The organism is Salipaludibacillus aurantiacus, from assembly GCF_900111295.1.
GTDB classification, from domain to species: Bacteria; Bacillota; Bacilli; order Bacillales; family Salisediminibacteriaceae; genus Salipaludibacillus; species Salipaludibacillus aurantiacus.
In genome coordinates, this window is record NZ_FOGT01000005.1 from 173,014 (window position 1) to 230,367 (window position 57,354).

Genomic DNA, 57,354 nt, shown 5'->3' on the forward strand with positions numbered 1-57,354 from the left:
TTTCAGGAAAGGCATACCCATCCATTTATCGGAGAAAAAATATCGGAAAATCCTAAGCGTCTGAAAAATTATTTAGTCGATTATTTTGAAGAAATGCAAAAAAGAGGGAAGATGATTGAAACAGATGCTGAAGCCCAGGCAATGAATTTTTTATGGATGAACCTCGGATATTTTATGTCCTTCCAGTTAGGCGGGAAGAAAGTAGCGCAAATTCCATTACAGACTTTTATTGAAGATAGTGTCGATCTGTTTGTCAGAGGGCTTACACCGTTTAATTAAAAAACTTTCTCAGCGTATGCGCATGAGAAAGTTTTTTTGCTGGTTAAACTGTACATTCCTCAAAGGGACAATTGTGGCAGCGTAAGTGGTTTTTTAAAAAATCTATATTATGGATAGTGATATATTTAGTATTTACTGAAAGAATATTTTGTTTGATCAGCCTTTTCAAGATCCGGTTGATACTTTCCCTCGTAGCCCCTACATAGTTGGCAAGCTCCTGGTTTGTTATCTTCCTGTTAATAAGGATACCCTGTTTTACTTCTATTCCGTACTCATTAGATAGTTTGATTAAAATGGAGAAAACGGCACCTTGTTTTCCGCAAAAAACGAGATCCCTGAATTGCGCCATCATTATATGATTCTGAGATGAAAGCCATTGCATATAAGCAACAGATAATTCCTGTTTATTAATCATCAGTTTCTCTAATTCATCCCGTTTAAAACGTAATAACTCGGCGTCCTGTGTCACCTCTGCGTTAAATTGACAGTTGAGGTGGTTAAATAAACTTAATTCGCCAATTAAATCATTTTGTTTTTTATTTTGCAGGAAGAAGACCTTTCCTTCAGATGAGGTTTTGGTCAGTCTGACTTGCCCTTTATTAATAAAGTAAATATAATCAGGTAATTCACCTTCCCGAAGTAATAAGCTGCCTTTCGCCACAGAAATTTCTGACCCTGTTTCATATAATAACTGCTTTGTTTCCTTAGATACCAGTTCATAAAAAGTTGGAAGCGTCTGGACTTTCGCTTCTTGACTCATTAACTATCCACTCCCTCAAAAAACTCATTTTGCTCCCCGGTTTAAATACTGGCTTACAGCATTTGTACCAATCGTAGCATACGGAAACAAGGACTGAAGAGTTCAATAAAGAACATTTTATTACATTTTTACTTTAAATATATATTAAAGCTGCCTGACAGTTGACATAGACAGACAGCTTTTAATAGGCTTCAGGAATGTTCCTCAACCAGGGTATCTAAAGTTTGCCGGCTGTTTAAAGGCTTTCCTTTTACTTGGCTTTTTTTCTTTCCGGAGCGGACAGGGCAAACCTGTTGCAGCTGAAGAACAGACTGGTTCACGTTATCCAGTTTCTTTTCGATCCGGTAAAGTAAATAAAAGGTGATAACAATAGGAAAACCGTATTCACCGGCAGCACTTAACCATATTTCCATCATTTTCTCTCCTTCCCGTGATGAATAAAAAAGGCAACTTGTAGAATAATCTGCAAGTTGCCCTGAAACCTATCATCGTTACGGATACTGATTAAACCTCAATATCAAGTATGTCTACAGTTCGTTCAACAAGTCTGGCACCTCTTTTTTTGATTAGGTCGCCTTTTGAAGATACGAATACGTTCTGGGCAATTATGACGTCCATAACCTCTGCCACTGCAGACGGATTAACAGGTTCGGCAGGCTCATCAATTCCAATCGTCACACTGGCGCCATCTTCGTTGCTGAAAAGTAATTCTAATCGCTTAGACACTTCTTCACCCCCGTATATTAACATTTAATTTTAAACTTACTCATAAAGCTCATACGTGTTGTTTCGCTCCACTTTATCAAGATCATATGGCTGTAGTGAAGCGAGCGATTGTGCTGTTGTAAAAAGAGCTTCATTACTAGCACCGGGTTTAACATTCCGGAAGTGCCTGGACTGATAAACTTCATTTCCCTTTTCATCCACACCTGTCAGGAACGTTAATGAGAGTCTTGTGAAAACCGCTTCATTCATGTCTGATCACCTCCTTTCGTCTAATAAGTACAAGATGTGTGCCAAAAAGGAGGAGGGACAGCTAATATATTTTTTACTGAAATCCTTTTAATTCTGATAAGATGAAAAAGATGAATGATAGAAGGATATGAGAATAAAAGGAGGCAATTAGGGAATGCGCATTTTAATCAGCGGCTTTGAACCTTTCGGGGGCTTAACAACTAATCCTACGATGGAACTTTTGCAGAGGGCAAAGACATACAATTTAGAAGGTATTGACATACAAACAATTACTCTTCCTGTCGTCTATCAAGAGTGTATGCCGCCGCTGTTGAAACAAATGGAAGAATTCAACCCGGATGTTGTTTTATGTCTTGGGGTGGCAGTCGGACGGTCAAGTATTGATCTCGAAAGAACAGGAATAAATATACAGGACTCGGCAGGCGAAGGGGACAGAGGGGATAATTCGGGCGACAAGCCTGTAGACAGGCCTGTTATACCGGAGGGGCCTGACGGATTGTTTGCTACTCTGCCAATAAGAGACTTATTAAGTGCTCTGAGGGAAAAAGGGATACCAGCAAAGATATCTAACAGTGCCGGGACCTATATATGTAATACTACATTATACTCTCTCATGTATGAAATCCATAAAACAGGCAGCCTTGCTAAAGGCGGTTTTATACATGTGCCCGCCACTCCTGATATGGCTGCTTCTCAGCCACATCTTCCGAGTATGGATATCGTCACCCAGGAAAAAGCTTTAAAAATAGTAATCAGTAAACTGAAAGAAATTAATTAACTTTTTAAAAATATAGACTGGAAAATGCGTTACATTAATTTCCAGTTATAGGTAGAAAAAAAGGGCTGTGCTCAAAAGTTTTTACTTTTAAGCCAGCTCCTTTTATTATTTTTCGAAATAAACGTAATTTGATAGAACATTTTCTAACTCATCTGCTTCGTCATTACGTATATAAGTTTTAATCTTCTGGCCTTTGCCAAGTTCCATAATAAGCTGGGATTTGTTTTTTTTCTTTTTTCCCCATTGAACTGATCTGATTTTACCCCATCTGGCATGATAACCGGCGAATATCAGTGCTTCTCCCTGGATTTCAAAAATTCGATCGAGGGTAACCAATACATAGGTTCCTAAAATGAAAATGATAAAAAAGAGAATAGTGGCGTTGAAAAAATTATTGAAGATTTCAACAAAAAGAAAAACGCTCAAAAAAAGTACGCCATAAGCTGCCATGATCGACCTTTTATACGCTTTAGAATCTGTCGGAATCTTTTTCCGGTCATTCAGCCGGTAGATGACATAGTCCTGTGTCGACTTGCGGTGTTTATGAGTAAAAAGGTGGTAAACGGAAATAACACCCATTATTGTACCTGTTAATAAATAGATCCATTGCATAACGTTTCCTCCGAGGATTAAGTGATATTTCCATTTTACCACAGCCTGAACGAGAAACAAAAAAGGCACGACCCAAGGTAAAAAGGTCGTGTCTTATTTATACTTTAGCTCCACATTCTTTACTGCTGGGCAATGCTTCAGCCCCGAACAATATCGTTATCATAAATGTAATGAATTCTGCCGTTCACTTCGGGCGGAGGCTTACAGCCATTATTTACCCGAAAAACGGTTTATTTAAGTATATCGTTGGTAGGTTTTATCATAAGCATGAGCGGATTCAAAGTCTTTCTGAGTTAAACCCCCTTCATCAAGAGTGCTTAATTTCACTGTAAGCTGTTTATGGTCGACGATAATATAGGGGTGATGCTGGCGTGCTTCGGCAAGGTCAGCCAGTTCGTTTACAAACTGGATGGCTTTCGGAAATGTAGGCAGGATAAACTGTTTGCGGATCCACTTGTTTCCTTCCATCTCCCAGCCTTGTGAATCTTTCAAATTGGCCTGTACTTCCTCATTTGTTAAGATCATTTAACGCATTCCCTCCTATTAATTGAATATTCTTGCGATTTACTTGGGGATATCATATCAAATCCTGTCAAAAAATTAAAGAATTAATCTATTGTTTTCAAATGCTATAATGGGAAGAAAACTAAGAGAGGTGAGTGTATGATTAATTCAATAAAGGAATGGTATTTCAAAAAAATGGCAGCCAGTTCAATTGAAAAGCATGGAAAAGAAAAAATTGAAAAGCTTGCTGTTTTGAATAAACCTGCTAAAGAGTGGAGAGTCTCCTTTTTGACGACTGCAGGAGTCCATTTAAAAGATCAGCCTCCTTTTGACGTGGATGGGGGCGACTGGGGAGTCAGAATGCTTCCTTCTGACAGCAGGGAAGAACAATTAATGGTCACCCATACACACTATGATACAGCGTCGGCCGATCAGGACATTAACTGTGTATATCCTTCAGCTGCGTTACACGCCTTAACCGAAGAGGGACATATAGGCGGACTTACTCCAACCTTTTTTGGAATGATGGGATACATTCCCCGTGTGGACAAATTAATGAATGAAAGTGTGCCGGTGATTTTAAAAAAACTGAAAGAAGAAAAAGCAGATGTGGTTCTTCTTTCACCTGGCTGATATATTTGCCATCAATCGGTCGGATTGATTCAAAAAGAAATAGAAAAGCAGGGGATCGCTTCCATATCACTGACCCATTTTCCGGAGTTATCTGAGAAAGTAAACATTCCAAGAGCTTTGCACATTCGTTTTCCTCTCGGGCGTACGTTTGGCGAGGCTGGGCGGCATGATTTGCATAAAAAGGTTGTAAAAGAAATGATAATTGAACTTGAAAATCCTGGTGAGGAAAGAATAAAGAAATTGCCTTTCAGGTGGAAACGAGATTGAAAATTTTTTCATAGAAGCTATTATTAGGTATATATACCTTTATTTTTCCAATTCCATAAGCTCAATTAGTAAAAAAGGCAGTTATTATTGTGACTGTCTTTTTATTTATGGTAAAATAATCTGTGATAAATGACCTAAATTTAACAGGAGATGAAAATGACAGCAGGAAACAAGGAGGGGAACAAATGGTTACTGTAAATTCATGTGAACAATGCAAAGGTAAAATTCTTTTAATCAACTCAGGAAAACTGCTGTTACATATAGACCAGATTGATGTCGCAGAGCGTGTTAAGGCTCATTTGGATATTAAGGGGATAAAAAGCGTTTTAGCACACCCTTGGCTGCAGATTTGTTTTGGGTCAACGACTGACCTCCAAAGATATATTTCTTTAGTTGAGTCCCAATTAACGGATAAACAAATGCAACAGTTTTCAGGAAGGTTATTATCACATAAGACAGTAGAGGGCCACTCGTTTAATGACTATCCTCTTAGCCAGTTATCGTTAATTATTGAGAATCCGGATTTTGTTAAAATTATTCAGGAAAAACTTTATCAGTCATTTATTCAACCTGTTATTAATACTAAAACAAAGGAAGTAGCGGGGTATGAGTTTCTTCTCCGTCCGGCCAGCAGACTGTATCCTTTTTCGCCAGGTGATCTGTTTATGTTCGCCAGGCATTCAGGATTACAATCTCTATTAGACAGCCAGACACGTATTAATGCAATAAGAACCGCTTCCCACATGGTCCCTGAAGGTAAGAAGTTATTTATTAATTTTCTTCCATCCTCCATTTATAACCCTGAACATTGTCTTAAAAGTACCTTTAAAGCTTTGGAAGATTATGACGTTAACCCACAGGATATCGTGTTTGAAGTCGTTGAAAGTGAAAAAATCCGTGACCTGTCTCATTTGAAATCTATATTTACCTGCTATAAAAAGGCCGGGGTTAAAGTAGCTTTAGATGATATTGGCGCAGGATACTCAACAATTGAGGTATTAAAAGAATTAAAACCGGATTATGCAAAGATTGACCGCCGGGTGATCCAAAATTGCCATAAAGATCCTGTAAAGATGTCCAAAATAAAAAAACTTCGAGCAATTACAAAAGAAATGAAGATTACGCTGCTAGCTGAAGGAATTGAATCTGAAGAGGAGTTTAAAGCTGTTAAGCCTGTAACAGATCTTGTCCAAGGCTATTATTTCGGCCGGCCTTTAAAAAAACCGTGTTAATAAACTCACTTTCCTAAGCTACCTTCAGGAAAGTGAGTCGACAAGCCCCTGGGCAAGCGTCCAGCTGGCGTACTGAAATTACTGCTTTTATAAAAAGAAAATCCGGACAAAATTTTGTCCGGATTTGTTATGCTTAATAATCTTTTGTCCCAGCCTTTTCAGCCCTGCTTTTACATATCTTCAGGAGGGTAAGGAGTATCAGTTGGATCAGCGTATATGGAATAGTTTTCATCCACGTATTCACGAATATCTGTTAAGCTATATCCATCTTCCAGCATATGTTGCACATCCAGTGCAATCTCAATACAAATCCCTCAGCCGGCACCATGAGGATCATACACAATCTGTTCCTCAGTGCTTTCCCGGTTATTAATAAAACAGTCTTTAACATTTTCATGATAAAAAGGATCGATTTGACAGTTGCAGTAGCAAGGGATGTATTCTAAATAGTCGCCATGGCTTACGGCATACTTATAAGCTTCCAGAGCCCCGGGATGCGCTGCCTCTGTAACATAATCAGGCAGTGCAGAAACAGAATTCTCTTCGCTGCATCCTGCAAGGAAGAGGGAAAAAATTATGGCTGAAACAGCCCACAGAAAAATATTACCTCTCATCGAACCCCACCTCTTTTCTATGTTTCTATAAACAATTATAATAATTGCCAAAAAATCCGGAAGTGATTTTTTTCACTTTTTTATTGGCAAATTTATGAAAACGTTAAACAGAGGGGGTAATATATGCCATATTTCCGGTAACTAACAAAACTCCCAATAAGACAAGTAATAGTCCGCTAATGATTGAAATAACCCTTAAATGTTTTTTGAAAAACTTCAGCACAGTAAGACTGGAACTGCCTGCTGCCCCAATAAGAATAAAAGGAATTCCGAGGCCTGTACCGTAAATAAGCAGCAGGCTCCCACCCCGCCAGACTGTCTCTGAGTCTGCAGCCATAATAAGAATAGAACTGAGCATAGGGCCAATACATGGTGTCCAGCCAAAACCGAATGCCATTCCCATTAGCAGGACACTGACAAGACCTCCTCTTTCCCTGAAGAAACGGTTGAAACGGACTTCACGATGGAACAAGGTGATATTCAGAAGACCGAGCAGGTGAAGACCGAACAGGATCACAATAAAACCGAGGAGACGTGAGAGGAATTCCGAAACGGCAGGAGTAAATATATTTCCTACTGCTGTCGCCCCCATCCCTATCAAAATCAACGGTATAATCAAACCAATCACAAAGGCAGCGGTTCTTGGCATAATTTTAAACCTTGCTGCACTGCCGGTTTCAGCCTCAGTTAAAGAAATCCCTGTAATAACTGCAATGTAACTGGGTATTAAAGGTAATATACAAGCGGAAGCGAAAGAGAGAAACCCTGCCGCAAAAGCAAACCATATATCCATTATGAATCCCCGGCTTCCCCATGGTAAGAGTTATATGCTTCCTCATAACGTGTCCCCAGTTCGTCACTAGTTGCAATAATATAAGGATGCGTTCCCAATTCATTTCCTTCTTCATCAAAAAAGACATAAGTGGGTGAAACAGAAACATCATAATGATTTGCGAGGATACGGTCAAGATCGACTCCCCACTCATGGGTGGCATTATATTCATTTTCGAATTTATCGAGAATTTCTTTTTCCCGGCCGTAAAAAACAATGGTAATGACTTCGATTTCATCCTGTTCCTCGACAAACTGTTGAATAAAAGGCATCGAATAGCTGCAGCATTCACATGGTACAGCTACAAATTGCAGAATTGTTTTCTTTTTTCCGATATAATTATCCAGCTTAATGGGCTCATCGGCGTGAATACGCTGAACGGTGGAAATATCACCTTCAGCATTTCCGGCAACAAACGAATAGGTAGTATAAGCCATCCCAGCCAAAATAAATACAATAAGAGCAATGCCCACTTTATTCATAATTGACCCTCCCCTCCAGTGACTATTTTTTCGGCAGATATTTTATTATAATGGAACTAGTTTTATCTTATCTAAACTGAAAGGGGAGAAGAATGAAAAATATAGTCAATTTCATGACATTTTCCAGTATATTTATAGTATTAATAGTAGGTTGTTCGACCCAGGAACTGGAAAAAGTTACTGTAGAATTTAAAGAGGAAAATCAGACATTGGCGACTGGGGAATTTCATACATATCAAGTTAATCTGGCAGACGAGTCCGGAGACCCGTTTAGTGCGGATGATGTTTCTATTTATATGAATATGGAACGAATGAACCACCCTATGCAAGGGACAATGCAGGCAGTTGAGCAAGGTAAATACACGGTTGATCTTCCATTAGCGATGGAAGGTGAGTGGTATGCCGAGGTAACAGTCACTTACGATAATGAAGAGACAACTGAACGGTTTATTTTGTACGCTGAGGGAGATATGGCAGAGGAATACATGAAAGGCTATGACGCAGATACAGGAGAGGTTCCACAGAATTAGGAGGTGATTGGCAAATGAGTTACTTAATAGTGTATATGCATCCTTCTAAAGACAGTTTTAACGGGGCGGTCTTACAAGCTGCCCGGGAAGAATTAGATAAATTAAATTATCCGGTTGAAATAAAAGAGCTGGCCAATGAAAAATTTCCCCCTCACCTTTCCAAGGAAGAATATAAACAAAGTTTATCAGGGGAATATCCTGAAGATATAAGTAAGGAACATGAGAAAATTAAAAAAGCAGAACACCTTATTTTTATTTTCCCTGTATGGTGGGGAGGATTTCCAGCTTTAGGAAAAGGATATATAGACAGAGTTTTTTCTTATGGATTCGCTTATGAGTTAGAAGGTGAGACACCTTTGCCGCAGTTAAACGGAAAAAAAGTATCGTTAATTTTCACTACGGGAGCTCCTGAAAAAGAGTTTCACGAGTCAGGCATGTACGGCCATATGGTTGAATTGTTAGATCAGTCTATTTTTAAATTTTGCGGTCTTGAATTGGATGGGGTTCTTCATTTTGGGGATGTGATCCAGAGCAGTGATAAAGACAGACAGGAAATGCTCAAGACCGTCCGCCAATTCATTTCAAACCTCGCCGAAAAAACTTAAGAACGTTATTTAGAGGCTGGGACAAAACTAAAGACAAGTTTGTAAAAGACGAACAATCATTTTATCAGACATTTTGAAACGTAGGTCACTTTTAGTTTTGCCAATTATTAAATAGTCTCAGGCTCTTTTGATTGAAGGACAGAAGGCGGCGACGCCACAGGGAGTAAGCGCAGTCAGAAGATCCAATTCAACGAAGCTCCAAGCTGAGTTAAATTTAGCTGAAGACAAGCCCCTGGGCGAGCGTACGCCTGGCGGACTGAAATCACTCCTTTTCTCAAAAAGAACAGCCGAACAAAATTCGAAAATTTTGTTCGGCTGCCTTTATAATTACTATTCTTTTGTCCCAGCCCCTTTGCCGGTTTTTTATATCTTTTGTTCCTGGGAGGCGCGGATATAATGTAAAAACGGTTTCTGTTTACTTGGTTCGTATACTGCAAAAAGAAGCCCGTCCTCTTTTTTTATTTCCCCTGTAGAGGTGTAATGCTGGTAATTAAAAGGCAGCTTTTCTGCAATAACATGCTTGGACATCGTTCGTACATCATTTAGATAAGGCTCAAGTTTATTATCTATATGCATGTTATTTATTCGAATGAGGTTTAGGTCGTCTTTTGTCAAACCTTGGGTCCACCACGTTTTTCTGGGCTTTTGTTTAAAGTGAAGGAAGTAATCAATTTTCATTAACCCTTCGATGACAGATAAGTCTTTTACTTGTCTTTTTTTAAGAAAGGAAGCTAAACGGACGAATAAATCTTCAAACTGATGGCCAATTTTACCCCACCCGTGTTCGTCCCAATAATCACCAAATTCCTGGAAAAAATCAAATGGCGTGTTAAAAGTGATGTGTGTTAAATAGTCAACCGTATGATCCAGACGGTGGTCATTCCAGTACTTTTCCAATATATCTTCCACTCGTTTAATGCGGATCACTTCATCGAAACTTAAAATGTTGTTTGCTAATATTTCATAAGGAGCGTGATCCATAAATACGTAATTATACTGTTTGGCCATTGCCCGCATGCCAGTTCCGCGAAGCATTTTCAAAAAGCCCAGCTGAAGTTCTTCAGGCCTTAATGCAAATACGTCATTAAAGGTTTTTTTAAAAGAATTATAATCTTCTTCAGGAAGACCGGCAATTAAATCTAAGTGCTGGTCAATTTTACCTCCGTGCTTTATAAGGTTCACAGTCCGGGCAAGCTTTGAAAAGTTCTGTTTTCTTTTCACCAGTAAATTTGTTTCATCGTTAGTAGACTGTACACCTATTTCAAACCTGAAAATACCTTTTGGAGCGTTTTCATTTAAAAATTCAAGTACTTCGGGACGCATTATATCTGCGGTTATTTCAAATTGAAACTGGCAGCCGCCATGATTGTCAATGAGGAATTGAAATATCTCTAAGGCATAGTCCCGTTTAATGTTAAACGTACGGTCTATGAATTTGATCATTTTTGCTCCATTCGCAATCAGGTAAAGCAACTCTTCTTTTACTTTATTAATATCAAAGTACCGTACGCCTACTTCGATAGAGGAAAGACAGAACTGGCATTGGAATGGACAGCCGCGGCTTGTTTCGAAGTAAACAATACGTTTATTAAGCTCAATTCTGTCTGCTTCAAACCGGTACGGAGTAGGAATGGCAGTAATATCAAGATTTGGTTTGGCCGGTGTTAACACGACTTGTCCATTATCACGGTAAGCGAGGCTGCCGATATTTTTAACTGATTTTTGATCTTTTACAGCTTCAAGAAGGTGCTTAAATGTTTCTTCCCCTTCCCCCCGCACAATGTAATCAGCTTCTGGAATACGTTCCATCCAATAATCTGTGTCATATGATACTTCAGGCCCGCCAAGTATAAAAGATGTTTCAGGAAGAACCTTTTTAAGCATTTTAACAATTTGAATTGTTTTTTCAATATTCCATATATAACAGCTGAATCCTATAACGTCCGGCTTTTTTGTATACAAGTCCTGTACAATATTTAAGTCAGGATCTTTTAGGGTATATTCCTTAATATTTATTTGGAAATCAGGTTCAGCGTAAGCTTTTAAAAGTCTTAATGCCAAACAAGTATGAATGTACTTCGCATTTATTGTTGTTACAACAATGTTCATTATGACGCCTCCGTTTAAATCATCTCAGCTTATCATATCATATTTAAGTTCGAAAAATCATGTGTGTATACGCATAACCTTACAGGCTAAAGGCCGGCACGGCAAATGGCATAGTGAAATGTCACGTTTTAAGACCGTCATCATAATATGAAGTGAACCACGGTTAAAAGTGATTAAAAGCGATAGCCTTAAAACGTTTTAAAAAAGAGAGGGGTTTATAAATGTCTTGTAATTGCAGTAAAAAGCCCGGCTACCCAATGGTGCCTCAAACAGGAGTTATGCCGTTCCAAGGTCACATGCAGCCCGGCAATGAAATGATGCATGGAGGATACATGGGCATGCACACTCCAGCAGGTATGATGCCTCAAATGCAGCAAATGGGCATGCCAATGGGCCATCCGAACATGGGTCCACAGCAAATGGGCTACCAGCATATGGAGCCGCACCAAATGGGAATGCAGCAAATGGATACAAGTCATATGGGACAGCAGCAAATGGGAACGCATCATATGGATCAGAACCATATGGGGCAGCAGCAAATGGGTGCGCCAATGAACACTCATATGGGTTCCCCGCAAATGACACCTCAGCAAATGGGGCAGCAAATGAACTGGCACCAAATGCCTTACGGCAATCAAATGCACTCTCAACAAATGGGTCAGCCTGCGCCTGACCATGCAATGATGCAGCATCACATGGCCGGACATCATATGGAAGGTGCTTCCAGTCATGCGGGAACAGCACAGCAGCAGGGAAGTATGCCTCATACAGGATATGTACCTGAAGAACATGACGATGACTTTGATTAAGATCTTCAGTAGTGAGACTGAGACAAGAGAATAACAATTTAAAAAGACATCCGGGCAATATCTATAGTCCGGATGTCTTTTGATGATAGTATTAATTTCAGCCTGCCAAATGGACACTGATCTGTGCTGTGAAAACATATTCTTCAGTTGAACGAAGGAGGGGACACCCGGAGGATTAGCGATCGTTCTCCATCGGAATGACAAATGAAAATCGCCACTTAGGAAGATCCACCGTTGTTCTTTCAATAGAAATAAGAGAAGGAAGGGAGATGGGCTGGGCAAATTCCAATTCAACATTATATCCTGCCTCGTTTGTATCCACTCTCGTAAACATAGGGTGAACGACTTCATTGCTTAAGGTTTTCGTAAATAAATACGAGAAGTTTTCTTCGTTGTAACCAGGATGTTCGTCTATTAAATCGAAACTTAAACTCCGGTCTTCCACTTTTACATTCATTAATCTTAGATCCCCCATTTTGGCCATATTAATATGGCTGCTCTCAAGCTTAAAAGGATATCCATGTTCAAATAACCTTGGAACTATGTATAGCGGAATATGAAAAAAAGCATTATCAGGATTGGCAGGCGGGGATGTGATACCAAGTGTAATCCCCATTTGATGGCTGTCAAGAGGCTCACCGTTAATCTGATCATGAGTGATTTCAGCATTCTTAATTTCATACTTAATGTCTTCAGAGTCGGCTATAAATTCAGGGAATAAAAACTGGTAATCACTCTCTGAAATTTGTGTCTTGTCAGTATGTTCAGCTACAAAGAGCAATTGGGAATCATTTTGATTATGAGATATGGATTTGAATGACAGTATGAAAGGCGCCTTTTCAATAGTAGTGTTTTCATAAGACGGTTCTTTCATATTTTCTGAATGAAAAAAAGGTTCAGTCTGGCATCCTGTGAGCACCAGAACAAAAAAACATACAATAAACTGCTTCATAGTAACATCCCTCACACTCTTATTAGTATCTATTGTACTGGTGTAAGCCTTGACGTGGAAGCCTTTTAACGGAAGTCTATAATAAAATCCTATAAAATTGAGCCTGAAAAATATCTGAATTGCGGGAGAGAGATTGTCATTGATAAGAGGGGAGGGATATTTTATTTTGGGAGGTATACTGTACTGCGGGTAGGGGAACCTGAAGGGAACTCTGACCAGTAAATCTTTAGTTTATAGTAACAAATAAAAATGGCCCTCGCCTAATGGGGAGAGCCATTTTTATTTTTCAGCTGCGCTGTAAAGAATTAATTAAGAATGGTTTGCTCTTTTTCTGCAATTTTGTCATTTGCACCTTTAAAATCTTCCCATTTTTTTCGAGGAGGCTCCCAGTATTGTTCATTACCAGGCAGATCGTCGAACCACGCAGCATCATCAGGACAGTCAAGAACCATAAACTTACCATAGTTTCCGTCCCTTGACTGATGGTATTTTAAATATGCTTTTCCGTTATCAATGGCAAGGATTTCAATTTTACCCGACGTATGGCTCATAGAAAGACGTACCCGTTTTCCGAGCCCGGAAGTATTTGCTTTAGCTTCTTCAACAATTTCATAAGCTTCTTTTAATGAAAGGACAAATTCATTATTACCTGCTACAGGGCGGTTTATAAAGAAATAATAAGGGGTGACTCCGGCCCATGAAAGCTTATCTAACAGTTCGGCTAATACTTTAGGATCGTCGTTAATTCCTCTTAGTACCGGTGTCTGGTTAACGACAATAGCGCCGGCATTATGCAGGGCTTCAAAACCGCGTTTAGCTTCCGGGGTAATTTCAACTGGATGATTAATATGCGCCATTACATATATTCTCTGCTCCGGTGTAGAATATTCACTGATTAAGTCCAGCAAACCCTGGTCTTCGTATATTCGCATTGGGTTAAATACAGGCATTTTTGAACCAAGACGAATAATTTTCACATGAGGAATTTCCCGCAGCTGTTCTATAATTCCCCGCAGTTTTTTAGTGGCGAGAATGAGAGAATCTCCCCCGGTAAGAAGAACGTTTGTAATTTCAGGGTGCTCTTTAATGTATTCAATTCCCGGCTGAACATCGGACATTGCTTCTTTTATATCATTCCGGAATAAGCGCTTTCTGAAACAATAACGGCAGTAAGCTCCGCAGACTTCAGAAACGATTAAGAGGGCAGTCTGATCATATTTGTGCTGGCATCCGGGTACGACATAGTTAGTATCTTCATCAGAGGCGTCCCATCGGCCATACTCTTCTAACTCTCCTTCATTTGGTATAACCAGTTTGCGGATCGGGTCTTCTGGATCTCCCCAATCGATTAATCCTAAATAATATTCATTCACTCGGAACACGAATTTTTCAGTAATCTGTTTCAGTTTCTGTTTTTCTTCATCTGAGAGGTGAGGGACCTTCTCGATGTTCATAATATATTTTGGCTGAGCCATTAGAAATCATCCCCTTCGTAGTAGTCTATAATCATTTAAACACAACCCTTGAAATCGGTCAAAAACGGAGGAAATGATTAATTAAAACGGATAAATGAAAGAAATACTCCATTTTTCTTGGACTATTTAAAAATTAAACGTCCAGATAAATTTTTAATTAAAAATTTTGTTTAATCACTTCACAGACAGGTTATATTATCATAAAATGAAATAAATATTTCATTAAAATGAAAGAAAGAAGGAAAGGTGGAGAAAGATTTTAAATGGCCATTAAAAAAGTTGAACATCCCATGATTGAATTCGGGTTACAAACGAAAGGTTCTTATGAACATATGCAAGAAGCAAAAAAATACCTGCCTGGCGGTGTGACTGCTAATATTAAGCATTTTGCCCCGTATCCGGTAGTTATGGATAAAGGTAAGGGGGCGTGGCTGAAAGACGTAGACGGCCACTGGTACGTTGACTACTTAATGGGATACGGATCGCTTGCATTAGGCCACGGTCATTCTAAAATCAAAGAAGCGGTTTACGACCAATTGATGGATGACGGCACTTGTCTTTTTGGGACACCGCACAAGCTGGAAACAGCATTTGCTAAAAAAATAATGAGTTATTACCCATCCATCGAAAAAGTGAGATATACAAATTCAGGAACAGAAGCAACCCAGCTGGCGATACGCCTGGCTCAGGTATTTACAGGCAAGAAGCGTATAGCAAAATTTGAAGGGCATTATCACGGCGGCTATAAAGAAATGCTTTACAGTATTAATCCGCCTGTCTCGGAAGCGGGTTTGGAAGAGGCACCTTCTCCGGTTCCTGAATCAGCAGGGGTAGATGTGGACGGCCAGGAACCTTATATACTCCCTTTCAATCACCTGAAAGGCATGGAAAAACTTCTTAAAAACCATCATAAAGAGTTAGCGGCCGTACTGATTGAACCGGTTCAGTCCGGATTTATTCCCGCAGACCAGGTATTCATGGACAGGTTAAGAGAGTTAACGAAGAAGTATGGAGTTATACTCATTTATGATGAAGTAAAAACAGGATTCCGTTCAGCACTCGGCGGAGGCCAGGAAAAGTACCAGGTTAAACCTGATTTAACGACTCTCGGTAAAGTTATTGGAGGAGGTTTCCCTATAGGTGTTGTGGGGGGCAGAAGTGATATTCTTGATGTCAGCTCTCCGGACAGAGGGGCAGATGTATTTGAAGCAGGAGCTCAGGGTAAAGCTTCAGCAAAAGAAGTGCTTTTTCACAGCGGTACTTACAATGGCCATCCAACAATTCTTGCCGCAGGTCTGGCAACCATTTCTGTTTTAGAAGAGGGCTATAATGACGTATTGTCTTTTACAAATGAATTAAGAAAAGGAATCGAAGAAATTGGCAGGAAGGCAGGATTCCCTCTTAAGACTTGTGGAGTTGGTTCCATTTTTAATGTAATATGGAATCAGGACACATTACCGAGGCACTACCGGGACCTCCAAAAAACAAACACAAAGATGAGAAAAGAACTGGACTTTAAGTTGCTTCAGTCCGGCCTTTATACGAAACCCTTGAACCGGTACAGCATCTCTGCAGCACATGGGGAGGAAGAACTTGAGTTCACTTTAAAGGCTTATGAGAAAGCGTGTGAAAGTTTAAAAGGAGGAGCTGGGGTGTCCTGAAGGAGGGAACACCTTGCTAGAGAGTGATGTTTACAAACGAATGATTGAATCGCGTGAGAAAATGAGTAAATCACATAAAAAAATAGCTAATTATTTAATAGAACATCATGAAACGGCTCCTTTTTTAACAGCTTCAAAGCTTGCTAAAAATGTGGAAGTGGGAGAAGCCACAGTTATCCGTTTTGCATTCTTTCTAAATTATAAAGGCTACCCGGATCTGCAGCGGCATCTACAAGAAGCTTTACAGAGAAAAATGACTTCTGCCGAGGTGCTTGCCAGAACCACAGATGATGAGAACGATACAGAGAATGTGGTCAGTGAAGTATTATCAGATGATATCCAGAATCTGAAAGAAACATTGAACCAGGTAGATCCTGCCTTGTTTGAAAAAGTTGTCTATGAAATGATTCAAGCGGAAAGGATCTATATTATTGCTTACCGCAGTGCTTCCAGTATAGGCGGGTTCCTGGAATTTTATCTTGACCTTGTCCTTCAAAACACGGAAATGATCCAGCAGGCAGATGGCGTTTCTGAACATTTGCTGGATATCTCAAAAAACGACCTGGTCATTGGGCTTGGCTTTTCCAGGTATACAAAAAGGACAGTGGAGGCTCTTAAATATGTTAAACAGCGGGATGCAAAAACAGTAGTCATTACAGACCATCTGTTAAGCCCACTCGTTCCATACGGCGATTATAAGATAGTAGCAACGACAGAAATTAATTCTTTTATTGACTCATTCGCAGCTCCTATGAGCTTAGCAAGCGCCCTTATTACAGCTCTGACAAGATCTGAACATAAGAAAGTAGAGAAAAGGCTGCAGGACCTGGAAGGATTATGGGAAACTTTTGATGTTTTTTATGATTAAAATCCCGAAGAGAGGCTGGGACTTAGCTAAAGACAAGTTTGTAAAGGTCAAACAATAATTTTTATCAGACAGTTTATAAGGTCGTTATCTTTAGTTTTCCAATAGCCTCAGCTTTTTTGATTGAAAGACAGAAGCAGTGACCCCACAGGGAATTAAGCGCAGTCTGAAGATCCAATTCAACGAATCCCGAGGCAGAGTTGAAATGTAGTTAAAAGCGAGCCACTGGCAACTGTCCGCCTGACGGACTAAAATCACTCCTTTTTCTCAAAAGAACAGCCGAACAAAATTCGAAAATTTTGTTCGGCTTTTTTATGATTACTATTCTTTTGTTGCAGCCTCTTTTCTTTAAGAGGCTGCTGATTCTTTCAGATCTCTTTTTTTACGGTAGTGCTGGAGGAATCCTATTAAAAGGAAGAGCCCCAGGCCGCTTAATTCTATCACTAGATTTTCCGGATAAATAAGCATTAACCCGGACAGTAAGAGCAATAGTCTTTCATACCATTTAAAGCTGTATACAAAATAATTCATCATAGTCGCACTTACAGCAGCCATTCCTAAAATAGCCGTTATAAGAAGCTGAATAACCGTTAATACATCTGCGTCCTGGAGTAACAGTGCCGGATTATACACAAAGACATAAGGTATTATAAACCCGGCAATTGCCAGCTTGAAGGCTGTTACACCTGCCCTCATCGGGTTCGCTTTGGCAATTCCCGAGCCGGCGTATGCGGCGAGACAAACAGGTGGTGTGATATCAGCTACGATTCCGAAATAAAATACAAAGAAGTGCGCAGCAATATCAGGAACGCCAAAAGCAATCAGTGCCGGTGCTGCCATTGAGGCAGTAACAACATAGTTTGCGGTGGTTGGCAGTCCCATTCCAAGCAAGATACAAGCAATCATTGTAAAGAACATAAGCAGGAATAAATTATCCCCTGCGAGTGCTAACAGGCCTCCGGCTATTTTTCCGCCTAAGCCTGTGAAGACGACAATACCTACGATTATACCAGCCGTGGCACAGGCTGCTATAACTGGTAAAGCAATCCTTGCCCCTTGCTCAAGCGCATCTATAATATCTGAAGGCCCCATACGGGTTTCTTTACGGAAGAAACTGACAAGGAAAGCTGTTCCTATCCCTGCGAGGGCCGCATAGGTCGGAGTAAATCCGTTAACAAGCATAGACACAATAACGACAAGCGGAAGCAGTAAGTCAAGTTTTTTACTTAAACCTTTCAATGAGGGAAGCTCACTTTTCGGCAGACCTGTTATCCCGTAGCGCTTTGCTTCGAAGTGGGTTCCCATGAACACACTCGTGAAGTAAAGGATGGCTGGGATAATACCAATAATAATAATATCACTGTATGAAACACTTGAGACATATTCAGCCATAATAAAAGCGGCTGCCCCCATAATTGGCGGCATAATTTGACCGCCTGTTGAGGCTGAAGCTTCAGCGGCAGCAGCAAATTCCGGTCTGAATTTGGCTCTTTTCATCATTGGAATAGTGAATGAGCCGGAAGCTACTGTATTTGCCACAGAGCTTCCTGTTACAGTTCCTTGCAAGGCCGAAGCAGCTACTGCAGCTTTAGCAGTCCCGCCGGTAAATCTGCCCGTCGCCCCGAAAGCGAGGTCGTTAAAGTATTGTCCAACCCCTGTTTTGGTTAACATTACGCCAAAGAACAGAAACAGATAAATATAAGTAGAAGAAATCTGAATAGGCGTTCCGAAAATGGCATCTGAGGTGAAAAATAATCTTCTCGACAATCCAGCCCAGTCGAATCCGCCATGGCCGAAATAAGGAATATTTGTGCCATAAAGACCGTAAAGAATCGCTAATGAAGCAATAACGATAATAGGCAGGCCTACTGCACGTCTTGTTGCTTCCAGCAACAGGATAATTCCAATAGTTGCGACGATAATATCCAAAGTTCCGAAGCCTAACACCCGTGCCGGACCGGTAATCCAGTCATACCTGAATATAATGTAATAAACGGAGCACATAGATAAGAAGGCTAATACAACATCATACCAGGGTACACCGACTTTTTTCATTCCGCTTCTTCTAAAAGGATATAATAGGAAAATGAGTCCCATAGCTGTTCCCAGGTGAACAGCACCTTGTATCAGATAAACGAGAGGCCCGCCAGTTTGAGGGAATGCCCTCCACACGTGGAACACCGTTAACGAAATAGCCAGGAAAGATATGACCCATCCCCACTTCCCGGGGTTCTGGCGGTAGGCGGATTCTTTATCGTATCTGGACAACATCTCCTGTTGTTCTTTTTCTGTTAGTAAATCTTTATTAGTATCTGACATAATTTCACCTCACATTATTACTTATATGTTCTGAATTACTTTGTCATACAAAATAAAATCGACGAAAAGGAAGGAGCATTAAGAAGTTCCAGCACTTTCGTCGAGGTTCTGCCTTAAATGTTTGCAGAGCCGAAAAGTTTATCAGTATCTTTTTTTTACCATAGTTTTTTAAATTGAACAATGGATATTTACTGGTAAACAAGAAGAAAGAGACCGGACATGATCCTCCAGAGGTCCGGCCTCTTAACAGACAAAGTTTATGTTTTACTCTGTAATACCTTCTTCTTCAAAGTATCTCTCAGCACCTGGATGAATTGGAAGCCCATTAGAACCGTTTAAGGCGTTTTCTTTTGTCAGATGGTCGCCTTGAGGATGTGAGATATCTCCACTGTGTTCAAACAGAGCTTTTGTAATTTCATATCCAAGCTCTTCATCAATTGTATCTGTAGAACCTACCAGAATAGCATAGGCTGTAATTGCCTGGACATCTTCATCCATGAAATCATAAGAGTCAGCAGGAATATTCAGTGCTTCGTATCCGCTGTTTTCTTCTATATAATCAAGTCCCTCATCGCTGATAGGGAGTAAGCGGATATCCCGGGAAATCGATAATTCTTCAATGCTTCCGGCAGGTAAACCAAGAAGACCGAACGAAGCATCTAAGTTTCCGTCCTGAATACGGCCCGCAGCATCTCCAAATCCTTCTTCGTAAGCATCGTAATCGCCGTCTTCAAGTCCGTAGGCTTCTAAAACTAATTTAGCAGCTGCCTGTGTGCCGCTCCCTGGAGGCCCAATGGCAACAGACTTGTCTTTAAGGTCGCCAATTGATTCAATTCCTGAATCTGCGCCCGTTACAATCTGCATAACCTCTGGATAAATGTGGCCCATAAATCCGAAGTTGTCAACTTCAACACCTTCAAAGTCTCCGTCGCCCGTTAAGGAGTCAAGAGCAGGAAGGTGGACAGACATACCGAGATCCATTTCTCCCTGGAAAATACTGATGATGTTATCAACTGAGGCACCGGAAGAAACAGCGCTCAAATCAAACCCGTCTACTTCAATATTATTATTAATTACTGTAGCCATTTCCTGTCCTAAAGGATAATAAGTACCCCCGGTGCTCCCTGTACCTAATTGCAGGTTTCCGACGTCCGTGTCAGCGGCTGCATTATCATCACCGCCGCCGTTGTCATTTGCTTCATTTTCTTCCGCGTTATTATTTCCGCCGGCGTTGTTTCCATCATTGCCGTTGTCATCTCCCTCTCCACATGCAGCAAGGATTAAACTGCCTGTTAAGAGTAACGCGAACATGGAAGTGTACTTTTTCTTCAACTTACATTCCCCCTTAGTTTTTTTAATGTAATGTAAAAATACTAGCAATCGCATAAAAAATTGCTCGTATTCTATTATATTTAACCAAAATTATTCAAGAATGTCAAAAAGGAATCTGCCCGTAAAAGTTTTACAGTGATAAAAAGTCAGGAAGAATATTAGAGCGATAAGGGATACGAGATTTGTCAGAAAATAATGTAAATAGTCTAATAAATTATTATAAAAATATAAATAAACGATAAAACGAAAGAATAATTTTTATATATTTATATTTATACATGTTGATGTATATAATATCAACCTTGCTGTGTTTTATTTTCTTTTTCCTTATCTTCAGAAACGAAAGACATCTTTTCCCATTTTCGGGTTTTCCAGCGGCGAAGCATGAGAAGACCCCTTAACCATTCATCCATTATAAGGGCAATCCAAACACCGATAAGGCCTAAGCCAAGCCAGATACCGGCGGTGTATGAAACGGTTACAGACACTCCCCACATAGACAATATACCTATGTAAACAGGAAACTTAACATCTCCTGCAGCTCTGAGGGAGTTTATGACAATAAGGTTAAAAGCTCTGCCGGGTTCCAATATAACGGTCAGGATTAAAAGAATACTTCCAAGTTGGATAATCTGTGTATTGTCAGTGAAAATGTTTAAAATCTGTTCTCGGAATACAGCAAAAGTAAAAGCAGTAAAAGTAGAGACGCTCATACCGATCCAGAGGCTCCTTAAACAACGTTTGTAGGCTTCTTCATATCTTTTTTCACCTATTAAATGACCTACAAGGATCTGAGTCCCCTGCCCGATAGCAATGGAGAAAAGAAAAGCAAACATCATGATATTTAAAGCATAGACACGTGTTGTTAATGCTGCAGTGCCCATCGTTGCTACGAAATAGGTGATGACCATCTGTGATGTATTGTATGAAAGGTGTTCCCCTGCCGACGGAATACCTATTCTCAGCAAATCACGAAGCTCTTCTTTAGGAAATCTTTGAACAAGAAAAGCCCACGGCAATTCTCCTTTTACCCGTTTGTATAATACAATAAAGAGAATGACTGTACCCAACCCGCGACTGAAAGCCGTGCTTAATGCGACACCTGTCACGCCCAATGCAGGGGCTCCAAATGCCCCGAAAATTAAAATGTAATTCCCGAGCACGTTGATGACATTCATTCCTAAAGTGACGTACATAGCATCTTTAGTATAGCCATGGCTCTTAACGATTGCCGATAAGGTCATTAGTAATGCCTGCACAAATGCAAAACCGCCGACGATTTGTAAGTAGATTAAAGCTGTGCTCATTAATTCTTCCGGAAGGTTCATAGCGAGCAGAATTTGCCGTCCATATAAAAATAATACGAGGCTCAAGCCAAAACCGAAAATGACATTTGTACATATGGAAACAACTGCAATATGTGAAGCTTTTTTATTATTATTTGCCCCCAGGTTTTGGGCAATCAGTATAGTAGTTCCCGTAGCGACAAACCCGAACATCACTATAATAACGCTCATGATCTGGTTTGAGACACCTACCGCTGCTACCGCATCATCGTCGTACTGGCTAAGCATTAACGTATCTGCGTTTCCCATCAGCATATGCAGAAGAATTTCTATAAAGATCGGCCAAGTCAGCGCAAAAAGAGTTAATTTATGACGTCTGTCAGTCTGGTTGTCTTTCAATACAAACACCTGCTTCTGCTTTTAATATTTTCTAAAAGGTTATCTTCTAATAATAAATGAGTGTATAGTAACTTTATATTCAAAAAAACGAAATGTCTTGTACAAAACCGACTTATTAGGAGGCAGACTTATGGATACTATTCGGACAGTCGTACCCCCGCTTCCCGTATTTATTAAAGGAGCGAAAGGAATATTTACAAAAGGTAAAACACACTTTCGGCGTAACTTTCACATCTTTGATATTTTATTTGTTACTAAGGGAGCTTTATATATGAAGGAAGAAGAAAAAACGGCAGTGGTAAAAGAAGGCGAATATCTTATATTAGCTCCCTATAAAGAGCATTCAGGTCACGCACCTTGCGAGGAAGATACAGAATTTTTCTGGATCCATTTTATTCTTCCTTCTTCTTACGAACTGGTTGAAGATGGCGAACTTGACTGGTCTCATATTGTTAAAAGGAAACATACTTATACGGAATCAGACCTTTATGAACTTTATCTTCCGCGTTTAGGTAAATTTACACAAACAGAACAGGCTGAAGCGATTTTTTGGAAACTTATACAGGCTAATGATACAAACGACCCCGGAGAAAAAATGAAACAGCAGACATATTTTTTTGACATTATCATTCATATACAAAAAAATGCGCTGGAATTACCTACAAGCGCTCAGAAAATTGCGAGCCTTTCCATTCAGTTTATTGAGAAACATTATGGCGACCCTGCCTTTCGCGTGAAAGAAATTGCGCAGGAACTTCTTTATCATCCGGATTATGTGTCAAGGGCACTGAAGAGTACCATCGGGATGACACCTGTTCAGTATTTGAATGATTACAGGCTTTCAAAAGCCAAAAAACTGTTACAGGAAGATAGTAAAGACCTTCAGACTATATCAAAAGAAACAGGTTTTTCAGATGTTAGTTATTTTTCAAGAGTCTTCAGGAAAAAGGAAGGAATGACTCCCGGACAATATAGAAGACAGGTTAATTTAACTGACAATAACAGGTAAATATAAAATAGAACTATATTTTTCCTGATCTGTCCATGGTATAATTTAACTAGATGCAAGCGCTTGCGCGATGGGCGATGTGGTTCTAAAGGTCTGCGAAGGTGCATGTTGAACATATACTTGGCGGGGGGATGAAATGAAACAAACTAAAAAGAGAAAGATGGGAAAAGAAAGAAAATTGATTTACAGGCTATACGGGCTGACTGTTTTTATATTACTGGTTTGTATTCTCTCTGGTGGAGTAATTTATTATTTCAGCCAGGATGTACAAAACCAGAGTGAACTCCTGGAAGAGACAGCTGCTTTTCATCAGGATTATACTCAATTAGTCAACGGGCTTAAACAGGTGAGTTTATTAAAATACCAGCTTACCACTTCAGGTTACAACGAAGACCATATTGAATCCGTTCAGCAGGTTTTAACTGAGACAGACACTCTTTACTCGAGTTTGGAAAAGAGTATTGCCGGTGATGAAGAATTAGAACATTATTTTAGGTTTTTAAAAGATGTCGTAGAATCTTATGATGCCACTTACCATACTTATTTTTCAAGCATTTATGTAGGAAATGAAATAGAGGAGATACGGAACAGAGTTTCTCCGGTAATTACACGTAACGAACAGTCAGTGAATAATGTTAATGAACGCATGCAGAATTATTTGGAGGCTGAAAGAGAAGGAGCCTCTTTGGCCCTTGAATCTTCATTAGCTGTAACTGAAAGAGTCACAATGACAGCTCTTACAGTATTAATAATGGTTCCTCTTATATCTTTGCTTCTGTTCAGCAGAAATTTAAGCAGAGGGGTACAAATTGTCAGAAAACGAATAAACGAATACTCTGCTGGAAATTTAAGCTATGATCATATAATTGACAGGAACGATGAGTTCGGTCAAATAGATTTAAGGCTAAAAGATATGGGGGGGAGGTTATCAGCTCTATTAAAGAAAAATGATGAAATAAGTGGAAATGTATTATCGGTAGCAAAAGAAACCTCCGAAATGTCAGCTGTTCAACTGGAAGGGATGAAGAAAATAGAAAAGACGATGGACGAGTTTGCAGGCGGCATGGAACGGCAAACTGGTTTTACAGGCACTATTTCTGCTACCACAGAAGAAGTTTCAGCAAGCTCTCAGGAAATTCAATATTCAATTGAATATATGAATAAGCAGATTAAACGGATAGAAGATGCTTCAATCCAAGGGACATTATTAATGAAGGAACTGGAAAAATCCATGGAGGAATTTAAAGAAAAAACTGGAAATACGTCGGGCAGGGTTGCAGGCATGCAAGAACAGCTCGTCCATATTTCATCATTTTTAAATGGAATTGACGATATTGCAGAGCAAACTAACCTCCTTGCAATTAATGCGTCGATCGAAGCTGCTAAAGCAGGAAAAGAAGGAAGGAGTTTTGCGGTCGTAGCTGAAGAAATCCGTAAGCTCTCCCAAGGGACAAACAGGTTTTCAAGGCGTACAAAAGAGGTCCTGAACACACTGCATAAAGAATCGGAAGATGTAGTTGGCTCATTTGAAGATTTTATATTAAACAGTGAAAGTGCAAGGGAGAAGACTGCTGCCTCTGCCAAGCTATTTAAAGAATTTTCTTTAGAAAGCGCAAAAATTTCGGGTGAGCACCTTGAGATCAGTGAATCAATTTCTCAAATAAATGAAGCGATTGCTGAGGTCGTTCACTCTGTATCGGAATTAGCAGATAGTGCAAACGTATTGCAGGAAAAAAGCGGAAGTGTAAACTCTATCATTACTAATCAGACCATGCTTCAGGAAAGACTTGCTGCTGAAACAGAGACGCTGGAAGAGATGGCACAGAAACTAAAGAGTTAAGAAGACACAGTTACGTAACAATTGATATAAACTTTTAATAAAAAAGGTTGTGTTTTCTGTAAGGATGATAGTATAATAAAATCATAAGTTGGTGCAAACGATTTCACGAGATTCTCGTGGAATTGTTTTATACCACTTAGTGCAAACGGTTGTCTCGATTTGCATTTTCTATTTTCCGGTAAACTTACCTCCAATAAAGTTATGATAAATCTCTTTATAAGAGTATTTCTAACTAAAGCCGATAGAGGGCAGGACGGTAAAGCGGGTAATATAACAGCCCGGTTTTGCAAGCGATTACTTAACAGGCTGGATGATCCTGGCAGACCAGTTTCCGGAAAAGGCTTTGCAACATTAAGGCAAACAGGTTGCACAAACAAAAACACTTTTTTATAGGGGGAAATCACATGTTTAAAGGCAAATCGTTTCTGTTATCGTTAATGCTTCTTATTGTATTGTCGATCGCTCTTGTGGCTTGTGGAAACAACGATGAAACAGATTCACCGGCAAACGGTGGAAACAACGGCAACAATGCAAATGTCACTGATGATAACAATGATGCAGAAGGAAATGAAGGTGCTGCAGACGGAGATGCTCCGGAAAAGCCTGAAGAGCTCACTATGTGGGTGAATGATGAAGATGCCCAATTAGACGCTTATGAAGAAATTACTGAACGTTTCACTGACGAGTATGGCATTGAAGTTAGTATTACTCCATATTCTATGCTGGATCAAACAGAAGGCATGTCTTTGGACGGACCAGCCGGACAAGGCCCTGACCTTTTCTTCCAGCCGCATGACCGCATGGGTGACATTCACCTTCAAGGTTTAGCTGCTGAACTTGAATTGACTGATGACCAGCTTGACCGCCTTTCTGAATATAACGAAGAAGCGGTTCAGGCATTCAGCTACGAAGGGATTCAATATGGGATTCCGGCTGTAGTGGAAACGTATGCGCTTTTCCGCAACACTGATTTAGTTCCTGACGCTCCTGAAACAATGGATGAATTAATGGACATTGCCCGTGACCTGACTGATGGAAGCACTTACGGATTCTTAATGGAAGCGACTAACTTTTATTTTACTTATCCGTTCTTAACTGCTCCTGGCGGTTATGTGTTTGCCCAGGATGAAGATGGTGTTTATAATCCTGAGGATATTGGTCTAAACAGTGATGGTGCTGTACAAGGTGCTGAAGTCATTCAGTCCTGGTTTGACGAAGACCTCATGCCTAACGGTATTGACGGCGATATTATGAACGGACTGTTTACAGACGGTCAGGCAGGTATGGTTGTAACAGGCCCTTGGTCAATTCCTGAGTATGAAAATGCTTTAGGCGACAGTCTTGAAATTTCTCCTCTTCCTGAACAGAATGGAGAAGTATTAAGCTCTTTCTCTGGAAATAAAGGCTGGTTAGTGAATTACTATACTGAAGATGAGTATTGGGCTACTGAACTTGCTTTGTTCATTACGAACCCTGAAAACTCAGAAACTTATTTCGAAGTAGCTGGAGAGCTTCCTGCACATACAGCTGTAGAAATTGAAGACGACTTAATGTCACCAATATTTGAACAGACTCAGCATGCACAGCCAATGCCTAACATTCCTGAAATGTCACAGGTTTGGGAGCCAATGGAAGATGCACTGCAGTTTGTTTCCCAGGGAGACGATCCGCAGGAAGTGCTTGACGAAGCGGTTGAGCAAATTCGCGAACAGATTTCGATTATGAATTAATAATCAATAGTGAGGAGGGATTGGAGAGTTCATCTTTCCAATCCCGAATCTTTCAATCAGGAGGAAGCTATTATGGCTACAAAAAACAGTCACGACAGAGATAATAATATAGTCAACCCGAAGCATAATCCGACTGTAGCTGCGCTGCTTTCAATTATTCCGGGACTCGGACAGGCTTATAACAAACGTTATGGAAAAGGAGCCGCCTTATTCATTCTCTTTGCTGCTTTTGTCATTGCGATGATTGATTTCATCACCACAGGGCTTCAGGGGTTGGTGACATTAGGGGAAGTTCCGCGTGAGGATGACTCGCGTGTCTTCTTAAGTAATGGAATTCTCTCTCTTATTTTCACAGCATTCTTTTTAACTTTTTACATTTTAAACATCCAGGATGCCTTTAAAGACGCAAAGAGAATACAATTAGGCTGGAAGGTCCCTAACATCAGGGAAGGGTTTAAAAATGCATGGGATACCGGTTTTCCGTATCTTTTAGTAGGGCCAGGGTTATTCCTGCTTATGTTTGTAGTTGTTTTTCCATTGTTGTTTATGGTTTTCCTGGCATTTACTAACTATAATTTATATAATGCGCCGCCAAGGCATTTGCTTGAGTGGGTAGGTTTCGAAAACTTTATTAACCTGTTTACAATTAATGAATGGCGTAACACATTTATAAACGTTCTGTCCTGGACTCTGATCTGGACATTTGTAGCCACCACACTGCAAATCGCTCTTGCTATGTTCCTTGCAATACTTGTTAACGATCCAAGGGTTAAGTTCAAAAAGCTTATCAGGACAGTATTTATTTTACCATGGGCGGTTCCTGCGTTCGTTACTATTATTATTTTCTCAGCTATTTTTAACGATAACTTTGGGGCTATAAACCTGCAAATTATTGAGCCATTATTTAATACCAGGATTCCATGGCTTCAGGATCCTTTCTGGACAAGGGTAGCCTTAATTCTGATTCAGGTATGGCTAGGGTTCCCGTTTGTTTACGCCTTATTTACCGGGGTTCTGCAAGGGATATCAAGCGACTGGTATGAAGCGGCTGATATTGATGGAGCGAACCGCTGGCAGAAATTCCGTAATATCACATTCCCGCACTTAATGTTTGCCACAGCACCTTTACTGATTATGCAGTACTCGTTTAACTTTAATAACTTTAATATTATCTACCTGTTTAACCAGGGCGGGCCTGCTGTCCGCGGACAGACGGCTGGCGGATCCGATATTCTTATTTCCTGGATTTACGGGCTTACATTTGAAAATCAGCAGTTTAATATGGCAGCAGCCATTTCAATCATTTTAGGATTGCTCGTAGCGACTTTTGCGTTCTTCCAATTCCGTCGTTCACGTTCCTTTAAAGAGGAGGGAACTTTCTAATGAGTACGAAAAATCGAAAACCAATGAGCAAAAAACGGAAAAATTTACTGGAAATGATCGGAATATACACGGTCATTGGAATTATGTTTGTGATAATTTTGTATCCTTTGTTATGGACATTAGGAGTCTCATTTAATCCCGGCAGGGGACTTTACGGAGCACAGATTATCCCGGATAACTGGTCACTAGCACACTATGAATGGCTGTTTTTTGACCCTAGAAGCAACTATCTGACCTGGTATAAAAACACGTTAATAGTTGCATTATCAGTGTCAGCCTTGGCGACCTTTACAGTTGGATTAACCGCCTATGCTTTTTCCAGATACAGGTTCAAAGGAAGAAAAAACGGGTTATATGCTTTCCTTCTTCTACAAATGTTTCCGGTACTGATGGCGATGGTGGCATTGTATATCCTGTTAAATACTGTCGGTTTGCTTGACAGCTTAGTCGGGCTTATCATTATTTATATCGGTGGAGCGATTCCGATGAACGCTTTCCTTGTAAAAGGCTACTTTGACACACTGCCGCGCGAACTGGATGAGTCAGCTAAAATTGATGGGGCAGGCCATTTCAGGATCTTCTTCCAGATTCTGCTCCCGTTAGCTAAACCAATCTTAGCGGTTGTTGCCTTATTTAACTTTATGGCTCCGTTTATGGATTTCATTTTGCCAAGGATCGTATTAAGAAGTCCGGAGAATTTCACTCTTGCTCTTGGCTTGTTCAATTTTGTAAATGACGAGTTTGCGAACACGTTTACACGGTTTGCAGCCGGTGCTATTCTAATTGCAGTACCAATTGCGTTAGTGTACTTGTTCCTTCAAAGATATTTAATTTCCGGGCTTGCTTCCGGAGCAACAAAAGGGTAACTCAATACGGGGAGAGAGACTTGCTCTCTTTCCCGTTTCTTAATTACTGATAATTTAAAAAGAATTTAGGTTCTTTTTAAATTATAAATAAACAGCATGATAGTTTATTTTAAGTTATTATATAATCAAGTTATAAACACCTTTATTTAAGCTGATACTATTTTAAGAGATTATTTTTTCACGCGCAGGGGATGGAAACTCTATAATAATACTACTGCTGCAGTACTGTGGTTGATAATACTGGGGACTGTTTCCTGAAACGTCAAAGCAGATCTTCATAACAGAAGGGAAGTAAAAGTGATGGCAGTGACAATTAAAGATGTAGCTAAAATTGCAAATGTCGCTCCTTCTACCGTATCCCGGGTGATTGCAAACAGCCCAAGAATCAGTGAGCGGACAAAAGAGAAAGTGCGTGAAGCGATGAAAGAGCTTGGATATCATCCAAACTTTAACGCACGCAGTTTGGCAAATAAAAGTACTAAAACACTCGGGTTAATTATGCCTAATTCAGCAACTAAAACGTTCCAAAACCCTTTTTTCCCTGAAGTTATCCGCGGGATTAGTACGAAAGCTCACCAGCTGGAATATGGACTGTACCTTTCTACAGGACAATCAGATGATGAAATATTTGAAGAAGTGCAGGATATGGTGCAAGGAAAACGGGTGGACGGAATTATATTGTTGTACTCAAAAGTAAACGATAAGGTAATGAATTACTTATATAACGAAAAGTTTCCTTTCTCAGTGATTGGCCGGCCGTACGATGTTGAAATGAAAGAAATAACGTATGTTAATAATGATAATTTTAAAGCGGCAAAAACAGTTACTGAGTATCTGCTCCTGTTAGGTCATGAAAGAATTGCCTTTATCGGAGGAAATCTTGAAACGGTCGTGACTTTGGATCATATGGAAGGGTATAAGAAAGCGTTAACTAATGCCGGCATTGAACCAAAGAAAGAATATGTCGTATTCCATGAAGAATTGCAGGAAGGCGGACAGGAAGCGGTTATTGATTTAATGAGCCTCAGTGAACGTCCGACTGCTCTTATTGTAGCTGATGATATTATGACATTCGGTGTAATGAGGATGCTGAGTGAAATGGAAGTCCGGGTGCCGGATGATATTTCAATTATCAGCTTTAACAATGTTATGATTTCAGAGCTGTCCTCTCCTCCAATGACAACAGTGGATATAAACATTTTCAGCCTTGGATATGAAGCAGCCAATTGTTTAATTGAGAAGATTTTAAATCCTGAGACAAAACCTAAACATGTTATTATTCCTCATAAAATGATCAAAAGGCAAACATGCCAGCGGATCGTTAAGCGCCTTACAAAACAATGATAGTATAAAAAGCCTGCTGCCCGATAAGGAAAATTTCCTTTTTAGGGCAGCCTTTTTAATTGGTAAATTAAATTAATGGGAACACTTGACATTCTACTTTAACAACGCAAACATATGTTATAATTTACTCTATTGATAGATAGAAAAGAGGGAAGGGCATTGTTTCAGTCGCGGTTTTTTAATGTTTTAGCAGCTATTCTGTTAATATTTCTGATTATATTAGTCGGAACTCATATATCTTTTATATTCCGGCCTCTTGTTGTATTTTTTCAAACACTGTTTATTCCATTTTTGATAGCCGGGGTGCTCTTTTATTTACTAAGGCCGGTCGTCCATTTTTTACATAATTACAAAGTGCCGCGTCCGATGGCCATTCTGGCCATATATTTAGTGCTGATAGGGCTTATTACTTCTTTTGTGATAGTAGTGGGGCCCATTCTTCAGAGGCAGGTAACCAACCTGGTGGAAAATGCGCCGATGCTGTTTGAAGAACTGAGAAGGCTTTTAATTCAGCTGGAGGATAATGAATGGGTTGCCAGGTTCCAGCAGACAGAAAATTTTTCGATAGAGGAACTTACAACGAATCTGACTAATTACCTTTATGAAGCTTTTGATTTCATAACGACGAATATTGCCGGTTTTATAGGAGTAGTGACTAATGTTATACTAATTTTTATCGTCGTTCCATTTGTGCTGTTTTATCTTTTAAAAGATGGAGACAGGGCACCTGATCAGATGCTTCGCTTCCTGCCTGAAAAACAACAGGCTGAAGGACGCCGGATTCTTAAAGATATGGACGATAAATTAAGTTCATATATTCAGGGGCAGATAATTGTCAGTTTCTGTGTCGGTGTATTAATGTACTTTGCGTTTTTAATCATTGGCATAGATTATTCCTTAATTCTTGCTCTTGTGGCCATGTTTACTAATATCGTACCGTTTGTCGGTCCGTGGATTGGGACAGTGCCCGCTGTAATTGTGGCGATTATAGATTCACCGCTGATGGTTTTATGGGTCGTCCTGGCGATTGTTATCGTCCAGCAAATTGAGAGTAATTTAATTTCACCCCAGGTTATGGGAAGAAAACTGGCTGTCCACCCTTTGACGATCATTGTTCTCATACTTGTAGCCGGAAGGTTTGCCGGCCTGTTAGGGCTTATACTGGCGGTACCACTGTACGCAGTAACAAAAGTAATTTTTTCTCATTTGTACCGGTTACTCCAGCTCAGAAGGAAGATTGATGAAGAACTGAATGAGAATAAAAGCTGAGGGTGAAACTATATTAATTTTATGAGGTGATTGGATATGAGTAATTTGAGGGATGGTATTAAGCAAGTTGATAAAGAAGGATTAAAAAACATTTTATCTGTTAAAGATCCAAAGCAGATAGTTATCGATGTACGAGAACCGGACGAATATGACGCCGGGCACATACCGGGAGTTCCCCTTGCCCCTATGCATACAATTCCAAACTTGGTTGAAGGCTTTGATAAGGATAAAGAATATATCTTTGTCTGCAGAAGCGGGAACCGGTCTCAAAATGTATCGTTGTTCCTGAAAGAGCAGGGAATAGAAAATGTTGTAAACTTTGATGGCGGTATGCTTGACTGGGACGGAGAAACATCGGCTGGTCCGGAAACTGAGATTAAAAGTCCAGAGGAATTAAAAAAGTTTAAAAAGTAGATAAAATTACCTATTTTCCTTCTGCAAAACGCGCAGAAGGTTTTGTTTTTTCCTTTATTGGTTATATCACAAACTAAGGCAGAAGAATTTTATGCATTTTAAACACGCTAGTAAATAAAGGAGGAAACAATATGCTTTGGACAATTGTAGGTATTATTATTTTAATGTGGTTATTAGGATTCAGTTTTGAAATAGGTGGCGGTTTAATTCACCTGCTGCTGGTTATTGCGCTTATTGTAGCGATTGTAAATTTAATTACCGGACGGAAAGCCTGACGGAATGAACTAAAAAATTGACCCCATGACATCCAAACTAATCATCAAAAAATGAGAGAGGAAGGGGTGGGCAATTTGGCAAACAGATGGCTTACATCGACACTGCTTGCAACTGCAATTGCTGCCGGAAGTTATTATTTAGGAAAAGACCAGAACAGGGAAAAGTTAACCCATAACTTTAATCGAGTCAAATCTAAGCTTAAAAAAGAAACAAAAGAAGAGCATGACCCTTATTTAACAGAAAAAGTCGGTCATTCAGATCCTCAGGACGTGGAAGACAATTCTATGGTAAATGAGGGAGCTATGTATTCAGTAAATTACTATAATGAAAAGCTGAAAAATTAAGGCGTAAAGAAGCCCCGTAGTCCATCGGGGCTTCTCTTTATGTGGGAACCGAATTGTACTGCTATTTTTAATTAATATCAAAGTTTTAAGAGAAGGAAGCCTGTTATAATGAAAGAAAAATAGAATAGCAGTAAAGGAGGCAGGAGAGGTGTTTCAAAAATTAAATTTATTAGAAGAAAGTAAAGTTTTTACGGTGGCAGCCTTAAGCGGACTGGTTTTAGCCATGAGTCTTAATTTATTTTTAATCCCCGCAAACGTTTTTGCCAGCGGATTTACAGGTTTAGCACAAATTTTAGCTGTATTTTTCCCTTTATCGACAGGGATTTTACTGTTTATATTAAACATTCCTGTGGCTGCCATAGGGTGGTATAAAGTAGGGAAAAAATTCACGTTATACAGTTTTGTTAATGTTGCATTTACAACTCTTTTTCTTGAAATTATTCCTGTCCAGAGTTTTTCAAACGATATTATTTTAAATTCTGTATTTGGAGGAGTTATAGGCGGGATAGGAGCAGGAGTAGTCCTTAAATGGGGAGCGTCGTCTGCAGGGGTCGATATATTGGCTTTGCTTGCAGCAAAGAAAAGTGACCGGCCGCTCGGTGTTTATTTCTTCGCCATGAATGCTTTTATAGTAATGGCTTCCGGTCTTATGTTTGGCATGGAGAAAGCTTTATACACGTTACTGACTCTTTATGTTGCATCACGTATTATCGATACGATACATACCCGCCACGTTAAATTAACGGCGATGATTGTGACCAGCAAAGCGGATGAGCTTCAGGAAGCCTTTCATAAAAAGGTAACCAGAGGTGTTACACGACTGCCCGCTAGAGGAGGCTATTCAAGAGAAGATAAAGAAATGTTAATGATCGTTATTACAAGGTATGAATTATATCTGCTAAAGCAGGTTGTTGAGGAAGTGGATCCGCAAGCATTTACAAATATCGTTCAGACGACTGGAGTCTTCGGGATGTTTAGAAAAGATCACTAATGCGTGAAACTTACGAGGACAGGTAACGACTAAAAGACAAGAATTAAATGAAAGGAACGAGCATAATAAATCACTGACAGCATTTATTTGGGAGGAGGAAAAACATGGGGCGCTTAAAAAAAGCAATTATTTTCATTTTTTTATTAGTGTCATTTATGTTAACTGCTTGCGGTCAGGCAAATAATAATGCTTCCAATGAAAACAGTTCACCAGGAAATGAAGAGGGAGGAGCAGAGACTGTGGAAAAAGATGGATTGACTTTTACAGCAGAGACAGAGGAAAAAAATGAGACTTTAATAATCAGGCTTATTTTGGAAAACACCAGTGACGACTCAAAAGTAGTCGAATTCTCTTCCGGTCACCAGTTTGATATTGTGATTCGTGATGAAGAAGGAACAAAGTTTTATAATTTTGCAGAAGGAAAAATGTTCACCCAGGCCATCATTAAAGAAGAACTGTCCCCCGGCGACTCTCTCACGTTTGAAGATGAATGGAATTACAGTCACTTAACTTTCGAATCTTTAAAAATCGGCGCAAAATTAAATATTTACCAGATAGATGGACAGCCGATGGACGAACAGCCATATCAGTTAGTTATCCCTTATGAAAACAATCAGTAAATGCTGGAGCATTCATTAGGAATTAAAAAACACCCCAGGTTTTAGATCACTTCTAAAATTTGGGGTGAGTTTTTGTTCCGGCTGCTATTAAGAGGCGTTTGACGGCGGGGGTCAGACCCCCCATTTATTGGAAGGTGAATAACTCAGTCAGTTCATCTTTAGACAACGTCCATATTGGCAACGGCCGACCATCAATAACTGCTTTGTGAAGATGGTTTTTTTCTTTAATGAGATGTGCGATCCGTTCTTCAATAGTCCCTTTTGTAATGATTGTATGAACATTTACCGGCTTAGTCTGGCCGATCCTGTGGACACGGTCGGTGGCCTGGGCTTCAACTGCAGGATTCCACCACCGGTCAAAGTGCAGGACTTCCGTAGCTTCTGTAAGGTTCAGCCCGAAACCGCCTGCTCTTAAAGAAATGACCATGAAAGGGACAGTCTGAGAGTGCTGAAAGGTATTAATCATTTCTTTTCTTTCTGTTGAGCTGAGTCCCCCATGAAAGAAAGGAATGGAGAGATCCCACGCAGCTTTTGCATAAGACTGGAACAAGTACCCTATATAACGGTATTGAGTAAAGACTAATCCACGTTTCCCTTGAGCCTGCCACTCTTCAATCAGCTTCACAGCTAAATCCCATTTTCCAGACCGTCCTTTCGAAAATGAACGTCCGTCAAGAGCCTTTGTCAGCTGGCCGGGATGGTTGCAAATCTGTTTCAATTTTGTCATTGTTTTAAAAAGTTGGGCCCGCTGGAATTCTTCAGACTGATCTTCAACTGAATCAGACCATTCTTTTGTGACAGCTTCATATAATACCATTTGCTCTTTCGTCAAACTAACAGTATGTTCTGTGATATTTTTTTCAGGCAGCTCCCATTCCTTCAAAAATTCATTTTTAGTACGCCTTAACATAAAAGGACGAATGATGGCTCGAAGCTTAGTCATATTTTCTTCTTTCCTGTCTTTGTCCCTGCTTTGTAAAAAGTGTTCTGAAAACCACAACTTATCTCTTAAAAGACCCGGGTTTAAAAGGTCCATCAAACTCCAGATTTCAAACGGATGATTTTCAACAGGAGTCCCTGTTAAGGCTATTTTATGCCCGGCAGACAGAGCTTTCAGAGCTTGCCGCTGTTTTGTCCGTGAATTTTTCAAGTGCTGTGCTTCATCAAAAATACAGCTGGTCCATTTAACGGTCTGTAAATGCAAAATATCTTTAGCGGCGACTGCATAAGAACTTATGACAATGCGGGGATATGGTTGCCCGTTATTTATTAAGAGCTTCCTTCTTTCATCAGGAAGGCCTTCATATACTAAGAGATTAGTATTTTCAGTATGTTTTTCTATTTCTTTTATCCAGTGATGGACAAGACTGGAAGGACAAACAATAAGAAAGGGCTCATCCGGTTTAGTGTGCTTCGCCAGTTCATCCATATAAGCGATTGTCTGCAAGGTTTTTCCGAGTCCCATGTCATCAGCCAGGCAGCAGCCAAAGTTGAGTTTTCTCATAGTCAGAAGCCAATGGGTCCCTGTTTGCTGGTATGGTTTTAAAAGTCCTTTCCAATAAGGGGCCAAAATAGCATCTCTATTATTTCCTTCAGAAAAATTAAGCAATTTCTCTGCCTCGCTGTTTAATTTCCACTCAATAAATTCGTCCGCTTGCGACACATGCGTTAGTGATTGTACGTCATTTTTCTGTATAAGGCTTCTTCTGAAGGCATCAAAAAAAGAGAAGGACTCATCATGCATCGTTTTATCGATCCCATCAAGAAGTTTTTCTGCCATTTCGGCATCCCATATTACCCACTGGTTATTTACTTGAAGAATGCGCTGCTGCTGGTTCACTAATTTCCTGAATTCTTCTTCATTAATGTCTTTATCAGCAATTGTCAATTTCCAGGTTATATGGCTCCTTACCCACGGTGAAAAAAGATCCTGATCATCTTTATCTTCAAACACAGAAATAACCGCCTTTGCCCTGGGAAGAACTTTTCTCTTTAAAGTCTCAGGGATAAGAACAGATATACCTTGATTTTCTAACTGGGAGACCTCATTAAGTAAGAAATCTGCAAACACTTTTTGTGAGACCTCCAAATGATAACAAGATGGATCCTTAAAAGAAAAAAACACCTGTGGATGGCTGGATTGAATAAACTGGCTTTTCAGCCATGGAACAGGGTTAGTCCGGAATGGATGTGATCCGGCCGCAATATGCTCCAAAGCAATCATATGGCCCGACTGCCACTCTTTTACAAACCATTCCATTTTCCAGCCCTGATTTGAAGAAATGGGTTCATGGATGGCAAGCTGAAGCTGGAAAGGTTCTGGCGTTTCTCCGTTCCAATATTTTAAAGCCACGGGGTAAATATTTTTTGGAAGTAGATACGACCTCTCTTTTTCTTCAAAACTATCTGTCCATTTTTTAATATGCCTGTCAGAAGTATGTTCAGCTAATCTATTTTTATAATTAAAATAAAGCCCCGCTAATTTTTCAGAGCTTAAAAAGTACTCTTGGAGCCATTCTTCCATTACAGGCAATAAAGAAGAGGAGAGGGGTTCTTCTGCACCCAGCTTTGTTCCAGTGGCCGTCTTATTCATAAACGGAATCTTTAAATTGCTTAATTTATTGGTGATATGACGGGAAAACCGCCAGACACCGTCTCTTCCAGGGTAAATATCCTCAATATTTAACCGGTTTGTCAATTCGTCTATAAAAGAGAGAAATGAGGAAAGTGAATGATGAAAAACGTATTCCTGGTCAGTTTGGTCAAGACCGGCAAGAAGATGGACCTCCCCCGCAGGAATCCACACACCCGCAATTTCAATTTGCTTTTCGTTTTTCAGTTGTAATTTAAATGTCCTGATACTAAACGCCACTCCATAAAAAGACAAAGAATGGGTATGAAATAAACGTTGTTTAAATTGTAGTGGATTGGAATGTGTCAACTTGTATTCTCCCGCTTGGGAAAGTTTCCCGTTAAAAAGGAAGATACCTTTCTCCTTACCGGTTGTCTCCGCAGCTAACATAATTTCCCTTGTCAGTGCAGGACTTTCAGCCATACTTTTTCAACTCCTCATTAAATGCTTTGTAACTTTTATATTTAGATTTTAAAAGAGACAGAAATAAAGACCAGTTTTTTTCCTGATTTAATATAAACATGTTTTCTTTAAGTCCTGACAGAAATGAGGCCGCCACTTTGTAATGCTTAGTTGTTTTCTTTTCTACAAGACTTTCAATCCATTGCATATAGAGTGGAAGGGTGAGCTCTGGCCTTTGTGCAGACATTTCCTGTACAAAGTTCTTTTCTTCAATACTCTGCAAAAGCGGGTCAAGCTGGTGCCGTCTTAAAAGTGTAAACCCTAAATCAAACTCTTTGTGGTAAGTAAGTATTTGAAACAGTGTGCGCCTGGTAGGGGGGTGGCTGATTTGCAGGGCCAGACTATTAATGGCGTACGTTCTGGCTTCTTCTTTTTCTTCCGGGCTGCCGATACGATTGTAATACTCTTTATATAGTGAGAAGTGAGGTCTTGCGAGCCATCGTCTCAGCCATTGTATGTGCTGCTGTTTTTCTTCCGCGGTTTTTTTTTGAATATAACTGGGAAGTTTAACAGAAGGGAAAGCCTTGTTAAATTGTTCAATAAGCGGCCGGTGCCGGTCATCCTGCTGTACATTTAAAACAGTCTCGCAGGAAACCTGCTCAACCATTTTTTGAAGTGTCTTTTCTGCTTCGTGTTTTCGAAACGTATAAAAACCAAGTGTGAGAAGAAAGTTTTTCATCTCAACAAAAATATATAAAAGAATCACTAAGCGTTTTTTTTCTGACAATAATGAGCCGTTTATGTCCCTTGATCCAAGGCTCAAATTATTAATCCAGTCAGGCAATTTGTTAGTAAGAGAGGCGTCGCTAATCCACTGATCACAAAACGACTGTATTTCCTGCCTTAGTCTTTTGAGTTCTGTTTCTGAAAGGGAGGGTATTAGGATACAGCTGTTAATATCTTTATACATAGTCATCATCCCTTCCCCCATTTTATTAGTCTGCCTTCCAATTGTATACGGAAGCAGGAAAATGAACAAATCGTCCAATTTGATAAAAATTAAAGTCTTTTTTTACTTGCCTCTCATAAAATGGATAATATAAATTTACTTTTTACTCAGGAAAATTGAAAGGAGTATACGTATGAGCGAACCTGCCTTCCGTGCTCAGTTTAAAGATATCAGGATTGAATTGCCCCGTCCAATGTTAAAGTCGTTTATTCATAAATTGTTATCCTCAAATTATAAGTTAACCTGGAGACATGACAAGAACGGTATTGAGTTAGTTATTCAAACCGGAGAAGATCGTCTGTTAATCCCCATGAAATTGGAAAGTGAAAGGAAAACACTCGTGGAAGTGAAAGAGCTTGAGGTAATCACAGAAGAACTGGCTCTTTCGATAGAAGATTTGATTACCGATTGCGGCGGGAGCGGGGTCGTGCGGACTTTTGTAGACGGTATCCACTGTGTAAGCTATTTCGACCAGGGAAAAATAGTCTCAGTTCTTAAAACGGAAGACGGAGAAGATATTACAGTTGCTGATTCAGTCAGCTCTATATCACCTCAGAATAAAAAACAGCATTCTTCAATAAAACAGTTTGTTGTTAATGCCGAGATTGATTATTATTTAATGGAATTAAAAGAGGCGCTTGATAAAAATGACCGAAGCAGTGTCACTCATTTGAAAAAAATACTATCAAGGCTGGCCTTGAACAAAAAACAGCTCAGCTCTGTTAAATCCCAATGTTAATTTTTCAGAGTCTTTAAATAGGTAACAATATAGTGTGTCCAGCCGGCTGATGACTATTTCAGCCGTTTTTTCTTTTATGTATGCTCTCTTAAATCAGCCTGGATAACTTTATATTTAGGAATAAAACGTGTTAAAATTAATTAACTTACATAGAGGGAGGTTTTTAATTATGGCTATAGAAGTAAGAGGCGAACCAACTCCAAATCCAAACGCAATGAAATTTACTGCAAATAAGGTTCTATTTGAAGGGTCAGGAAGTGCTTCTTTTAAAAAAGGGGAAGCTACAGATCATCCGTTAGCAAAAGAACTACTGGGACTCGAAGGTGTAGATAACATTTTTGGTTTCCAGGACTTTGTAACGGTCAATAAAGAAATGGATGCTGATTGGGATTCATTGCTTCCAAAAATCGAAGAGGCTTTTGGGAAGGTTTATGATTGACAATTAACAGCAGTGAAATGAACCAGGATGGGACAAAATAACAGGAACGTAAAGCAATCCGAACAAATTTGTTCGGATTTTTGCTTTTGTACTTAAAAAATATAAACTCTGACAAAGAATAAAGACAGTTTAATCTGCCGGTGTACTCCTCGCGAAGGCTTATACCACAGGCATAAGTGCAACATCAGCTCGACAGAAGCTCGCTGTGTTTTCTTTACCCTAGGGCTTCTCTTCAACTAACTTTCCCGAAGGATTTCTTCGGGAAAGTGGATTTTCAGACTGCGCTCATCCTCCGGGTGTCCTCGCCTTCATTCACCGGCAAATTATATTTTTGGAGTTTGTTATGCAATTTTTTCACTTCATACATGGGTAAATTCAATTCATTCTGTTGCTATGTTTTTTGAGGCCATAAAGACACCAGGCTGCCTGGCCTGTCTCCCAAGGGCGTATGAAATAAGCTTGACAGTTTACAGTAATATTTTAAAATAAAGAAGACATTTGCCAACTACATACAGAAATGGGGAAATATAATATGGAGTCAGCAGAGACACTGAATTCAACGGAGATAAACTGGTTCAGACGAGGAATAGCGGCTGGAATCCCTATAGCTTTTGGATATATGCCGGTAGCTGTCACATTTGGGTTGCTCGCTGGGGCAACGGGTTTATCAGGCAGTGAAGCAGTGCTTATGAGTATGCTGGTGTTTGCCGGAGCAGCACAATATATGGCTTTATCAATGATGGCCTTAGGATCAGGAGCTGCTGAAATTATTACAGCTACCTTTATTGTAAACTTCAGACATTTATTAATGAGTGCCTCTATTAGGGAGCGGGCTGAAGTTGGGTCTAAACGGAGCAGAGCTTTATATGGTTTCTTCCTCACTGATGAAGTGTTCGCTGTATCTTCCACAAGTGAGCTTCCGGTCAGGAGCCATTACATTACAGGAGTAGGCATGATCGCTTATGGAAGCTGGGTAGGTTTTACGGGAGTTGGCTACTTTGCCGGCTCATTTTTACCTGGGCTGCTCACGGAAAGCATGGCAATCGCACTCTATGCTCTTTTTATTGCATTACTGATTCCTTCAGTGAAAAAAGAGGGGAAGGTTGTCATCAGGCTGGCTTTTTTAGGCGCTGTGTTTAATGCCGTGTTCCAACTATGGCTGTCTACCGGCTGGTCAATTATGAGTGCGACAATTTTGGCGGTTATCGTATATGAGGGAATAGATCAAAAAATAATAAGGAGGGGACAAACATGAATATGACAATGCTGGGGATCATTATTGGAATGGGGATTGTCACTTATATTCCCCGTTTACTTCCACTGCTTACGCTACAGACTGAAAATTGGCCGGGCTGGTCAAGACGGATGCTGGCACGTGTACCTTATGCTGTTCTGGGCGCATTAATTTTTCCAGGGGTCCTGTATATTCACGATTCAATCTGGTTCGGAATAGCAGGCGGAGCAGTAGCCGTATGTTTGGCTTATCTTGGAGCTCCGCTCATTGCAGTAGTAGGAGGATCCATTATATTTCTTGCAGTAATCCAGCTTGTCGTTTAAAAAGAAACAGAGAAGCAAGGCAGCGAGTACTTCACGTTCCACAGAGCTGGATAACTGCTAAGTCAGAGTCCTTCCGTAACGTTTGGAAACAATATCATAAAAGCCTAATGAATTGTACAATCTCTTTGTGGCAGCATTGTTAATACCGGTTTCGAGTTCAATTCCTTTGAACTCCTCAAGTTCAGCCCAATAAAGAACTTTTAAAAGAAGTTTTCTGGCAATACCCTGCCGGCGGTAATCTTTTCTTACATATAAATCATTCAGCCACACGTAGGGTCCACCTTTATCTAACCCGATCCCGGTATTAAGAAAAGCTCCTCCGACTATTCTCCCTTCTTTTTCGGCAACAAAAAATTCTGCTCCTGAGTCCGCCTTGAGAGCTTTATCAACGGTATTTAAGAGAGATTCTTCTGTCATATTGATACTTAAACTGTTCATCTGCTCCATCATTAAAAAAGTAATTTGTTTGATTTGTTCGATACTGGCGGGTTTTTCTACTTTATATATTCTCACATTTATTCTCTCCCTTAGTTCATTGTTACGGCAGCCGGTCTTATGCTTTTCCTGTGACTGCGTTCCAGGCTTGCAGGCCGGCAGTTTATACTAGTATCATTCAGACTTGTTATTAAGAGAAAAATAGTCATTTAAAAAGGCGGATACGCCGTTTTCTTCATTGGTAGTCGTTGTGACGTCTGCTACGTTCTTTAATTCATCAATGCCATTCCCCATTGCCACTCCGCACCCGGCAAATTCCAGCATTTCCAAATCATTATCTTCATCGCCGAAAGCGATGATCCTCTCTTTTGGTATATCAAAATGGCTGGCTATTTCTTTTAAGCCTACTGCTTTGTTCAAGCCGGACTTAACAATTTCTATGATGTTCCATGGTGCTCCCCACGAACGCTGTTCAATAACTTCGGCATGTGCTTCTGATAACAAATTTTTAAGGCCGCTATGTTGCTGATCATCCGGGTGAATCAAGATAGAAGTCGGTTCTTTATTGACAACCTTATTAAGGTTACCGTAAGCGGCTGGGGACTGATTCAAGGTGAAGGCTTCAGCAAACCCTTTATTTAAGTAACGTAAATAATAGTCATCTTTCACTTCAACCATGATATTTTTAACGCGTAAAGCTTCACACGTTTCTATAATCGTTTCAGCTACTTTTTTATCAAGCGGGGTGTGCCTCGTTTTAAAACTGTGCGGATTCTGCGGGTGATGGACAAAAGCCCCGTTAAAGTTAACCATAGGAGAATCTAGTGCAAGCTGCTGATAATAGTCTTTACTGGCCCTGTACGGACGGCCGGTTGCAATGACGACTTTATGGCCGAGCTCTCTTAAGCGAAATAAGGCAGACCTGTTCTGTTTAGAAATAGTTTTTTTATCTGAGAGCAGAGTTCCATCCAGGTCCACAGCGATAAGATGCGGTTTCATAAACGTTCCCCCTGTAAGTAATATAGGCTTTTCCTTTAAATAAGCAAATCCATAGGATTTCCAACAAAATCATGTTATAAATATACTATAACATGGTTGAGATATGTTAAAATACGTGTGGAAGAAGTTATCTTAAAAAATGACAGGGGATAAGGACATGGAACAATTTTTCTCTACATTCACTGCGAGGACGATCTGGACACCTGAGCTTTTAGTTGTTCTGGGAGCTGTCAGTTTAGTATATTTCTTGATTATTACTAAATTAAGGCATCATTTTCCGGCCTCTGAACCGGTTTCCCTCAGACGTAAAATATATTTTCACCTTGGTTTATTAGCTGTCTATTTAGGTTTTGGCGGGCCTTTATATGTGATGGGGCATATTATGTTAAGCATGCATATGCTTTCCATGGCAATAGTATATCTTGTTGCTCCTCCGTTAATATTATTAGGGATCCCTTCCTGGTTTTTTAAGTTTTTTGCTAGATTTAAAGTGATTAGGGGAGTTTTTACAATAGTCGGTTTCCCTATACTTGGGCTGATTTTATTTAATGCCATTTTTTCGTTTTATCATTTACCGGCGACATTTGACTACCTTATGACGAATGAAGGTTATCATAATATTTACCAGAATGCCATGCTTCTGGCTGCCATGTTAATGTGGTGGCATATTATACCCCGGTTTAAAACTAAATATGATTTATCAGAATTAAAACGAATTGGCTATATGTTTATGAGCGGGGTATTGTTTACTCCTGCCTGTGTACTCATAATTTTTGCCGGGGAGCCGCTGTATTCAACCTATACAGATCCATCTGTGTGGGCTACAGCAATGGCTTACTGCCTGCCTCCGGGAGCAGATATTCCGTTTGAAGTATTTTCCGGTGAGCAGTCGCTGACATTGCTCAGCCCAAGGCATGATCAGCAGTTTGGCGGCGCTATGATGAAAGTCATTCAGGAGCTTGCTTATGGGGTCGCAATGGGATACACCTTCAGGCTCTGGATGAAGCGTGACAGGGAAAATACTCCAAAGTTAAACCTTAAAGAATACGAAATGTACCAGACTAACGGATAAAAAGAGAGAGGGATTATATGAGCAAGTGGTGGCTTGTTCCGGGGAGTCTCTTAACACTTATTCTGCTGTCAGCAGGATGCAGTTTTTTGTATGAAGACACCTCTGAATCAACACAGGGAGATGCAGTTATTGACGTGTCCCAGGCAGAAGAACCTTGGGAAATCGTGGATTTTGAAGCAGTTAACCAGTATGAAGAAGATGTAAACAATGAGACGCTGCAAGGAGAATGGTGGGTTACAAAAACAATTTTCACACGATGCCCAACCGTCTGTATGACAATGACGCCTAATATGGTTACACTGCAGGAAGGACTGGAGGATGAAGGAATAGATATCCGGATTGTTTCCTTTACAGTTGATCCTGAGTTTGACACACCTGAAAGACTGGAAGACTATGGTGAATCCTACGGAGCAGATTTTTCAAATTGGGATTTCCTTACGGGGTATACATCAGAAGAAATTAGGGAATTTGCGTTAGAGTCTCTTAAAGCCCAAGTACAGGAACTGCCCGAACAAGAGGACATTATGCATCCGACGAGATTTTACCTTGTAAACCCGGAAGGTGTCATTGTCCGGATGTACAGTGGTGAAAATAATTTTGATTTAGAAGCAACAGTTGAAGATATTAAATTAGTTACCCAAGCTGATTAAAGTGAGGCTGCCTTGATGACAAGGCAGTTTTTTTATTATAAATAACACTTACAGAGCGTTAATAAACGTTTATAAATAATAAATTGTGGAAAAAGTTTCGAAATTGTCCCTATAATCTGCCATTAAGATTGTTAAAATAGAATGAGATTGCAAAGAAAGGATGTGATGGCACGATGTATGAGCTTAGAACACCGGTAAAGGTGAGTGAAGCGGTAAACCGTGTCATGAACCATAAAAAGAAAGGCGAAAAGGAATTTATTGAGCTCATGGAAGCGGGGGACCGTTATTTAGCTGAAGATATAGTTGCAGACCATCCAATCCCGCCGTTTGACCGTTCCCCGCTGGATGGATTTGCCGTAAGAAGTGAAGATACTGAAAATGCAGACAGTACTCATCCTGTACAGCTTGAAGTTGTAGAGACTGTAGGGGCGGGTCACGTTGCTAAGGGGCCCGTAAAGCCCGGCCAGGCAATCAGGGTTATGACCGGGACTGTCATGCCTGACAATACTGACGCCATTATCATGTTTGAATTGGCAAAAGAGTTCACACAAGAAGATAAGACTTACATTGAAATCAAGCGTCCTTTTAAGGCAGGCGACTATGTTTCGAAAAAAGGTGAAGAAACCAAACAAGGCGAAGTAGTAGTCAGATCAGGTACGAAAATTACGGCTGGGGTCATCGCAGTCCTTGCGACTTTTGGCTACCACAGGGTTCCAGTAGCCAAAAAGCCTGTCATAGGCATTTATGCGACAGGGACTGAGTTACTTGAGATAGATGATAACTTACAGCCTGGAAAAATTCGTAACAGCAATGCCTATATGATTATTTCCCAAATCCGGCAGGCCGGAGGAGAGCCTAAATATTACGGGAAGCTGAAAGATGACTTTAATCTTTGTTATAATGCGGTGACACAGGCACTAAACGAAGTAGATGCTCTCATTACAACCGGCGGTGTCTCTGTCGGGGACTTCGATTTTCTGCCTGAAATCTATAACAGGCTTGGAGCAGAGGTGCTATTTAATAAAATTGCAATGAGGCCAGGCAGCGTTACGACAGTAGCTGACAAGGATGGAAAACTATTATTTGGTTTGTCAGGAAACCCTTCAGCTTGTTTTGTAGGATTCGAATTGTACGCGAGACCGTGGATTCGCAGTTATCTCCATTCCGGAAAACCTTATGTAGAAACGGTAAAAGGTAAGTTAACAGCTGACTTTCCAAAACCTAACCCTTTTACTCGTTTTATTAGAAGCAAGGTTGAGTTTAAAGAGGGAAAAGTATTTGCCAGCCCAGTCGGGATGGATAAGTCTCAAGTAGTGACCTCTTTAGCTTATACAGATGCCCTCGTAGCGGTTCCCGGAGGATCAAGGGGGTATAAATCAGGTGATGAAGTGGATATTTTACTTTTAACCTCCGAAGGAAGTGAGAATCCGTTAAAAGACCCGGCAAAATCCAGGGATGAGAAATTATGATTAAACATCAGATAGTTGGCTATTCAAATTCAGGAAAAACGACTGTAGCCGCTAATCTTATCCGCATGCTTACTAAGACAGGATATTCTTGTGCCACGATTAAGCATCATGGAGATCATACCCCTCTTTCTAAAGAGCCGGCTGGCAAAGACACAGCTCAACACAGACAGGCCGGGGCCTGTGGAACGCTTGCCGCAAGTGACAGGGAGATGGTCCTGACACTCCAGCACAACCGGGCATTCAGTTTAAATGATTTTATTAATTTTTATAATGTTTTATCTTTGGATGTCCTTCTAATTGAAGGATATAAAAAGGAAAAATATCCGAAAACCATTTTGTTAAGGACAGAAAATGATTTATCTTTGTTAAAGAAAGCTGTTAACATCAAATGTGTTTTATGCAGGGATAAAAGCCTTGTGAATTTTGTTTCTGAAAACTATACTTTCCCAGTTTTTTATATGGAGGATATGGAGGACTACCTCAAATGGTTTTTAAAACGAGTGGAGAAGGGGGACTACGATGAATCATAAAAATTTTGAAATTATAAATACTCCCATACAAATTAATCAAGTAATTAATAAAGTTGAAGACAGAAATGCCGGGGCGATAAATACTTTTATCGGTACAGTTAGAGAACTGACAAAAGGGAAAAAGACCGTGTATTTAAAATATGATGCATATATTTCAATGGCTGAAAAAAAATTAGCCCAGATTGGCGAAGAAATTAAGAAAGAATATCCTGAATCAAAAGTTGCTATTACTCACAGGATTGGTGAGCTGGCTATCTCAGATATTGCTGTTGTTATAGCTGTCTCTACTCCTCACCGGGCGGATGCTTTTGCAGGCAGCAGGTATGCAATTGAAAGAATAAAAGAAATCGTACCTATTTGGAAAAAAGAACATTGGGAAGATGGAGAAGAATGGATGGGAGACCAGCTTGAACATAAGCCTTACCCTGAAGGAAAACCTGGAAAGGGGGATTTAAATTGAGTATTCGGATATTATTATTTGCTGAGTTAGAAGAAAAGGTCGGAACCCGCCAGATCGAAATAGCCGGCTCCGAAATGACAGCAGGAGAAGTCAGAAACACACTTCTGGAAAAATATCCGGAAGTCTCCGCGTTTAATTCAGCTATGATGGCTATTAACGAAGAATACGCAGAAGATCAGGACGTGGTCCGTGAAGGGGACCTGGTTGCTTTTATTCCACCGGTAAGTGGCGGATAAGTCATAGAACGTTCACAAAAAAGGTGTAAGAGTGTGACGGGAATCACGGAATAATCCGGCTAATTTTTTTACACTAGAAGTATTCATTGCTCATCGTTTTTGGGCGGTGCATAGTTTTACTTCCTTTATTTAAGAACCCAACGTATTTGGCAGCTGATCACCCCAAAATCAGTGTTTGCCAAACCACACAAAGCGTAACAAACCCAAAACATGTGAATGACTAAAGTTCTTATGACCCCCAATCATATGAACAAAAAGCGGCTGCCCGAGCAGCCGCTTCTTTTTTTGCTAAAGCCTGGTTAATTTACTTTAAAAGAAGGTGCACTATGTGGTTTTTCCTCCCGCCCTTACTTTACACAATAAGCCAAAATACCTGCCGGTGAACAAAAGCGGGGGCAGCCGCAGGTAATCAGGCATCATGCATGTATGTTTTTAATTCCTCTAAATCATGAATAACAAGATAACCTTGTTGTTTAGAGAGTATCTTTTGCTTTTTCAGCTGGTTCATCATTCGTGTAACGCTTTCCCGGGTAGCACCGAAAAAATTTCCTAAATCTTCATGAGTCAACTTTATATCTATATAAATACCGTCTTCCTTTTTAATTCCGTAATCTTCTGTTAACCTTACAAGAGTGGCAGCTAAAGCGCTCAGTTTTCCGTACAAAGCAACATCCCGTAACGTCGTTTGGGAGATTCTTAACCGCTCTGCCATAATACGGAAAATAGGCATACCTAATTCAGGATGTTCCAGAAGCATCATTTCCAAGTCTTCATTGCGGATATAAGAGACGCTCCCGCCTTCTAAAACAGTAGCAGTGGCCGGATAAGTCGTTTCCTCAGGACTGAACAATGCTACTTCAGCAAAAATTTCATCTTTTTGCCTGATATTTAATACAATTTCTTTACCGTCCGCACTGCTTTTAGTTAATTTAACTTTTCCTTCATTGATAAAGTATAAGGATTCAGCCGATTCTGTTTCCCTAAACAGGACTTCTCCTTTTGTAACGGCTTTAGTCAGGATAATTTCCTCAAGTTTCACTTTAATGGTATCAGGCAATGGCGCAAATACCGGTATATTATGCAAAAAAGACTTGGTAGACAAAATAATCACCTGCTCTTTCAATTAAATCCGTGTATACCTATAGTTTACCAAAAATTTCACACTATTTATAAAGTGTTTTCCCTGATTTATATAAGGGAATAACATATGAAAAAGAGTATGAGAGTGGAGGGAAAAAATGCAAGTGATAATAAGCGAACAGGCATTGGAATGGTTTAAAAATGAACTGGAAGTCACTTCAGGAGATCACATACAGTTTTTTGCCAGATATGGAGGGTGTGGAAACTTTCAATCAGGCTTTTCACTGGGAGTTACGGTTAAAGCTCCGGAAGAAGAAGCGGCTTCAGTTGAAAAAGATGGTATTATATTTTACGTCGAAAAAAAAGACGAATGGTATTTCGACGGAAAAGATTTAAAAGTGACTTACGATGAAGAAAAACAGGAAGTTTCTTATAACTATGCAGATTAAATAAGTTAAATATAATAATTAAAGCGCACCGTTAATGAAAGGGCAGTCTTTCATTAACGGCTTTTTTATGTTTTATGTTTAAAAACTCGCTTCTTTAAAAGTCTACCCTGTTCAAGCGTGTCATTTTGACATTTATGTGAACTTCCTAAACCCTGTTTTTTTAATAAATACTGCTGTTGAGCCATTTCTACGGTTGTTGTTAATAAAATCGCCATATTTACCTGTTTGGTGTGACGAAAATCACACATTCGCTGTGATTGATTGCACAGTGACTCATCCCCCCAGAAACTAAAATGAACTTAACAAATTAATTATGAATGAGGAAAAACAACCTGTTGGGCAGATCACATAGTTCACCTGACTAAATGAGGTTTTTCAGAAGGGGGTTCCATAATGAGTCAATTAGAAAAATCATTTTATTCAAAATCAAGTATGTACTCATTTATTGTAGTTGTCATCTTATTTATGTCCATGTGGATTGGAACAGGGCAATTTTCACATATGGACTGGATGTTGTTCGGTTATATGGTTTCATCGTTTATCTTCTTTATCGGTATGACCGTCCGGCTGACTTCCTGGATAATGAGACCGGCTACACATGAAGTCATTAAACGGTCTATTCAAAAAATGAAGTCAAAGAACAGCCAGAAGAGAAATGGAAAAGCCATTTTTAAAACCTTAATAGATAATATTATACTTCAAAAATATATTTTTAAGAGAGGCGTGTACAGAGGGATTCAGCATTGGCTGATCGCCTGGGGATGCATCGGATCCCTGGCGATCACCTTCGGTCTCACGCTGGGATGGATGCACTTTAAACTGGTCGATGCTTCCACTTACCAAATGGTTGTATTTAACATCCCGACAATTCAAATGGCTGCAGACGGCTGGCTTGCCCAAATGTTTTTTGAAGGCTTGAATATAACAGCATCGATGCTGTTAATAGGGCTTGCGATGGCCATTATCAGAAGAATTCGTGATAAAGACCTTAAAGTGACTCAGAGGGCAGAATTTGATTTATTTCCTCTATATCTGCTTCTCGCAGTCACATTAACAGGTTTGTTCCTGACAGTCTCATACAAACTTTTAGGCGGATGGATGCACCCTCAATTAGCTTTAATCCATCAGATTACAGTCGTTGTTTTCCTTGTGTATTTTCCATTCGGGAAGCTTGTGCACCTCCCTATGAGGCCAATGGCTGTTTCAGTGCCGATGAACTATCAGGAAACTCCGGGAGTAGATACGAGAGACTGTTCAGGCTGCGGAGAACTTTATTCGAACGATGAGCAGATAGAAGATGTAAAAGCCATCTTAGGGGCTCAGGCGTTTGATTTAAAAAATGATGAGGGAGACTGGCTGGCTGACTACTGTCCGGCCTGCCGCAGGAAACTTCGGGTAATGAGTCAGTTGAACTTACCTAAGGGAGCGGGAAAAGCAGCCCCTGTCCAAACAAATAATGGTATACACATGCCGGGATTTGGCCGGAAACGGTCAGAAGACTTTTATCAGCCAGCCCATTCAGGCAAGGAGGAATTATAAATGACACAATTTGTGGTAAAACCAGGAGTTAAAAATCTGAAGCACGATGGTGAAAAGCTTATTACAACTCATTGCTGCTATTGCGGCATGCAGTGTGGAATGCATATTAGAGTAAATAAAAAGTCCGGAAAGGTCGTAGGGGTAGAGCCGCGTTACGACTGGCCGGTGACGATGGGAAAAATGTGTCCTAAAGGGGTTACAGCTTATCAGACTGTAGACCACCCGGAAAGAATTAAAAAACCGCTTATTAAGAAAAACGGAGAATTTGTTGAAAGCAGCTGGGAAGAAGCTTTAGATCTTATAGAAAATAATTATAAAAAGCTGCAGGCTGAACATGGAAAAAATGCATTGTCAGTGTTTGGCGGAGTATCGATGACCAACGAAAAATGCTATCTCGTCGGAAAGTATGCCCGAGTCGCTTTAGGAACAAGATACGTTGATTATAACGGACGGTTCTGTATGTCTTCGGCAGCAGGCGGCTTCATGAAAACGTTGGGAATTGACCGGGGATCAACCTTACCTTGGCCGGAACTGGAACATACCGATTGTTTCTTCATGGCGGGAACCAATACAGCAGAATGCCACCCAACCACAATTCAATGGTTATGGCGGGCGAGAGATAAAGGGGCAAAGATGATTGTGGCAGATCCAAGGGAGACGCCGACAGCGAGAATAGCAGACGTCCATCTGGATTTAAAGGCAGGAACAGATTCAGCCCTTGCAAACGGCATGCTGCATCTTCTAATACGCGAAGGATACGTTGATGAAACTTATGTTAATGAACGATGTAATAACTATGCTGGCTTGAAAGAAGCCGTCAAACTGTTCACACCGGAATATACGTCTGAACTAACGGGTGTAGCGACAGAAAAAATCATAAAAGCAGCCCATATATATGGCCAGTCTCCACGATCTGTTGTTATGTTCGCACGGGGCGTAGAGCAGCAAAACAAAGGAGTAGATAACGTTGCCTTATATACGTCCATGGCTCTGTTAAGAGGGCAAATTGGAAAGTTTGCATCCGGAGTGGCTACTTTTACAGGCCAGGGGAACGGTCAGGGGGGAAGAGAGCATGGTCAGAAAGCCGATGCACTTCCAGGGTACCGGAAAATAGATAACCCTGAGCATGTAAAATATGTAGCCGGCGTTTGGGGAATTAAGCCTGAAGAAATGCCTGAAGCGGGAGTTTCAGCTTATGAGATGTTTGACGAGATCCAGAACGGAAACATTCGTTCAATGCATGTGATTTGCAGCAATCCGGCGGTATCTGCTCCAAATAACCACTACATCTGGGACAGTTTTAAAAAGCTGGATTTCATGGTCGTTTCTGATTTCTTCCTTTCAGAAACAGCAGAATTTGCAGATGTCGTCTTACCTACGACCACATGGGCTGAGGACGAAGGGACAACAACCAACCTTGAAGGCCGTGTAATCAGAATCAGAAAAGTGAGAGAGCCACTCGGTGAATCAAAAACAGACTGGGAAATTATGCAGCTGATCGCAGAGAGAATGGGAAAAGGAAAATTCTTTCCATATAAAAATGTGCCTGAGATTTATGAAGAGTTCCGGATTGCTTCTAAAGGCGGCAAGGCAGATTACTATGGAATAACGTACGATCGGATCGAGAAAGAGGATGGTGTCTTCTGGCCTTGCCCGGACGAGGATCACCCTGGTACACCGACTATGTTCAGAGAATCCTTTGGCACACCTGACGGAAAAGCAAATCTCCCGGCAGTATTGTGGCAGGAACCAGGTGAAGTTCCGACTGAGGATTATCCGCATACGTTAACCACTGGACGCGTTGTCTTTCATTATTTATCCGGTACACAAACGAGGAGAACCCAGTTTTTAATGGAAAAGTGCCCTGAGCCTTACGTTGAAATGCATCCTGAACTTGCTTCTCAATACGCTTTCCTGGACGGCGACAACGTCTACCTGGAAACAAGGCGCGGCAATATGAAAGTTAAAGCAAAAATAACTAAAGCGATCCGGAAAGACCACGTATTCATCCCATACCACTGGGGCAAAGAACTGTCAGTAAATAAACTTACAAATCCGTCTCTTGATCCTACATCACGGATGCCGGAGTTCAAGGTGTGTGCCGTCAAGCTGAGAAAAGCTTAATAAAACAAAACGGCCAACCAAAACAGCAGGAGGTTATAAGAATGAGAAAAGTAATGTACTTGGAGTTTGAACGCTGTATTGGCTGTCGGGCGTGTCAGGCGGCCTGCCGTGAATGTGGCGGACATGATGCTAAAGAACGTAATTATGTTGAGTATGTAGACTTCTTTGAAAATCGTCAAACGTACCCTATGCTTTGTATGCAATGCAAAGATCCAGCCTGTGCAAGGGTGTGCCCGGCCAACGCCATTCAAATTACTGAAGAAGGTGTCGTCCTTTCAGCAATGGAGGAGAAATGCATTGGCTGCAGAAACTGCACCTTTGGCTGTCCATTTGGAATACCGAAGTTCGATTTTGAAGAAAACAAAATGTACAAATGTGATATGTGTTATGACAGAACACAGCATGAAATTGCACCAATGTGTGCCTCTGTCTGCCCGTCTGATGCAATCCGTTTTATCGATCATGACGAGATGATGGATTTAAGAAGACGCCGCACCCAGATGAACTTAATTGAAGGGAAAAAACCTTCAGAAAATAATAAATGGGATTATGTACCTGAATTTTTCGGGGTCTATTCCGATTAAGAGCTGAGTTATTCAGGCTAAAAGAAAGGAGCAGGGACGATGACTAACGAGTGTAAAAAAGGACGGAATCTTAAAAACTCTAAGTCTGACATGGTAAACCTGACGAAAAACGTGGATCAGAAAGATGATCTGAAATATAACCGCCGTTCATTTCTTAAAACTGCTGCAGGAGCGTCGATAGCTTTAGGACTGTCGACCGTACCCTTCAGCGTACGAGCGATGATGGGAATGGCAGAAGAGGAAAATGAACGGCTTGAAATAGGCCGTCTGGATCAATTAGGTGAAGGGGAGTCCATGACCTTTAATTATCCGACAGACAATGACCCGGCGATTCTCGTCCACACCGTGAACGGAGATCTGGTTGCTTATAATTCTGCCTGTACACACCTTATGTGCCCAGTCTTTTATAAGAAGGAAGAAGACATATTGCTTTGTCCATGCCATAAAGGGTACTTTGATGTCAATAACGGCCAGCCGGTAGAAGGGCCGCCCCAGAGGGAGCTGCCGTTAATCGAGATTGAAGTAGAGAATGGAATAGTTTATGCCACGGGAAGGAAGTACCGCCATGGATAAAAAAATGTGCTGGATACTTATCTTTGTGACAATAGCAGTCAACGTAGTAATGGTTCAATGGACAGTGGAATCTTATTTAGGGCGAGAATTTAATCAAGTTGTTATTTATTCAGGGATTTCCGTTGTTTCAGCATTTATAGCTTTTTTTGTATTTCTTAACTGGAGAAAACTTGAATATGCAGAAGAAAATCAGCAATAAAGACAGATTAATTAGATATAGAGGACCCGGCTGGACCGGAAATGTGAAAACTTTAACATAGATTGGGGAGATCGTCATGCCACGAATTAAAAAATGGGAGCCGGAAAATGAGGCTTTTTGGGAACAACAAGGGAAATACCATGCCAGGCGGAATTTATGGATTTCCATTTCAGCTTTGTTTTTAGCCTTCGCTGTCTGGCAAATCTGGTCTGTCATAGCAGCCAACTTAAATGATATCGGCTTCAGCTATACAGAAAGTGAGTTATTTCTCTTAGCCGCTCTTCCAGGATTAACAGGAGCAACCTTAAGAATTTTTTATACTTTTCTCGTCCCTGTTTTCGGAGGAAGAAACTGGACAATAATCAGTACGGCTTCTCTTCTTATCCCTGCTATAGGAATAGGAGTAGCAGTACAAAATCCGGAAACGCCATTCATTACAATGGCCATTCTTGCTGCACTCTGCGGTTTTGGAGGCGGAAACTTTGCTTCCAGTATGTCTAACATCAGTTTCTTTTATCCTAAAAAAGCGAAAGGAACTGCCTTAGGTTTAAACGCAGGTATTGGAAACCTTGGTGTCAGTGCTGTTCAACTTTTATCGCCGCTCGTTATCACTATTGCACTGTTCGGTCCTTTAGGCGGCGGCTCACAAGTGATGGGGGGGGATTCAGAAGTATATATGCAGAATGCTGCCTTTATTTGGGTCATTCCAATCGTATTGACGGTGATTGCCGCATTCTTCGGTATGGATAACCTTCCAGGCGTAAAAGCCTCTTTTAAAGAACAGGCAGTAATATTTAAAAACAAGCATACATGGATTATGACTTGGCTGTATACGATGTGCTTCGGATCTTTTATCGGTTATGCTGCGGCCTTCCCGTTATTGACCCGTACCGAGTTTCCAGAAGTAAATGTGTTCCAGATTGCTTTTATCGGACCGCTCCTTGGTGCGCTGATCCGTCCTGTAGGAGGCTGGCTTTCTGATAAACTGGGCGGAGCTTTTGTAACATTTTGGGATATAATTCTTCTCATAGCTGGTACGTTAGGTGTTATGTATTTTTATAACGCAGGTAACTTTGCCGGATTCCTGACTATGTTTATTATCGTATTTATTGCTACAGGAATTGCCAATGGTTCGACCTTCAGAATGATTCCATTTATTTTTGAGCAAAAAGAAGCAGCGGCTGTGCTTGGGTTTACATCGGCTATTGCTGCCTATGGCGCATTCTTAATTCCCAGTCTGTTTGGTTGGTCAATCAGCCTTACGGGAATGGCAAATCTGGCGTTAATTATCTTTATAGTTTATTATGTTATTAGTCTTGGAATTCATTGGTATTATTACTCAAGAAAAGATGCTGAAGTGAAGTGCTGATAAATGGTTGGCAGCAGGGCTGAGTGATTCGGATTACTGTAAAATCACCAGCTCACTGCCTCTTCATAAAAGGGAGCGCTGTCTATGAAAATCAAAGAGTTATTCCAGTTTAATAATCCCAGAACACGGACACTGCATTTAACATGGGGAGCTTTCTTCGTTTCTTTTTTCGCCTGGTTTAACATGGCGCCTCTCTCCGGTACAATGGTCGCTTCAGTAGGGTGGCTGACAACAGATCACATCGCTGCACTGGCTATTCTGAACGTTGCCTTAACTATTCCTGCCCGCATTGTAATTGGAATGCTGTTAGATAAATACGGCCCGCGCCGGGTCTTCTCAATTTTATTAATCGTTATGGCTATTCCGACTTTCATGTTTGCATTTGGTAATACATGGATACAACTGTTTATTTCCAGGCTCTTATTGAGTTCCATAGGCGCGAGCTTTGTCGTAGGCATTCGTATGGTGTCTGAATGGTTTCCGCCTAAAAGCGTCGGTTTTGCAGAAGGGTTTTATGCTGGATGGGGGAACTTCGGTTCAGCTGTAGCTGCAATCGTTCTTCCATGGCTGGCTATTTCCGCGTTCGGCGGGGATGAAGGCTGGCGTTATGCTATTGCGTTTACGGGGGTAGCCTGTATTGTTTACGGGATCGTTTATTGGTTTTCCGTCTCTGATACTCCGGAAGGTAAAACATATCAAAAGCCGAGGAAAGTGGCAGCTATGGAAGTCAGCACGTACGGGGATATGATCCAGTTAATCTTATGGACGCTTCCGCTGGCAGGGGCTTTAGGTTTGTTAACTTGGCGGCTGAAAAACCTTGAGTTTGTTTCAGAGCAGGCGATGTATATCGTATTTGCCATTTTATTTGTAGTGCTTGTCTATCAGATTACCCAGATTCTCCGAGTCAATCTGCCAATCTTAAGAAACGGGGTTCCGGAGGACGATAAATACAAATTCAGAAACGTCGCCGCTCTCAATACCACGTATTTTGCTAACTTTGGAGCAGAACTGGCTATCGTTTCTATGCTGCCACTATTTTTTCTGGTCACATTTAATCTTTCGCCAATGGCTGCAGGACTGATTGCCTCATCATTTGCATTTGTTAACCTGTTTGCCAGACCGCTTGGGGGCTGGCTATCGGATAAGATGTCAAAACGGAAAACAGTGATGCTATTTTACATGTTCGGTATTTCATCAGGACTTTTCGGCATGGCGTTTATCAATTCTGAATGGCCGCTGATCCTTGCCATTGCTGTTACAGTTGCTACATCAATTTTTATACAGGGCGCAGAAGGAGCTACCTTTGCTGTCATTCCTCTTATTAAAAAAAGGATTACCGGGCAGATTTCCGGTATGGCCGGGGCGTATGGAAATGTCGGGGCTGTTGTTTATTTAACAATCTATACTCTTGTCACACCGCAAACCTTTTTCTTTATCTTAGCGGCTGGAGCTTTTGGAAGTTTCTTATTCTGTCTGTTCTTTTTAGATGAGCCTAAGGGATCTCACGGGGAAGAATATGAGTTGTCTTCAGTTGATAAAGCACTTAGCAGAGACGAAGAATCTGAAGAAACCGATGGGGAAGTGCCTGAAAGAAAAACGGCTTCGGCCTGAAGCTCCTGATAGTAAAATGCCCTGGCGGGTTTTCCGCCGGGCATTTTACATTTTACTAAAAGTCATAAATTAGACATCTTTTTCCACTTTATACTTTCTTAATAGTGTTAACATGTAAATATAGAAAAACAAATTCGTTGGGAACGCTATGGATCATTCTTTTAAGAGAAAGCGGGGAAGAACATGGAAAAACAAGAATTAAAAATGAAACGTTTTTTTAACGAAATGTCTGCCGAAAACAGAGAACTTCTCTTAAAAAATGGACTGCAAATTAATGTGAGAAACGGCACTTTTCTGTTTTATGAAGGCGATTTTCCTGAACATGTATACCTCGTCAGATCCGGAAAAGTCAGGTTAAGCAAAATGACATCTGAAGGAAAAGAATTCTCCGTGCATTTGAAACAAAAAGATGAACTTGTTGGTGAAGTGGGTTTATTCAATGAAATGGCCATCAGTGTGACAGCGGAAGTTATTGAAGATGCCACACTAGTCCGCTTTGACCGCCATACGCTGGAAGAACTTTTCCGCGAAAATGGCGAAATAGCAGTCGCTTTTATGAAATGGTTTGCCAGGCATACTCAGTCTACCCAGGCGAAGTTCAGGGACCTTATTCTTTGCGGAAAAACTGGTGCCATTTATTCTACGCTCATCAGGTTCAGCAATTCTTACGGAATGATGAGTGAAGAGGGAATATTTATTAATGTCCACCTCACAAACCAGGATATTGCTAATTATATAGGAACAACGAGAGAGAGCGTAAACAGATTATTAAATGACCTAAAAAAAACAGGTGTCCTGTCC

Annotated in this window: 61 protein-coding genes (2 of these 61 cut by a window edge); 41 read left to right on the plus strand and 20 right to left on the minus strand. The window is 40.4% G+C overall.

The genetic code is table 11. From position 1 onward, the window contains the following. Positions 1–279, plus strand: the 3' portion of a protein-coding gene (locus BMW59_RS07930; protein WP_245733002.1) for a TetR/AcrR family transcriptional regulator. Its footprint begins 327 nt before the window's first position; 279 of the gene's 606 nt are visible here — the last part of the coding sequence; its start codon lies beyond the left edge, outside the window; it ends in the stop codon at positions 277–279. Between the two features lie 43 nt (positions 280–322). Here the strand turns inward: BMW59_RS07930 and BMW59_RS07935 are convergent, their stop codons facing one another. The 4 genes from BMW59_RS07935 to BMW59_RS07950 form a co-directional block, all read right to left on the minus strand. Beyond that, a complete protein-coding gene (locus tag BMW59_RS07935; RefSeq protein WP_093049907.1) occupies positions 323–1,039 on the minus strand; it encodes a Crp/Fnr family transcriptional regulator in 717 nt (238 codons plus the stop codon). A 191-nt stretch (positions 1,040–1,230) separates the two neighbouring features. Further along, a complete protein-coding gene (locus BMW59_RS07940) occupies positions 1,231–1,452 on the minus strand; it encodes a YvrJ family protein (protein ID WP_093049910.1) in 222 nt (73 codons plus the stop codon). A 91-nt stretch (positions 1,453–1,543) separates the two neighbouring features. Continuing rightward, positions 1,544–1,765: a DUF2922 domain-containing protein gene (locus tag BMW59_RS07945; protein WP_245733003.1), complete on the minus strand. Its 222-nt coding sequence runs from the start codon at positions 1,763–1,765 to the stop codon at positions 1,544–1,546. A 36-nt stretch (positions 1,766–1,801) separates the two neighbouring features. After that, a complete protein-coding gene (locus tag BMW59_RS07950; RefSeq protein WP_093049916.1) occupies positions 1,802–2,014 on the minus strand; it encodes a DUF1659 domain-containing protein in 213 nt (70 codons plus the stop codon). A 154-nt stretch (positions 2,015–2,168) separates the two neighbouring features. On the opposite strand from BMW59_RS07950, the gene BMW59_RS07955 reads away from it, so the two are divergent. Continuing rightward, the gene (locus tag BMW59_RS07955; RefSeq protein ID WP_093049919.1) at positions 2,169–2,792 is read left to right on the plus strand and encodes a pyroglutamyl-peptidase I; all 624 of its coding nucleotides are present in this window, start codon (positions 2,169–2,171) and stop codon (positions 2,790–2,792) included. Between the two features lie 105 nt (positions 2,793–2,897). Here the strand turns inward: BMW59_RS07955 and BMW59_RS07960 are convergent, their stop codons facing one another. Together BMW59_RS07960 and BMW59_RS07965 are read right to left on the minus strand one after the other, a co-directional pair. Continuing rightward, positions 2,898–3,404: a hypothetical protein gene (locus BMW59_RS07960; protein WP_093049922.1), complete on the minus strand. Its 507-nt coding sequence runs from the start codon at positions 3,402–3,404 to the stop codon at positions 2,898–2,900. 234 nt (positions 3,405–3,638) lie between these two features. Beyond that, positions 3,639–3,929, minus strand: a complete 291-nt coding sequence (locus BMW59_RS07965) for a 4a-hydroxytetrahydrobiopterin dehydratase (RefSeq protein ID WP_093049925.1) — start codon at positions 3,927–3,929, stop codon at positions 3,639–3,641. A gap of 138 nt (positions 3,930–4,067) precedes the next feature. Between BMW59_RS07965 and BMW59_RS07970 the strand changes: the two genes are divergently transcribed. From BMW59_RS07970 to BMW59_RS07980, 3 genes are all read left to right on the plus strand, one after another. Continuing rightward, positions 4,068–4,541: a glycine/sarcosine/betaine reductase selenoprotein B family protein gene (locus BMW59_RS07970; protein WP_093049927.1), complete on the plus strand. Its 474-nt coding sequence runs from the start codon at positions 4,068–4,070 to the stop codon at positions 4,539–4,541. A 24-nt stretch (positions 4,542–4,565) separates the two neighbouring features. Then, complete coding sequence (locus BMW59_RS21600; RefSeq protein WP_093049929.1) at positions 4,566–4,808, plus strand: hypothetical protein; 243 nt, start codon at positions 4,566–4,568, stop codon at positions 4,806–4,808. A 185-nt stretch (positions 4,809–4,993) separates the two neighbouring features. Further along, the gene (locus BMW59_RS07980; RefSeq protein ID WP_093049931.1) at positions 4,994–6,040 is read left to right on the plus strand and encodes an EAL domain-containing protein; all 1,047 of its coding nucleotides are present in this window, start codon (positions 4,994–4,996) and stop codon (positions 6,038–6,040) included. Between the two features lie 170 nt (positions 6,041–6,210). Here BMW59_RS07980 and BMW59_RS07990 read toward each other — a convergent pair whose 3' ends face one another. From BMW59_RS07990 to BMW59_RS08000, 3 genes are all read right to left on the minus strand, one after another. Further along, positions 6,211–6,654 (minus strand): PCYCGC motif-containing (lipo)protein, encoded by a 444-nt coding sequence (locus BMW59_RS07990; protein ID WP_281244244.1) that lies wholly within the window; start codon positions 6,652–6,654, stop codon positions 6,211–6,213. 103 nt (positions 6,655–6,757) lie between these two features. Then, on the minus strand, positions 6,758–7,447 hold the full coding sequence (locus tag BMW59_RS07995) for a cytochrome c biogenesis CcdA family protein (protein WP_093049937.1): 690 nt from the start codon (positions 7,445–7,447) through the stop codon (positions 6,758–6,760). Further along, a complete protein-coding gene (locus tag BMW59_RS08000) occupies positions 7,447–7,968 on the minus strand; it encodes a TlpA family protein disulfide reductase (protein ID WP_093049939.1) in 522 nt (173 codons plus the stop codon). The genes BMW59_RS07995 and BMW59_RS08000 overlap by 1 nt, the downstream gene beginning before the upstream one ends. Before the next feature lie 92 nt (positions 7,969–8,060). On the opposite strand from BMW59_RS08000, the gene BMW59_RS08005 reads away from it, so the two are divergent. Beyond that, a complete protein-coding gene (locus tag BMW59_RS08005) occupies positions 8,061–8,498 on the plus strand; it encodes a FixH family protein (RefSeq protein ID WP_093049942.1) in 438 nt (145 codons plus the stop codon). A gap of 14 nt (positions 8,499–8,512) precedes the next feature. Further along, the gene (locus tag BMW59_RS08010; protein WP_093049945.1) at positions 8,513–9,103 is read left to right on the plus strand and encodes an NAD(P)H-dependent oxidoreductase; all 591 of its coding nucleotides are present in this window, start codon (positions 8,513–8,515) and stop codon (positions 9,101–9,103) included. Between the two features lie 363 nt (positions 9,104–9,466). On the opposite strand, the gene BMW59_RS08015 is transcribed toward BMW59_RS08010, so the two are convergent. Continuing rightward, a complete protein-coding gene (locus BMW59_RS08015; RefSeq protein WP_093049948.1) occupies positions 9,467–11,212 on the minus strand; it encodes a B12-binding domain-containing radical SAM protein in 1,746 nt (581 codons plus the stop codon). A gap of 278 nt (positions 11,213–11,490) precedes the next feature. Between BMW59_RS08015 and BMW59_RS08020 the strand changes: the two genes are divergently transcribed. After that, positions 11,491–12,021 (plus strand): hypothetical protein, encoded by a 531-nt coding sequence (locus BMW59_RS08020; RefSeq protein ID WP_177174238.1) that lies wholly within the window; start codon positions 11,491–11,493, stop codon positions 12,019–12,021. 175 nt (positions 12,022–12,196) lie between these two features. Here the strand turns inward: BMW59_RS08020 and BMW59_RS08025 are convergent, their stop codons facing one another. Next, positions 12,197–12,973, minus strand: coding sequence for a hypothetical protein (locus tag BMW59_RS08025; protein WP_093049954.1), 777 nt, complete (start codon positions 12,971–12,973; stop codon positions 12,197–12,199). Positions 12,974–13,278: 305 nt separating this feature from the next. Then, entirely contained in the window at positions 13,279–14,448 is a 1,170-nt protein-coding gene (locus BMW59_RS08030; protein WP_093049957.1) for a KamA family radical SAM protein, read from the minus strand. Positions 14,449–14,711: 263 nt separating this feature from the next. Here BMW59_RS08030 and BMW59_RS08035 point away from each other — a divergent pair, with 263 nt between their 5' ends. Then, a complete protein-coding gene (locus BMW59_RS08035; RefSeq protein ID WP_093049960.1) occupies positions 14,712–16,109 on the plus strand; it encodes an aspartate aminotransferase family protein in 1,398 nt (465 codons plus the stop codon). A 13-nt stretch (positions 16,110–16,122) separates the two neighbouring features. Next, the gene (locus tag BMW59_RS08040; protein ID WP_093049963.1) at positions 16,123–16,977 is read left to right on the plus strand and encodes a MurR/RpiR family transcriptional regulator; all 855 of its coding nucleotides are present in this window, start codon (positions 16,123–16,125) and stop codon (positions 16,975–16,977) included. Positions 16,978–17,322: 345 nt separating this feature from the next. Here the strand turns inward: BMW59_RS08040 and BMW59_RS08045 are convergent, their stop codons facing one another. The 3 genes from BMW59_RS08045 to BMW59_RS08055 form a co-directional block, all read right to left on the minus strand. Next, the gene (locus tag BMW59_RS08045; protein WP_093049966.1) at positions 17,323–19,293 is read right to left on the minus strand and encodes a TRAP transporter permease; all 1,971 of its coding nucleotides are present in this window, start codon (positions 19,291–19,293) and stop codon (positions 17,323–17,325) included. Positions 19,294–19,557: 264 nt separating this feature from the next. Further along, a complete protein-coding gene (locus tag BMW59_RS08050; RefSeq protein WP_093049969.1) occupies positions 19,558–20,625 on the minus strand; it encodes a TAXI family TRAP transporter solute-binding subunit in 1,068 nt (355 codons plus the stop codon). 296 nt (positions 20,626–20,921) lie between these two features. Continuing rightward, positions 20,922–22,319 carry an MATE family efflux transporter gene (locus tag BMW59_RS08055; protein WP_245733004.1) on the minus strand — a complete coding sequence of 466 codons (1,398 nt, stop codon included), beginning with the start codon at positions 22,317–22,319 and terminating at the stop codon, positions 20,922–20,924. Between the two features lie 121 nt (positions 22,320–22,440). On the opposite strand from BMW59_RS08055, the gene BMW59_RS08060 reads away from it, so the two are divergent. From BMW59_RS08060 to BMW59_RS08110, 12 genes are all read left to right on the plus strand, one after another. Then, a complete protein-coding gene (locus tag BMW59_RS08060; RefSeq protein WP_093049972.1) occupies positions 22,441–23,319 on the plus strand; it encodes an AraC family transcriptional regulator in 879 nt (292 codons plus the stop codon). A gap of 136 nt (positions 23,320–23,455) precedes the next feature. Further along, entirely contained in the window at positions 23,456–25,159 is a 1,704-nt protein-coding gene (locus BMW59_RS08065) for a methyl-accepting chemotaxis protein (RefSeq protein ID WP_093049975.1), read from the plus strand. A gap of 404 nt (positions 25,160–25,563) precedes the next feature. Continuing rightward, positions 25,564–26,889, plus strand: coding sequence for a sugar ABC transporter substrate-binding protein (locus BMW59_RS08070; RefSeq protein WP_093049978.1), 1,326 nt, complete (start codon positions 25,564–25,566; stop codon positions 26,887–26,889). 72 nt (positions 26,890–26,961) lie between these two features. Continuing rightward, on the plus strand, positions 26,962–28,272 hold the full coding sequence (locus tag BMW59_RS08075) for a sugar ABC transporter permease (RefSeq protein ID WP_093049981.1): 1,311 nt from the start codon (positions 26,962–26,964) through the stop codon (positions 28,270–28,272). Positions 28,273–28,295: 23 nt separating this feature from the next. Next, entirely contained in the window at positions 28,296–29,138 is an 843-nt protein-coding gene (locus BMW59_RS08080; protein WP_093050388.1) for a sugar ABC transporter permease, read from the plus strand. Positions 29,139–29,438: 300 nt separating this feature from the next. Further along, positions 29,439–30,482: a LacI family DNA-binding transcriptional regulator gene (locus tag BMW59_RS08085; protein WP_093050391.1), complete on the plus strand. Its 1,044-nt coding sequence runs from the start codon at positions 29,439–29,441 to the stop codon at positions 30,480–30,482. Positions 30,483–30,641: 159 nt separating this feature from the next. Then, positions 30,642–31,751, plus strand: a complete 1,110-nt coding sequence (locus BMW59_RS08090) for an AI-2E family transporter (RefSeq protein WP_093049985.1) — start codon at positions 30,642–30,644, stop codon at positions 31,749–31,751. A gap of 36 nt (positions 31,752–31,787) precedes the next feature. After that, complete coding sequence (locus BMW59_RS08095; RefSeq protein ID WP_093049988.1) at positions 31,788–32,165, plus strand: rhodanese-like domain-containing protein; 378 nt, start codon at positions 31,788–31,790, stop codon at positions 32,163–32,165. Positions 32,166–32,296: 131 nt separating this feature from the next. Further along, positions 32,297–32,440, plus strand: a complete 144-nt coding sequence (locus BMW59_RS21345; RefSeq protein WP_143051210.1) for a lmo0937 family membrane protein — start codon at positions 32,297–32,299, stop codon at positions 32,438–32,440. 75 nt (positions 32,441–32,515) lie between these two features. Beyond that, positions 32,516–32,785: a hypothetical protein gene (locus tag BMW59_RS08100; RefSeq protein WP_093049990.1), complete on the plus strand. Its 270-nt coding sequence runs from the start codon at positions 32,516–32,518 to the stop codon at positions 32,783–32,785. A 148-nt stretch (positions 32,786–32,933) separates the two neighbouring features. Beyond that, on the plus strand, positions 32,934–33,776 hold the full coding sequence (locus BMW59_RS08105; RefSeq protein WP_093049993.1) for a YitT family protein: 843 nt from the start codon (positions 32,934–32,936) through the stop codon (positions 33,774–33,776). Positions 33,777–33,880: 104 nt separating this feature from the next. After that, positions 33,881–34,396: a BsuPI-related putative proteinase inhibitor gene (locus tag BMW59_RS08110; protein WP_093049996.1), complete on the plus strand. Its 516-nt coding sequence runs from the start codon at positions 33,881–33,883 to the stop codon at positions 34,394–34,396. A gap of 124 nt (positions 34,397–34,520) precedes the next feature. On the opposite strand, the gene BMW59_RS08115 is transcribed toward BMW59_RS08110, so the two are convergent. Next, positions 34,521–37,451 carry a DEAD/DEAH box helicase gene (locus BMW59_RS08115; RefSeq protein WP_093049999.1) on the minus strand — a complete coding sequence of 977 codons (2,931 nt, stop codon included), beginning with the start codon at positions 37,449–37,451 and terminating at the stop codon, positions 34,521–34,523. Next, entirely contained in the window at positions 37,444–38,478 is a 1,035-nt protein-coding gene (locus BMW59_RS08120; protein ID WP_177174239.1) for a hypothetical protein, read from the minus strand. The genes BMW59_RS08115 and BMW59_RS08120 overlap by 8 nt, the downstream gene beginning before the upstream one ends. A 94-nt stretch (positions 38,479–38,572) precedes the next feature. Here BMW59_RS08120 and BMW59_RS08125 point away from each other — a divergent pair, with 94 nt between their 5' ends. The 4 genes from BMW59_RS08125 to BMW59_RS08140 all read left to right on the plus strand — a co-directional run bounded on the left by BMW59_RS08125 (position 38,573) and on the right by BMW59_RS08140 (position 41,174). Then, positions 38,573–39,178 (plus strand): hypothetical protein, encoded by a 606-nt coding sequence (locus BMW59_RS08125; RefSeq protein WP_093050005.1) that lies wholly within the window; start codon positions 38,573–38,575, stop codon positions 39,176–39,178. A gap of 169 nt (positions 39,179–39,347) precedes the next feature. After that, positions 39,348–39,617, plus strand: coding sequence for a NifU N-terminal domain-containing protein (locus tag BMW59_RS08130; protein WP_093050008.1), 270 nt, complete (start codon positions 39,348–39,350; stop codon positions 39,615–39,617). A gap of 517 nt (positions 39,618–40,134) precedes the next feature. Continuing rightward, complete coding sequence (locus BMW59_RS08135; RefSeq protein WP_245733005.1) at positions 40,135–40,872, plus strand: AzlC family ABC transporter permease; 738 nt, start codon at positions 40,135–40,137, stop codon at positions 40,870–40,872. Next, the gene (locus BMW59_RS08140) at positions 40,869–41,174 is read left to right on the plus strand and encodes an AzlD domain-containing protein (protein WP_093050014.1); all 306 of its coding nucleotides are present in this window, start codon (positions 40,869–40,871) and stop codon (positions 41,172–41,174) included. The genes BMW59_RS08135 and BMW59_RS08140 overlap by 4 nt, the downstream gene beginning before the upstream one ends. A gap of 57 nt (positions 41,175–41,231) precedes the next feature. Here the strand turns inward: BMW59_RS08140 and BMW59_RS08145 are convergent, their stop codons facing one another. Beyond that, a complete protein-coding gene (locus BMW59_RS08145; RefSeq protein WP_245733006.1) occupies positions 41,232–41,687 on the minus strand; it encodes a GNAT family N-acetyltransferase in 456 nt (151 codons plus the stop codon). A 96-nt stretch (positions 41,688–41,783) separates the two neighbouring features. Further along, positions 41,784–42,608: a Cof-type HAD-IIB family hydrolase gene (locus BMW59_RS08150; RefSeq protein WP_093050017.1), complete on the minus strand. Its 825-nt coding sequence runs from the start codon at positions 42,606–42,608 to the stop codon at positions 41,784–41,786. 157 nt (positions 42,609–42,765) lie between these two features. Between BMW59_RS08150 and ctaG the strand changes: the two genes are divergently transcribed. The 6 genes from ctaG to moaD all read left to right on the plus strand — a co-directional run bounded on the left by ctaG (position 42,766) and on the right by moaD (position 47,025). Beyond that, entirely contained in the window at positions 42,766–43,680 is a 915-nt protein-coding gene (gene ctaG, locus BMW59_RS08155; RefSeq protein WP_093050020.1) for a cytochrome c oxidase assembly factor CtaG, read from the plus strand. 17 nt (positions 43,681–43,697) lie between these two features. Continuing rightward, complete coding sequence (locus tag BMW59_RS08160; protein WP_093050023.1) at positions 43,698–44,330, plus strand: SCO family protein; 633 nt, start codon at positions 43,698–43,700, stop codon at positions 44,328–44,330. Positions 44,331–44,503: 173 nt separating this feature from the next. Beyond that, a complete protein-coding gene (locus tag BMW59_RS08165; protein WP_093050026.1) occupies positions 44,504–45,799 on the plus strand; it encodes a molybdopterin molybdotransferase MoeA in 1,296 nt (431 codons plus the stop codon). Then, positions 45,796–46,329, plus strand: coding sequence for a molybdopterin-guanine dinucleotide biosynthesis protein B (mobB, locus tag BMW59_RS08170; RefSeq protein WP_093050029.1), 534 nt, complete (start codon positions 45,796–45,798; stop codon positions 46,327–46,329). The genes BMW59_RS08165 and mobB overlap by 4 nt, the downstream gene beginning before the upstream one ends. Further along, positions 46,319–46,789: a molybdenum cofactor biosynthesis protein MoaE gene (locus tag BMW59_RS08175; RefSeq protein ID WP_093050032.1), complete on the plus strand. Its 471-nt coding sequence runs from the start codon at positions 46,319–46,321 to the stop codon at positions 46,787–46,789. The genes mobB and BMW59_RS08175 overlap by 11 nt, the downstream gene beginning before the upstream one ends. Continuing rightward, complete coding sequence (gene moaD, locus BMW59_RS08180; protein WP_093050035.1) at positions 46,786–47,025, plus strand: molybdopterin converting factor subunit 1; 240 nt, start codon at positions 46,786–46,788, stop codon at positions 47,023–47,025. Before BMW59_RS08175 ends, moaD begins: the two co-directional genes overlap by 4 nt. A 409-nt stretch (positions 47,026–47,434) precedes the next feature. Here moaD and BMW59_RS08185 read toward each other — a convergent pair whose 3' ends face one another. Then, positions 47,435–48,109: a Crp/Fnr family transcriptional regulator gene (locus BMW59_RS08185; RefSeq protein WP_177174240.1), complete on the minus strand. Its 675-nt coding sequence runs from the start codon at positions 48,107–48,109 to the stop codon at positions 47,435–47,437. A gap of 154 nt (positions 48,110–48,263) precedes the next feature. Here BMW59_RS08185 and BMW59_RS08190 point away from each other — a divergent pair, with 154 nt between their 5' ends. The 9 genes from BMW59_RS08190 to BMW59_RS08235 all read left to right on the plus strand — a co-directional run. Further along, on the plus strand, positions 48,264–48,554 hold the full coding sequence (locus BMW59_RS08190; RefSeq protein WP_093050041.1) for a HesB/YadR/YfhF family protein: 291 nt from the start codon (positions 48,264–48,266) through the stop codon (positions 48,552–48,554). A gap of 393 nt (positions 48,555–48,947) precedes the next feature. Then, on the plus strand, positions 48,948–50,093 hold the full coding sequence (locus tag BMW59_RS08200; protein ID WP_093050047.1) for an MFS transporter: 1,146 nt from the start codon (positions 48,948–48,950) through the stop codon (positions 50,091–50,093). Beyond that, positions 50,094–52,217, plus strand: a complete 2,124-nt coding sequence (gene fdhF / locus BMW59_RS08205; protein ID WP_093050050.1) for a formate dehydrogenase subunit alpha — start codon at positions 50,094–50,096, stop codon at positions 52,215–52,217. 41 nt (positions 52,218–52,258) lie between these two features. Beyond that, positions 52,259–52,801 (plus strand): 4Fe-4S dicluster domain-containing protein, encoded by a 543-nt coding sequence (locus BMW59_RS08210; RefSeq protein ID WP_093050053.1) that lies wholly within the window; start codon positions 52,259–52,261, stop codon positions 52,799–52,801. A 39-nt stretch (positions 52,802–52,840) separates the two neighbouring features. Continuing rightward, positions 52,841–53,374, plus strand: a complete 534-nt coding sequence (locus BMW59_RS08215) for an arsenate reductase (azurin) small subunit (protein ID WP_093050056.1) — start codon at positions 52,841–52,843, stop codon at positions 53,372–53,374. After that, positions 53,367–53,573, plus strand: a complete 207-nt coding sequence (locus tag BMW59_RS08220; RefSeq protein WP_093050059.1) for a hypothetical protein — start codon at positions 53,367–53,369, stop codon at positions 53,571–53,573. Before BMW59_RS08215 ends, BMW59_RS08220 begins: the two co-directional genes overlap by 8 nt. Before the next feature lie 76 nt (positions 53,574–53,649). After that, entirely contained in the window at positions 53,650–54,942 is a 1,293-nt protein-coding gene (locus tag BMW59_RS08225) for an MFS transporter (RefSeq protein WP_093050062.1), read from the plus strand. A gap of 84 nt (positions 54,943–55,026) precedes the next feature. After that, positions 55,027–56,553, plus strand: coding sequence for an MFS transporter (locus BMW59_RS08230; RefSeq protein ID WP_093050065.1), 1,527 nt, complete (start codon positions 55,027–55,029; stop codon positions 56,551–56,553). A gap of 183 nt (positions 56,554–56,736) precedes the next feature. Continuing rightward, positions 56,737–57,354 carry the 5' portion of a Crp/Fnr family transcriptional regulator gene (locus BMW59_RS08235; RefSeq protein ID WP_093050068.1) on the plus strand. 93 nt of this gene lie beyond the right edge of the window, so 618 of the gene's 711 nt are visible here — the first part of the coding sequence; it begins with the start codon at positions 56,737–56,739; the stop codon falls past the right edge of the window.

Bases quoted from the DNA above. Each gene is read 5' to 3' on its own strand.
- BMW59_RS08210 (WP_093050053.1), top strand. From the start codon at position 52,259: ATGAGAAAAGTAATGTACTTGGAGTTTGAACGCTGTATTGGCTGTCGG.
- BMW59_RS08010 (WP_093049945.1), top strand. From the start codon at position 8,513: ATGAGTTACTTAATAGTGTATATGCATCCTTCTAAAGACAGTTTTAAC.
- BMW59_RS08175 (WP_093050032.1), top strand. From the start codon at position 46,319: ATGAATCATAAAAATTTTGAAATTATAAATACTCCCATACAAATTAAT.
- BMW59_RS07935 (WP_093049907.1), bottom strand. From the start codon at position 1,039: ATGAGTCAAGAAGCGAAAGTCCAGACGCTTCCAACTTTTTATGAACTG.
- BMW59_RS08220 (WP_093050059.1), top strand. From the start codon at position 53,367: ATGGATAAAAAAATGTGCTGGATACTTATCTTTGTGACAATAGCAGTC.
- BMW59_RS08115 (WP_093049999.1), bottom strand. From the start codon at position 37,451: ATGGCTGAAAGTCCTGCACTGACAAGGGAAATTATGTTAGCTGCGGAG.
- BMW59_RS08065 (WP_093049975.1), top strand. From the start codon at position 23,456: ATGAAACAAACTAAAAAGAGAAAGATGGGAAAAGAAAGAAAATTGATT.
- BMW59_RS07960 (WP_093049922.1), bottom strand. From the start codon at position 3,404: ATGCAATGGATCTATTTATTAACAGGTACAATAATGGGTGTTATTTCC.
- BMW59_RS07940 (WP_093049910.1), bottom strand. From the start codon at position 1,452: ATGGAAATATGGTTAAGTGCTGCCGGTGAATACGGTTTTCCTATTGTT.
- BMW59_RS07955 (WP_093049919.1), top strand. From the start codon at position 2,169: ATGCGCATTTTAATCAGCGGCTTTGAACCTTTCGGGGGCTTAACAACT.
- BMW59_RS08135 (WP_245733005.1), top strand. From the start codon at position 40,135: ATGGGGAAATATAATATGGAGTCAGCAGAGACACTGAATTCAACGGAG.
- BMW59_RS08095 (WP_093049988.1), top strand. From the start codon at position 31,788: ATGAGTAATTTGAGGGATGGTATTAAGCAAGTTGATAAAGAAGGATTA.
- BMW59_RS08060 (WP_093049972.1), top strand. From the start codon at position 22,441: ATGGATACTATTCGGACAGTCGTACCCCCGCTTCCCGTATTTATTAAA.
- BMW59_RS08085 (WP_093050391.1), top strand. From the start codon at position 29,439: ATGGCAGTGACAATTAAAGATGTAGCTAAAATTGCAAATGTCGCTCCT.
- BMW59_RS07965 (WP_093049925.1), bottom strand. From the start codon at position 3,929: ATGATCTTAACAAATGAGGAAGTACAGGCCAATTTGAAAGATTCACAA.
- BMW59_RS08070 (WP_093049978.1), top strand. From the start codon at position 25,564: ATGTTTAAAGGCAAATCGTTTCTGTTATCGTTAATGCTTCTTATTGTA.
- BMW59_RS08075 (WP_093049981.1), top strand. From the start codon at position 26,962: ATGGCTACAAAAAACAGTCACGACAGAGATAATAATATAGTCAACCCG.
- mobB (WP_093050029.1), top strand. From the start codon at position 45,796: ATGATTAAACATCAGATAGTTGGCTATTCAAATTCAGGAAAAACGACT.
- BMW59_RS08030 (WP_093049957.1), bottom strand. From the start codon at position 14,448: ATGGCTCAGCCAAAATATATTATGAACATCGAGAAGGTCCCTCACCTC.
- BMW59_RS08080 (WP_093050388.1), top strand. From the start codon at position 28,296: ATGAGCAAAAAACGGAAAAATTTACTGGAAATGATCGGAATATACACG.
- BMW59_RS08215 (WP_093050056.1), top strand. From the start codon at position 52,841: ATGACTAACGAGTGTAAAAAAGGACGGAATCTTAAAAACTCTAAGTCT.
- BMW59_RS08020 (WP_177174238.1), top strand. From the start codon at position 11,491: ATGCCGTTCCAAGGTCACATGCAGCCCGGCAATGAAATGATGCATGGA.
- BMW59_RS08015 (WP_093049948.1), bottom strand. From the start codon at position 11,212: ATGAACATTGTTGTAACAACAATAAATGCGAAGTACATTCATACTTGT.
- BMW59_RS07970 (WP_093049927.1), top strand. From the start codon at position 4,068: ATGATTAATTCAATAAAGGAATGGTATTTCAAAAAAATGGCAGCCAGT.
- BMW59_RS08150 (WP_093050017.1), bottom strand. From the start codon at position 42,608: ATGAAACCGCATCTTATCGCTGTGGACCTGGATGGAACTCTGCTCTCA.
- BMW59_RS08125 (WP_093050005.1), top strand. From the start codon at position 38,573: ATGAGCGAACCTGCCTTCCGTGCTCAGTTTAAAGATATCAGGATTGAA.
- BMW59_RS08190 (WP_093050041.1), top strand. From the start codon at position 48,264: ATGCAAGTGATAATAAGCGAACAGGCATTGGAATGGTTTAAAAATGAA.
- BMW59_RS08035 (WP_093049960.1), top strand. From the start codon at position 14,712: ATGGCCATTAAAAAAGTTGAACATCCCATGATTGAATTCGGGTTACAA.
- BMW59_RS08000 (WP_093049939.1), bottom strand. From the start codon at position 7,968: ATGAATAAAGTGGGCATTGCTCTTATTGTATTTATTTTGGCTGGGATG.
- BMW59_RS07980 (WP_093049931.1), top strand. From the start codon at position 4,994: ATGGTTACTGTAAATTCATGTGAACAATGCAAAGGTAAAATTCTTTTA.
- ctaG (WP_093050020.1), top strand. From the start codon at position 42,766: ATGGAACAATTTTTCTCTACATTCACTGCGAGGACGATCTGGACACCT.
- BMW59_RS08160 (WP_093050023.1), top strand. From the start codon at position 43,698: ATGAGCAAGTGGTGGCTTGTTCCGGGGAGTCTCTTAACACTTATTCTG.
- BMW59_RS08110 (WP_093049996.1), top strand. From the start codon at position 33,881: ATGGGGCGCTTAAAAAAAGCAATTATTTTCATTTTTTTATTAGTGTCA.
- BMW59_RS08225 (WP_093050062.1), top strand. From the start codon at position 53,650: ATGCCACGAATTAAAAAATGGGAGCCGGAAAATGAGGCTTTTTGGGAA.
- BMW59_RS08025 (WP_093049954.1), bottom strand. From the start codon at position 12,973: ATGAAGCAGTTTATTGTATGTTTTTTTGTTCTGGTGCTCACAGGATGC.
- BMW59_RS08200 (WP_093050047.1), top strand. From the start codon at position 48,948: ATGAGTCAATTAGAAAAATCATTTTATTCAAAATCAAGTATGTACTCA.
- BMW59_RS08045 (WP_093049966.1), bottom strand. From the start codon at position 19,293: ATGTCAGATACTAATAAAGATTTACTAACAGAAAAAGAACAACAGGAG.
- BMW59_RS07995 (WP_093049937.1), bottom strand. From the start codon at position 7,447: ATGGATATATGGTTTGCTTTTGCGGCAGGGTTTCTCTCTTTCGCTTCC.
- BMW59_RS08230 (WP_093050065.1), top strand. From the start codon at position 55,027: ATGAAAATCAAAGAGTTATTCCAGTTTAATAATCCCAGAACACGGACA.
- BMW59_RS07950 (WP_093049916.1), bottom strand. From the start codon at position 2,014: ATGAATGAAGCGGTTTTCACAAGACTCTCATTAACGTTCCTGACAGGT.
- BMW59_RS08165 (WP_093050026.1), top strand. From the start codon at position 44,504: ATGTATGAGCTTAGAACACCGGTAAAGGTGAGTGAAGCGGTAAACCGT.
- BMW59_RS08130 (WP_093050008.1), top strand. From the start codon at position 39,348: ATGGCTATAGAAGTAAGAGGCGAACCAACTCCAAATCCAAACGCAATG.
- BMW59_RS08005 (WP_093049942.1), top strand. From the start codon at position 8,061: ATGAAAAATATAGTCAATTTCATGACATTTTCCAGTATATTTATAGTA.
- fdhF (WP_093050050.1), top strand. From the start codon at position 50,094: ATGACACAATTTGTGGTAAAACCAGGAGTTAAAAATCTGAAGCACGAT.
- BMW59_RS08140 (WP_093050014.1), top strand. From the start codon at position 40,869: ATGAATATGACAATGCTGGGGATCATTATTGGAATGGGGATTGTCACT.
- BMW59_RS21345 (WP_143051210.1), top strand. From the start codon at position 32,297: ATGCTTTGGACAATTGTAGGTATTATTATTTTAATGTGGTTATTAGGA.